Raw genomic sequence first — 57,671 nt, 5'->3', positions numbered from 1 at the left:
TGATCGCCATGGGGGCGGCCTCGGTCGCCGCGCTGACCGGACGGCAGGTGGACGTCGCCGTGGGCACCTCCAGCCCGCTCGTCGTGGAGGGCTGGCACGGGCGTTCGCGCGCCCGATCCGCGACCGCGCTGCGGGAAGCCGTCGAGGCCCTCCGGCCGCTGCTGGCCGGCGAGCGCTCCGACTTCACCGGAACGAGCGTGTCGAGCAACGGCTATCGCCTCCGGCTGCCCGCCCCGCGCTCGCGACTGTCGGTCGCGGCCTTCGGGCCGTCGGCCGTCCGGACCGCCGCCCTGGCCGACCGCATGGTGCTCAACCTGATCACGCCTGCCTCGGCCGGACGGCTGGTCGCCCAGTTGCGCGCCGTCAATCCGGCCACGTCCGTGGCCGCCTGGGTCACCGCCGCCGTGGACCCCGACCGCGAGGCCATCGATCGCATCCGGCGGGCGGTGGTCGGGTACTTACCCGCTCCCGGGTACGGCGAGATGTTCGCCGAGGCGGGCTTCGCCGACGTCGTCGCCTTCGCACGCACCCGGCCGCATCCCCGGGAGCTGTTCGCCGCTGTGCCTGACGAGCTGGTCGCCTCGGTTTCGCTGCTCGGCGACGTGGACGCGGTCGCTGCGCGGTTGTCGGCCTATGCGGCGGCCGGGGTGGAGGAGGTCGCCTTGGTGCCGGTGAGCACGGACCGCGACCCCGGCGGCGCGGCCACGCTCAAGGCTCTGGCGTCTACCTATTGAGCGTCAGGGCAAGGAGGCCGGCCGTCCGGCCGTGCCGTCGAGAGGCTCAAGCCCCATGCGGTGTACAGCCTGGACGGCACCGGGGCTATGCAGCCCGCCTTTTCGAAGTCGCCCCTATAACGCCAGGCATCGCCGCCATGTTTGCTCCAGAAGTGGATCCTGTCGGCCATGGCGATCGCATAGTAATCGTCCTCGGCTTCGCTCTGCCCGTATACGGCACCGAAATATACGCTCCCACTCAGCGCGGCCCGCGCACCCGCGTTTTGCGTGACGTCGACGAGGCTCTGGCGGGTCTCCCCGTCGAGCGACAGCGACCATGCTGTCCCGGGAGCTACCCGTTCCCCGTCTTCCTCGTCCTCTTCGGTGACCTGCTGGGAGGCGGCGGGTGCCGATGGGACGGTCCTGCCAGCCGGCGCTGACAGGACGAGCACTACAGCGGAAATCGCGACCGCGACCGCGACGATCACCATTCCCGCGACTGCCATGGCCGAGGTCCGCATGATCATTCACTGTATGCGAGAAAGAATTGTCAGTACATCTTGGTGGTGCTGCGCTGAATGGCGGCGGGGGAAAGTCGGACGCCATTGGCCGTGACCCGGTGGCCGCGGGTGTCGGTGACCCGCACGGAGAAGGGGCCCTGGCCCGCGCCGGACTCGGCGATCCAGTAGTTGAAGTTGGCGCGGGCGAGCTTGCGCCAGGTGCCGCCGGTGGACTTCACCTCGACCGAGGTGAGCGGGTTGCCGTGGTCGATGACCAGCAGCGCCAGCCACCACTGCGACGATCCCTCCTTGACGCGGAAGGAGAGCGGCTGGCCGACTTTCGGGTTGGCGACCGGGCGGTAGGTGACGCCCACCAGGCCCTTGGCGGGGTCCGCGACGCGGGCGAAGGCCGTACGGCTCAGGTCGATGTGTCCCGCCTGGCACTCCGGACACTGGTCGACGACCTTGACCCGGACTGTCCCCTTCGGTCCGGTGACGTCCACGTAGCCGCCGCAGGCAGCGGCGGCGGCGTACTCACCGGGGGAGAGCGCGACATAGAGGTCGCCGGCGGGACGTGACGGATACGAGCAGTTGCCGCCTCCCGATTGGAGCTCATATAAGGTCGCCTGCCCCTTGGTCGCCTGCGCTGGTTGTGCGAGGGCGAGGGCGGGGGCGGGGGCGGAAAGGAGCGAGGTCGCGGCGAGCGCGGCGGTGAGAACGGCGGGTAAGCGTCGCATCCGTGGTGTTCCTCTCGTAAGGGACGGATGTGACAGTAGCGAAAAGAGTGGATCTCAGTACGATAAAGCGCCATATATCGTCGGAGGCTGTCACGTGAACAGCTGGCCGCCGTTGACGTCGATGGTCGCGCCCGTGATGGCCTTGGCGTGGTCGGAGGCCAGGTAGATGACGGCGCGGGCCACGTCCTCCTCCGTGGCGATGCGACGCAGCGCCATCGCCGAGACGTCGCGCGCGAGGATCTCCTCGAACGCGACGCCTTCCGCCGCCGCCCGGGTGCGCATCCAGTCATCAAGCAGCTCGCTGGCGATCCAGCCGGGCGCGACGCAGTTCACTCGTACGCCATGCGGCCCGAGCTCGTCGGCCAGGCAGTGTGACAGCAGGTGCGCGGCGGCCTTGCCCGCGGCGTAGTCGCTGCGCCCCGCGTAGCCCGTACGGGACGACATAGAGGTGATGTTGACGATCGAGCCGGAGCCCTGGGCCACCATGTGCGGCGCGATGAACCGGCAGGCCAGCAGCGTGCCGTAACCGCCCGTCTCGACGGCCCCGCGCCAGGTCTCCAGGTCGTCGACGGACATGTCGAGTACGTTCCTGCGGTGCGAGCCGGGGAAGGCGGCGTTGACCAGCACGTCCACCCGGCCGAACCGCTCGATCGCCGTGTCGGCCAGCCGCCGTACGTCGTCGATCCGGGTCACGTCGGCGGGTACGGCCAGCACGCCCGGCACCTCGTCGGCCGTCTTCGCCACGGTCGCGGCGGTACGGGCGGCCACGACGACCCTGGCGCCCTCCTCGCTCAACAGCCCCGCCAGCGTCCGCCCCAGCCCGGGACCCGCCCCCGTGACGACCGCGACCTTGCCCTCCAGCAGCACGCGTTGACTCTACCAAGCGTTTGCTCGTCACTCGCCGCATTTACACCATGGACAACATTTCGTCAGCCGGTTAAGTTCGCTGCGAGATGACAACGATGTCAGTCCCGGTCCCTCCAGTTAGGAGCAGCGATCGCTGATGGTGTCACGACGTACTTTCCTGTGGGCGAATGGCGTGGTCCTCGCGGCCGGCGGCCTCGGAATCACACTCCCCAGCCCGGCCGCCGCCTCAACTCGAGTCCCCCTTCTGCCGAACTTCGGCCGTCCCACCCGGCTCGATTTCGCCGACGTCAGCACGCTTCACGGAAACGACCAGTTGCTGCTGACCACCCTCCAGGGAATCGTCAACCGGCGGCAGCCGCGTCTCTACTTCAACTACGACAGTGCCAATTACGACCTGCGCTGGCTGTCCAGCACCGGCGCCGCGGTAACGCGCCATGACCGGCCGCTCGACCTCGTCGCCCGCTACAAGAACGAGGTGCGCGGAGCGATCGTGCACGACCCCGCCGTGCCCGATTCCGTGAATGTCGCCACCACGCTGGCCGGGCTGGAGAACGCCGTCGCCGCCACCGCCGAGCAGGCGAGCCAGTACGGCCTCAGAATCATCACCGACCTGCGTGGGCGTTTCAAAGCCGACGACATTCTGGGGACGTACCGATGGCAGCTCGACCACCTTTTTCCCCGCTGCACGCACGCGCTGCTCACCGGACTCCCGCCGACCAGGACGGTACGCGTGGACGGCGTTCAGTGGCGCGAGATCGCCCGCGAGAGCGAGCGCATTCGTGACTCCTCCAACAGGGCGGTCCGCACCTTCGACCTGAGCCAGGAGCTTTCCGGCCAGGACGGCGTGTATCTGCGTTTCCAGGATTCCCTCGGCGACGACGGCTGGGGCGCCTCGGTCGGCTCGGTGAAGGTGAAGGCCGACGGCAAGGAGATCGTGTCCTTCATCCCGGGTACGGAGGCCGAGGCCCCGTACCTGTTCGACGGCCTCAATTCTTCCATCGGCGGGGACGCCAACCGTTTCTCCGACGGCGGCGGCTACTTCATCTACCGATTCACCGCACCGGCCGGGACCCAGCAGCTCCTGGTCGAGGTAGACCTGTGGAACCAATTCCTGGTCACGGCCGCCACCACCGCGCCCACCCGGGTGGAGCCCTTCCCGTATTTCCGGGACTACGCGGCGGCGATGCGCGCGATGGTGTTCTGGCTGCCGCCCTCAGGGGAAACGGGCAAGTTACTCGACGAGATTCTCAGCAAGGTGAAGCCCACCACCCCTTATGCGGGCTGGTTCTCCAATGACGTGGCGGGTGAATGGGGTGGCGTGGACCGCGCCTCACAGCACGCGGTCGAAGTGGTGCCCGCCGACTACTACATGAACGCCACCGTGCACGCGGGCGTCGCCGCGAAGGTCTCCAATAGCGTACGACCGAGACCGGCGGCCACGTTACGCAACCGCGTCTACCTCACCCTCACTTTCGGCGAGGGCGACAACATCCAGTACTGCCAGCGCAGAATGCGCGAACTCTGGGACGACCCGAAACGCGGCGCCGTGCCGGTGAACTGGACCGTCAGCCCCCTGCTGGCCGACATCGGCCCCGCGCTCCTGGCGTACTACCAGCGCACGGCCACCGCCAACGACCTGCTGATCTCGGGCCCCTCCGGCGCCGGCTACACCTACCCGGGATCCTGGCCGGCCAAGGACCTGGACGCCTACACCGAACTCAGCGGCCGCTTCCTGCGCGACACCGGCATGGACCTGGTCTACGCCTACAACTATCGCAACCCGGAGAACACCGGCTGGGTGGCGTTCGACGAGCGCATCGCCGGCTCGTACCGAAAGAACACCCCGGTGCGCGGCATCATCCAATCCTGGGAAAGCGGCGACCTGCGGACCCGCCTGGCCGGCATCCCGCTGATCGGCAATTACTCCCCTCAGGGAAAGGCCCGGGAATATCGCGACACGCTGCAGAAGCACATCGAGGGCTGGGACGGGAAATCACCGCTGTTCATCGCGGGCGCGATCAACGCCTGGAACTGGACACCGGCCGACGTCGCCGAGCTCGGCACCCTGCTCACCGACCCCTTTGAGATCGTCCGCGGCGACACCTTCTTCAAACTGCTGAACGACGACTTCGAACGACGCGGCGCCGCCTCGTTGGGGACCGTTTAGGATACGACTGTATCCATTCGGAAGATGAGGTCACCATGCGCATGCCTGACCGGCCATCCGCCTTTGCCAGCGACTCTGCCCGCGACAAGTACTACGCCGCTTACGACCGGGTGCTCGGCGAGCTGTGGCCGGTGCCGGTGGACGCCATCGATGTGGAGACCCGCGCCGGCAGCGTGCGGATCCTCCGGGCCGGGCCCGCCACGGGAAACCCCATCGTCCTCGTGGCCGGCTCCGGCGGGAACGCACTGGCCTGGTACCGCTACATGGAACCGCTGGCACGCATGCGTCCGGTCCTCGCCGTCGACCCGCTCGGCGAGCCCGGCCGCTCGGTCCAGAGGCAGCCGCTCGCGACCGGTGCCGAGGTCGGTGGCTGGCTCACCGACGTCCTGGTCGCGACCGGTGCTGAGCGCGCACATGTGGTGGGTGCCTCTTACGGCGGCTGGACCGCGGTGGAACAGCAGCTCGGCGGGGGCGGCCGGGTCGCGGCGCTGACCCTGGTGGACCCGGCTGGCTTCGCGCCGATGACCGGGCGGTTTCTCCGGTGGCTCATCGTCGGCGGTATGGCCGCCCTGTTTCCTCGTGCGCTGCGACGCCGTGTCGCTGACGCAGTGGGCAACGGCACGTTACGCGAGGACGTGCTGATGAAGCTGGTGGCGGCCGGCCGGTCCTTCCGCCGGCGCCTGCCCATCCCGCCCGTCTACACCGACGAGCAGGTGCGCGAGCTGTCCGTGCCCATACAGGTGCTGCTGGGCGCCCGCAGCGCGATGCACGACGCGCAGGCGGTGGCCGCGCGGCTGGCCGAGATCGCGCCGTCGTGGCGGGTGGAGATCGTGCCCGGCACCGGACACGCGCTGCCCGTCGAAGCCCCGGACCTGGTCGTCGAGCGGATTCTTGCCTTTCCCGGCCAGGCACGGCTCGGCATCGCAACGTCGAAGCACAGCTAGGAAATCGGCATGCCCAAACAGGTGGACCATGATGCGCGGCGGCGCCAGTTGACCGAGGCGCTGCTGCGCATCGCCGGCACCCGCGGCCTGCGGGCCGTGTCGATGCGTGAGATCGCCACCGAGGCCGGGGTCTCGCTGCGCGTCGTCCAGTACTACTTCAAGAACAAGCAGGCCCTGCTCGACTCCGGCCTCGCCGAGCTGGGCGCCCGCATGGATCGCCGGGTCAAGCAGCGGGCTGCCGCTGCGGCGGCGGGGCTGTCCACGCGAGACGTTTTCGCCGCCGTCCTCGGCGTGATCATTCCCTCCGACGAGCAGAGCCGCCTGGACTCGCTGGCTTGGACCGCCTACTACACCGCCGCCCTCACCGACCCGGCGCTCGCCGCGGCCGGGCTTACCCTGCCCAATGCACTGGAGAACTTTCTCACCGTACGGATGACCGCCGCGCAGCAGGCAGGGGAGATCGACCCCGATCGTGACCCGCGTATCGAAGTCGCCGGCCTGCTGGCTCTCGTCAACGGCCTGACCTCCAGCGTCCTCAGCGGGCAGCGCAGCCGCGAGGCCGCCATCAAGATCATCGACTACCACTTGGACCGCCTGTTCGGGCCGGCAGCGGCTTGACCTAGCGGATCCCCCTTTTACGCATACGCTGGGTGCCGCAGTTTCCGAAGCTCGTCGAACCGCCGAAGGCCTGGACGCTGGAAGCCGAAGAATTCTCGTTGGCGCGTAGGTTGGTGACAAGCCCATTGAAGGCGACACAGATGTCCTTGGCCTGCGCTTTCACCGGACCCGCGTAGTACTTGTAGGCTCCCTGGTCCTCGAACTTGTCGGCGTCGTTTCGGCCGGCGACCTTGACGAAGAGGGTCGCCCTGGTCAGGGTGGGCTGCCCCACGAAACTCGACTTGATGGTGACGACGCAGTTCTCCCCGGTACGCGCGTTGTAGAGCAGGTAGACATAGCCCCGGACGATGCGCCTCTCGTCGGTCACCGTCCGGGTGCCGCCTGCCACCTTCCCGAAGCCGCTGCCGCACACCTGCTCGGGGGTGTACCCGCTCCCCGCGGTGGAGGCGGAGGCCGGTAACGCGCTGAGGGCGGTCGCGAGCAGGGCTGCTGCGGCGAATCGTGCCGTGAGCCTGCTCATCCGCTCGTTGTCGCTGAAGCTCATGCTCAGAACCTCCTTGGGTACGGTTGGCCGGAATCTTTGGTAAAAGGCCCGGTACTTCGGAGGCTGACGGGCGCGGCGGTTGTCCGGAACCGGTTCGGCATGAAATCGCTGGTTAAGTCCGGACAATGAGTTGTCCGCGGACAACCGTTCTGTTCAACTGATCATCAGAGAGAGGGGAGCGGGAGGGAGGCGACCGCGATGAGCAGCCGGGTAGGCAGGCCCCAGGGCAGGCCGAGAGGGAGCACGGAGCAGGCGAACGCGCTGGCGGAGTTCCTGCTGACGCTGACCAGCGGGATGACCGTCCGCGAGCTCGCCGGGCGCTACCACGTGGGCAAGACGCTCTGGGGCGAGTACCGCTCCGGCCAGAAGATCATCCCGCTGGAACTGCTGCGCCGGCTGGTACGGGACCGCACGCCGGACGAACGCACCCGCCAGGTACGCATGGAGACGGCCGCGCGGCTGCACCAGGCGGCCCTGGAGGGACCACTCCAGACGCCCGCCCCAGCGGCCTCGCCGTCGATCACCGGACCCTCGGCAGCGCTAGAGCCCGCAAAGGCCCCGGAGCCCATAAAGGCCCCAGAGCGCCCACCGAGTCTGGAGCCTGCGCCGACAGCGGGACCGGTACTGGCCGCGAGAGCGGCATCGGCTGGGAGAGCGGCATCGGCCGGGAGCCAGCGCCCACGCCCCCTGACGCGCAACATGCTCAACAGCGGTGGAGCCGGAATCGTGATCCTCGCGGTGCTCATGCTGCTGCTCGGATTAGGCCCGGCCAGCAGCATGGACACCGCCGCGAGCGCGCCGGGCGCCCCCGAGGTCGGTGATGCCCCGACGGCCGCGCCGCTCACGGGCACCAGCGTGTTCGCCATCGGACCAGGCGGCCGTGGCATCTTCCAATGGGACGCGACCCGGTGGACCAGGATCGGCGCCGCCGCGAGGCAGCTCTGGTCCGGACCTGCGGGCCTGTTCGCGACCGGGATGGACAACCTGCTCTACGCGTACGGAGGGCGTCCCGGTTACTGGTTCCCCATCGGCGAACCGGGCGGCGACCTCGCGGTCAGCGGCACACATGTCTACCGGCTGGCCGCGGACCGTCAGGCCGTACACATCTGGGACGGACACGGCACGTCATGGACTCAGATAGGCGGCCCGGCGGCGCGGTTGTACGGCGGTGAGCCGGGCCTGTTCGCGACCGACCCGAACGACGGCCGGATCTTCACCTACCTGGGCCGCCCCGGCCAGTGGGATTTCGTCGGGACGGCGGGCGCCTCGTTCGCCCTCACCGACCGGCACCTGTACGGCCTCACCCCGGAACGGACCACGGTCAACCGCTGGCTCGCGGGAGCGCGACCACCCTGGGTCTACGCGGCCGGCCCGGCCGACGACCTGTACGGAGGCGCCGCCGGCCTCTTCTCCACCGACCCGTCGCGCGAGCGGCTGCGCGTGCTCACGGAGCCGGGGACCGACGCCAAGAACCAGAACTGGCAGGACATCGGCCCAGCGGGCGCGGAGGTGCGGGTCGGCCGACGAGAGGTATACGTCCTGACTCAAGACCGCTCGCAGATCCTCCGCTGGTCCCGCGACACCGGCACCTGGCGCCGCATCGGCGGACCCGCCCGAACTCTGACGGTGTGGGCAGCACAGGATGACCCGGGCGCGGGGAGAGCGGGCAACCCGTAACGGTGTGTGGGATGCGCTGCTGTCAGAGCTCGCCACCGCCGTCACGCCGCGTGCATCGGCCGGTCCCCGTGCTCGCCGGCGCCGTCCGCGCGGGCCGGGAGGAGCAGAGCGGTGACGATCACGGCCACGGACAGCAACGCGCCGATGATGAAGGCCAGCCGCATGCCGTTGAGAGTGGCGAGCACCTGCGTGACTCCCTCGGATCTCAGGGTTTCGGCTCGCGCGCTCATCACGGTGACCACGAGCGCCGTGCCGATGGCCGCGGAGACCTGCTGCAACGTGCTCAGGATCGAGCTGGCGTGGGAGTAGAGCGGCGGCGGAACCGCGCCGAGCCCGATGGTGAACACCGGGGTGAAGGTCGCGGCCAGACCCACCATCAGCAGCGCGTGCAGACCGAGGAGCTGCCAGAACGGCATGGTCATCGTGATCTGGGTGAAGCCGGCGAGCGCGAGCGTGATGCCGATCGCGCCGGGGACGACCAGAACCCGGCCGCCGTACTTGTCGAACAGGCGGCCGACGATCGGACCGAGCAGCCCCATCGCGAGGCCGCCCGGCATCACGAGGAGTCCGGTCTGCAGGGGGGTGAGCAAGCGGATGTTCTGCAGGTACAGCGGCAGCAGGATCATCGAGCCGAGCATCGCCATGAAGGCCACCGACATCATGATCAGCGCGACCGTGTAGGTGCGGTGGCGCAGGGTCCGCAGGTCCAGCAGCGGCGTGCCGCGCTTCTGCAACGACAACTGCCGCACCACGAAGACGGCGATGGCGAGCAGACCGGCCGCCACGATCGCGGCGGCGACGCCGACATCACCACCTTCGAACCGACTGAGCCCAAAGACCAAGCCGCCGAAGCCGGCCGCCGCAGTCACGACGCTCAACCAGTCGATGGTGCTGAACTCGGTCTCTCCGACGTTCTTGAGCTGCTTCAGGCCACCCCAGGTGATCAAGGCGGCGATGGGCAGTACCACGGCGAACAGCAGCCGCCACGACCCGAATTGCAGGATCACCCCCGAGACCGCCGGACCCATCGCGGGCGCGACCGAGATGGCCAGGGTGACGTTCCCCATGACCCGGCCCCGCTCCTCCTCGGGCACCACCTGCATCAGCGTGGTCATCAGCAGCGGCATCATCACCGCCGTCCCCGACGCCTGAATGATGCGGGCGCCGAGCAGCACCTCGAACGACGGCGCGATGGCGGCCAACGCCGTGCCGGCCAGGAACAGCCCCATAGCGGTGGTGTACGCACTGCGAGTGGACACCCGCTGCAGGAACCATCCGGTGATCGGGATCACCGCGGCCATGGTCAGCATGAAGGCGGTCGAGAGCCATTGCGCGGTCTGCTCGGTGATGTGCAGCGCTTCGATCAACCGAGGGATCGCATTGATCATGATCGTCTCGTTGAGGATCACCACGAACGTGGCGAGCACCAGCAGCCGGATCACGGCCGGGGTGCGACCCGAAACGGCGGTCGCGGTTTTGGCGGGTGAGTCGAGCTCTGGGCTGAACACGGCACCTCTATCTGGGTTGTCGGACATGATGTGGTCATCGGGCTCACACGATGTTGTGGTCACGCAAAGACTGACCGGCACCACCGACAAAACTCATCGCCCCCGCCCCAGCATTCCGGTGAGTGATGCGAAATGTCACCCGGTTTTCACTGGCGGCCGATGACGATCTCCAGCTCGTGGTCAGGGTGACGTCAAGCCGCTCAGCCGCTGACGTCGGGTCCCTGGGCGCTCACCGCTCCGGGGCCGACCGGCCGTAGAGCATCGCGGTCCAGGCATTGGTGAGGACGTCGATGAGAACCTCCTCGTTGTCGAAGGGCGGCACCCCGGCCGCGGCGAGGTAGTAGAGACGTTCTCCCAGCCAGGTCAGTGAGGCGGCCACGGCTCGTACATCGACGTCGCCGAGCTGTCGGAGCGCCTCCGGGTCGGATCGGATGCGGACTGCGGCGGCCTCGGTGAACAGGTCCATCTGTTCAAGCCACAGGGCCCGCAGGCCCTCGTCGGAGCCCCAGCTCTCCACGATCGCCATGAGGACGCCCGCGTTGGCGCGCCACAGCCGGGCGCCGTCGCTCACCCCGGCCCGGAGCGCGGCCGCCGGGTCCTGCTGCCCGTCGATCCAGGGCTGCGCCGCCTGCTGCCCCTGCGTCACGGCTGCGCGCACCAGCTCGCCGAGTACGGCCTGCTTGCTCGGGAAGTAGAAGTAGAAGCTGGCCCGGGAGACCTCGGCGGCGGCCAGGATGTCGGCCACGCTCAGGGCGTCGAAGCGCCGCTCGTCCAGCAGCTCGCGCGTCGCCGACATGATGCGCTCCCGAAGCTCCGCGGCGGCCGGCGCGGCTCCAGATCGGCGGGCGGAGTGTGCGGTGCGCTTGGCGGACATGCGACCCAGCATATGACCGCCTTGTACGGACGATGCGTCTGGACGTTATGTCCATACATTGTGTATGGTCACGGTTTATGGCACACATAGCAATCCACCTGGTCGTCACCGACCCCGACCATGCCGCAGCCTGGTACGCCGAGGCTCTGGGCGCGCGCGAGACCAACCGCATCACTCTTCCCGGCGGCCGCACGCTGACCGTCGACCTCCTGATCGGCGACACTGTCCTCGCGGTAGCCGCGGAGATGCCGGCGCTGGGAATGCGTTCCCCGGCCGCCCTCGGTGGCACCTCCGCCGCCTTTCACCTTCCTGTCTCGGATGTCGACGCGGCCTGGGCACGAGCGCTGAAGGCGGGAGCCACGGTCTTCGAGCCGGTGCACGACGCCTTCTGGGGTGAGCGCACCGGCCAGGTGCTCGACCCGTTCGGGCATCGCTGGGCACTGGACCAGCACATCCGGGACGTGCCGCACGACGAGATCGCCTCCCGTGCCGCGGAGCTGTTCAGCGGATCGGCGACGGCGTGAGGTACCGCACGCTGGGCGCGAGCGGTCTGCGGGTCTCCGAGCTGATCCTGGGCGCCATGACCTTCGGCGAGCAGGGAGGCGTCGGCGCGCCTTTGCCGGAGTGCCGGCGAATGCTCGACCTGTACGCCGAAGCCGGCGGCAACATGATCGACACCGCCGTCAACTACCGCGACGGGGCGAGCGAGCAGATACTCGGCGAGCTGCTGGAGGGCCGGCGCGAGTCGTTCGTACTCGGCACGAAGTACACCGTCTCACGCGACCGCACCGACCCCAACGCGGCCGGGAACCATCGCAAGAACCTGCGGGCGTCGCTGGAGACCAGCCTGCGCCGGCTGCGCACGGACTACGTGGACGTCTACTGGGTGCACATGTGGGACCGCGCCACGCCGATCGAGGAGACCATGCGTGCGCTGGACGACGCGGTCCGGGCGGGCAAAGTGCTGTACGTGGGGATCTCCGACGCCCCCGCCTGGATCGTGTCCCGGGCGAACACGCTGGCGCACTGGCACGGCTGGAGTCCGTTCATCGGTCTCCAGGTGCCGTACAGCCTGCTCCAGCGTGACATCGAACGCGAGCTGCTGCCCATGGCCGAGTCGCTCGGGCTGGGCGTCACCGCGTGGAGCCCGCTGGGCGGCGGCGTGCTGTCCGGCAAGTACACCCGCGCCGGTGGACCCGCGACCGGTGGCCGGCTCAGCGCCGAATCGCTCTCGGCTCGTGACCACGCCGTCGCCCGAGTGGTACAGGACGTCGCCCACGACCTCGGTGCCACGCCCTCGCAGGTGGCCATCGCCTGGACGGCGAGCCGCTCCCATGCCGTCCACCCCATCGTCGGGGCGCGCAGCACCGACCAACTCCGCGACAACCTCGCCGCCGCCGACCTCACCCTGCCGCCCGAAAGCATCGACAGTCTGGAACAGGCCACCAGCTTCGCGCTGGGATTCCCGGGAGACTTCATCAACCAGACGTCTTCGTGGGTCTTCGGCTCGGCGCTCGTCGGCCCGCGCTGACAAGCGCGCTCGCGGTTCTGGAGCCTGCGGGCGCCATGAGCCGCCAGGGGGTGAGCTGGGCCTTTGTCCGCATGACGGCGCCACTCTGGCCGGTAGGTTGAACGACCATTACCCTGTGCGGTGATGAGCGTTGAAGGGCTGCTCGCAGGCGACCCGAAGCACGTCGGACGTTACGCGTTGACGGGGCGGCTCGGGGCCGGCGGCCAAGGCATCGTCTATCTGGCCAACGCGCCGGACGGCGCCCAGGTGGCGTTGAAGGTGATCAACGCCGAGGTGGGTTCCGATGCCCGCCGCCTGTTCGAGCGCGAGTTCGCCATTCTGCGGCGCGTCTCCAGCTTCTGTACGGCGCAGGTCCTCGACGCCGATGTGACGGCCGACCCGCCGTACATCGTCAGCGAGTACGTCGCCGGTCAATCCCTCCACGCCTTCGTCGCCGAACTCGGGCCCCTCACGGGAGCCGAGCTCGACCGGCTCGCGGTGGCCACGGCCACGGCCCTCATCGCGATTCACCGGGCGGGCATCGTCCATCGCGACTTCAAACCGCAGAACGTCCTCCTGGGGCGCGACGGCCCACGCGTCATCGACTTCGGCATCGCCCGCGTACTCCAAGACGGCGCCGCCCTCGCCAGCGCCCAAGTGGGCACTCCCCGCTACATGGCCCCCGAGCAGATCCGGGGTGAGGAGTTCGGCCCGGCCGCCGACATCTTCGCCTGGGGCGCCACCATGGTGTACGCCGCCACCGGCCGCTCCCCGTTCGAGGCCGGCTCGCTGCCCGCCGTCCTGTATCGCGTGCTCAACGAGCCGCCCGACCTCGGCTCCCTGCCAGGTCATCTCCGCCCCCTGGTCGGGCGCTGCCTCTCCAAGGATCCCGCCGACCGTCCCACGGCAGCCGAGCTCCCACTGTCCATCATGGATCTCGGCGTCGGCCCCCCAACCGCGCCGCGTCCTGCCGTACGAAAACCAACAAGATGGGCGCGGCGCACGATATTAGTGTCGAGCGCGATCGCCACGGCCCTCATCCTGGCGGGCGGCGCGCTCTGGTGGGCGAGAACAAACGAGACAACGACGACGGTCACGGAGCCCGCGACGACCAACGAACCTCCGGGATACTCCCAAGCCGCGGCAGGGGCGGCACGGACGGCCTTCGAGGCCTGGTACAGCCTCGACTACACCGACTACGACGCCGGCGAGCGGCGTACGCTGACACTGCTCTCCGGGACAGCGGCGCAGGACTACCAGCATCTGGTCGCCAATTCCAAGAACGCGGTGGTAGCCGCGAAGGCGAAGCAGACCGCGCGGGCGACCGCCGTGGGCATCGTGTGGGCGTCGCCGCAGCGGGTGTCGGTCATCGTCACCGGACTCAGCGCCATCACCCGCAACGGAACCCCGACGAAATCGGAGGACCCGCTGCTGTTCGCCGAGATGGTGCCCGCAGGCGCGGGCTGGAAGATGGACTACGCGCGAACCACACCGTCCGGCTCCCCGGCTCCGGCCGACGCCGCGTGGCCCACCGCGCAGGTACGGCAGATGGTCACCGACGCCGCCCACTGCCAGACCGAGGCGTTCATCAACGGGCCGCGCCTGGAAGAGCGTCCGGACTTCTTCGATCGCTGCACCACGGGACGGGCCGAACAGTGGTGGCGAGAGTTGGCCGCCGTCCCCGACGCTCAGGTTCCCACCTGGTGGACCTGGCAATACCGGGAGATCGGTACGGCCTTCGAACGGTTCGACGGGCCCGACGTCGCGACCTTGATCCACCTCGGCGACTCGGCCAAGGCCCCTGACCACGAGGTCGTGGCGTACCGGCTGTATCTGCGTCGGGTCGACGGGCGTTGGAAGCTGGAGGACGTCACTTCGCCGAAGGACAATCGATCCATGTTCGAGCGGCGTACCAAATGAGCCTGCCCCTCCGCCCAGGCGATCCGGAACGGATCGGCCGCTACCGGGTGCTCGGCCGACTCGGCGCGGGCGGCCAGGGCGTCGTCTTCCTCGCCACCGGGAACGACGGACGGCAGGTCGCCGTGAAAGCGCTCCCCCGGATCTCCGACGAGGCCGCCCGGCATCGCATGGCGGCCGAACTGGACCTGCTGCGCAGGGTCTCCGGGTTCTGTACGGCCCAGGTGCTCGACGCCGATCTGACCGCCGACCCGCCCCACATCGTCACCGAGTACGTCCCCGGCCCATCTCTGGCCGAACTCGTCCGGCGCGAGGGTCCCCTGCGCGACGGGGCGCTGGAACGGCTGGCCGTCGCCACCGCCACGGCGCTGACCGCGATCCATCGCGCGGGCGTCGCCCACCTCGACTTGTCCCCCCGCAACGTGATCATTGGCCCGGACGGCCCCCGCGTCGTCGACTTCGGCCTCGCCCACGCCGTCGGCGGCCCCACCACGAACGCCCTCATCACCGGCACGCCCGCCTTCATCGCACCCGAGCAACTGGCCGGACATCCACCGGCTCCCGGCGCCGACGTCTTCTCATGGGCCGCGACGCTCGCCTACGCCGCGACCGGCCGTCCTCCATTCGGTGACGACGCGGTGCCGACCGTCGTCTACCGCGTACTCCATCAGGAACCCGACCTGGGCCCGGACACCGAACTGGACGGCTTCCTACGCGCGATCCTCCAGACCTGCCTGGCCAAGGACCCAGCCCTCCGCCCGTCCGCCCAGGACCTCCTCTATCACCTGGTCGACCGCACCCCGCTGAAGCCTGCCGAGGTACCGGCACCGACGCCGTCGCGCGGCTGGTGGTGGGGATGGATCATCGCGGTGGCGGCGGTTGTCGTACTACTCGCGGGCGGACTCGGTGCGGCGATGTGGAAAGGGTCGTCCGGCGACCAGGGCAGACCGGCAAGCGCGGAGACTAGGAGCCTGGGTGTCCTCGCACCGCCACCGCTCTACGCCCTGGAGGCCGGGGCAACGGCCCGGACCGCCTACACGATCATCAACAGCTTCGACTACAAGACGCTCGACAAGGACCTCCGGGCAGTGGATGACGCGACCACCGGACGTGCGGGCGTGGAGTACACCGGCCACCTCCAGGACCAGGCGCGGCAGATCCGCGATGAGAAGATCGTGCAGCGCGCGGTGGCATCCGAGAGCGGAATCATCGCGGCACGGGCTGATCGGGTCGTCGTGCTGGTCTGGGGCCAGATCAACACGACCAAGGGTTCCACCTCCGACTACCATCTCGGCGGCGTGGTCATGGAGATGCGCAGCGTCGGAACGGTGTGGAAGCTGGACCACGTCTGGCCGCCGAGCCCGCAGCCGGATTCGGCCGAGATGACGACGGGGGAGTGGCCGTCCGGCCGGACGACGACGCTGCTGTCGGCCGCGTCGGGCAACGGTACGCGCGCCATCGCCCTGGAGGCACTCACCGCGACGGGCGCCCGGGTGTTCCGCCTCGGCACGGACGGGACTGTGAGCAGGCTCAACCTGGTCCCCGACGGCAGCTCTTTCCGGGTCGAGAGCAGCCGGGAGCTTGGCGCGTCCTGAGCCGGCATGTTACGCCGAGGCTTTATCGGGACTTCTGCACGTGGGTGGTCTCCGTGCCGAGGAGGGTGCCGTCGGCGCTGGTCGGCGCGATTTCCGGCACCGGGGTGCCGTGCTGGTCGACAAGGGTGGAGTGGGTCTCGCCGGGGGCGAAGGCGTGGCGTTCTCCCCACTGCCGCAGGGTGAGGATGACCGGGAAGAGGTCGCGGCCGACGTCGGTGAGCACGTATTCCTGGCGGCGCCCCGATGGCGCGGTGCGCTGGGCGAGGAGCCCGTGAGCGATGAGCTTGCGGAGGCGGTCGGTGAGGATATTGCGGGCGATGCCGGTCCGTCGCTGGAACTCGGTGAACGATCGTGCCCCGTCCATCGCGTCGCGGATGACGAGCAGGCTCCACTTGTCACCGACGAGGTCGAGCGTGCGGGCGACGGGGCACTCGGGGTCGGTCCAGTCCGGGTTGGTGATGCTCGGCACGGCACCTCCCAATCGGTTGCGAATTGAAACCATTATGCCGTACGGTCAAATTGGTTGCAATCTGCTACTGATTGGGTTTGGAGTGCGATGGACGTGTGGCGACGGTTGCTGCTCGCGGTGGTGTGTGGTGTCGCGGTGGCGAGCATCTATGCCGCGCAGCCGGTTCTGGAGCCGATGGGACGCGATCTCGGTGTGTCAGCGGAACTCACTGGGTGGATCGTTGCGACCGGCCAGTTCGGCTATCTGGCAGGGCTGGTGCTGCTGGTACCGCTTGGCGATGTGGTCGACAGGCGCCGACTCATCGCCGCGCACCTGGCGCTTACCGCGGTGGGCGTGATCCTGACGGCCTCGGCGTCAGCCGCATGGGTGGCGTTCGTGGGCCTCGCGATGGCTGGGGTGTTCGCGGTCGTGGTGCAGACCACGGTGGCCTACGCCGCGTCGGTCTCGCCGCCCGCCGAACGCGGACGGAACATCGGCGTCGTGACCTCGGGCGTTGTGGTCGGCATCCTGGGCGCGCGGGTCGTCACCGGCACGCTCGCCGAGGTGTGGGGCTGGCGGAGCGTCTATGCCGTGCTCGCGGTGCTGTCACTCGGGCTGGCGGCCCTCGTCCTCTTGGTGCTGCCGTCAGAGGTCCGCCCCAACCGACCTAGGGGGTACGTCTCACTCGGCGGGCTGTTCGGGCAGCGCGTCTTCCTGACGCGCGGGCTCATCGCGTTCTTCTTGTTCGCATCGTTCGGAACCCTGTGGAGCGGACTGTCCCTGCCGCTGGCGGACACGCCGTGGCAGCTGAGCGAGAGCCAGATCGGACTGTTCGGCATCGCCGGACTCGCCGGCGCACTCGGTGCGGCACGCGCGGGACGGTGGGCGGACGCAGGACGGGCGGTCCCGGTCACCGGTCTCGCGCTCACCCTGCTCATCCTCTCGTGGGCAGCGATCGCGCAACTGCCGTGGTCGCTGTGGCTCCTCATCGTCGGAATCGTGGTTCTCGACTTCGCGGTCCAGGTCGTACATGTGAGCAACCAGCACCTGCTCGCCGCCGCGCATCCGGAGCGCACCAGCAGTGTCATCGGCGGCTACATGGTCTTCTACTCGCTCGGCTCCGCCCTCGGTGCCGCCGCGACCACCGCCATCTTCACCGCGTACGGCTGGGCGGGCTCCAGTCTCCTCGGGGCCGGATTCGCGGCCTGCGCGCTGGCCGTCTGGGCGACCGACAGGCGGGTACGCCTCAAACGAACAGTGGCTACGACATCAGCCACGTGGTGAGGGCGACGGCGGCCTCGCGTAGGTCGTCGTCGCGGCGCTTCTCGCTCAGCTGATCGACGGTCAGCCGGAACTGCGGGGCGGTGACCACGAACACCTGGTTGTACAGGGACCGGTTGCCAAGGGCGATCTCGGTGCCGCCGGACTGCGCTTCGACGCCGAGCGTGGCCAGTTCGGGGACCTCGACCTGAGGGAAGTCCTTGTACTTGGGTGGCGCCGACGGAAGGGCGACCGTCACCGAGGCCGCGGGAATCTTCTTCCCCCACGAGCAGGTCAGCGCGCCGCTGGCGTCGTACCGCTTGCTGAACTTCTTCCCTTTTATCAACGCGCCCATGGCCGCGACCATCCGGGGATCGTCACAGCTCTTCGGCAGAGCGAACGGCCGGGCCAGTGCGGTCGTCGCGGTCAATGTGGGCGGCGCGCTTGATCCGGCCGTTGTGGCGGGTGCGGGTGAGCTGGACGCGGTCGGGCTGCCACCACTGCAGCCTGTGAGCAGGCCGCCGAGGACAGTCACCCCTAATAAGACCTTGGAAATCATGGACATGCGCCAAGTATCCGAGATCGCCGGGTGTCCAACCAGGACCGTTTCTCAGGGAGTTCTAAGGCGGGATTTATAGCTCTTTCGACTTATTTTTATGAATATGGGGTGATGGAGCGCGGGGCGCAGGAGGCTGATGCGGCCGAGGCTCGGGGAGCCGTGGCCGGGAGGGCTCGGCGGTTCGCCGTCTGGGGCGGCGCGCTCGTCGTCGTGGCACTGCTCGCGTACTGGCTGGGAAACAGCGGTGGGAACGGCGAAGGCGCCGTGCCCAGGCCGAGCCCGACGCCGACGCCCAGTGCGACGCTCACGGCATCCGAGGTCTTCAAGAGGGTCGGGCCGTCGGTGGCGGTCATCCAGACCGGGAAATCGCTCGGAACCGGGGTGATCGCGGCCGAGGACGGGACGATTCTGACGGCGTACCACGTCGTCAAAGGCAGTAACAAGAACAACGTCACCGTGACATTCGCCGACGGCACCAAGACGAAGGCCACCATCGCGTCGTCCAACCCCAAGCGCGACGTCGCGACCCTCAAGCCCGCGAAACTGCCGGAGATCGTCGTCCCGGCGACGCTCGGCGGCGCCGTGGCCGTGGGCGCGCCCGTCACGGCGATCGGCAATCCGCTGGGCCTGACCTACAGCGTCTCCACCGGCGTCGTGTCGGGCCTGAACCGGAGCGCCGAAGAAGGCGACCTGAGCGGGCTCATCCAGTTCGACGCCTCCGTGAACCCGGGCAGTTCTGGCGGCCCTCTCCTCAACGCTCGTGGCCTGGTCATCGGGATCGTGGTCTCGATGGCCGACCCGGGAGGCGACGAGGCGTTCGCCGGGATCGCGTTCGCGGTGCCGATCGGCGTGGCCCTGGGCACCGAAGGCGACGGCCCGCCGGGCGGGCCACAGATCTAGAAGGAAGACCATGACCTCGACCAAGTCCCCCGAGTCGGCCCATCCGCTCGAACAGGTGCTGTTCGAGGTCAAACGTACGATCGTCGGGCAGGACGTCCTGCTGGAGCGCATGGCCGTCGCGCTGATCGCCGACGGACACCTGCTCGTCGAGGGCGTGCCGGGCCTGGCCAAGACGCTCGCGGTACGGTCGCTGGCCGCCGCGATCGACGGGAGTTTCCAGCGCGTCCAGTTCACCCCTGACCTGGTGCCCGCCGACCTCGTGGGTACGCGGGTCTACCACCAGCACTCCGGCGAGTTCCGTACCGAACTCGGCCCGGTGTTCGCGAACCTGCTGCTGGCCGACGAGATCAACCGCGCCCCCGCCAAGGTGCAGAGCGCCCTGCTGGAAGTGATGCAGGAGCATCAGGTGACGATCGGCCGTGAGACGTTCCAGGTGCCGGAGCCGTTCCTGGTCATGGCGACGGAGAACCCGATCGAGTCGGAGGGCACCTACCCGCTGCCCGAAGCGCAGGTCGACCGTTTCATGATGAAGGTGGTCGTCGACTATCCGACGCAGGCCGAAGAGCAGGCGATCGTCGCACGGGCGCTGCGTCCGCCGGAGCCGCCACAGCCGATGGTGACGGCCGAGGACCTGGTGGCGATGCGGGCTCGCGCTCAGGAGGTGTACGTCGATCCGGCGATCGTCGACTACGCGGTACGGCTGGTCTCCGTGACACGCTCCCCTGCAATGGCCGGACTCGGCGAGCTGGAACGGTACGTCACCTACGGGGCGAGCCCACGGGCGTCCATCGCGCTCGTCACGGGCGCTCGGGCGCTGGCGTTCCTGCGCGGTCGCGAGTACGTCCTGCCGCACGACTTGTCCGAACTCGCCCTCGACGTGCTGCGTCACCGCCTCGTGCTGTCGTACGAGGCGCTGGCGGACGATGTCGACGCCGACACGATCATCACCAGGGTGCTCGGGGCTGTTCGGGCGCCCGACGTCGTCCTGCAGAAGCGCTGAACCATGGCCACCGCCCCCGAGAAGCTCCTGCTCCGCCTGGAGTGGAAGGTCGTCCGCCGGCTGGACGGCCGGCTCCAGGGCGCCCACCGCACCGCACACCGTGGCTCCGGGATCGACTTCACCGGGTTGCGTGCCTACAGCGACGGCGATGATGCCCGGCACATCGACTGGAATGTCACTGCCCGGCTGGACGAGCCGCACCTGCGCGTGTTCACCGAGGACCGCGAGCTGACCGTGTGGCTCGTGCTCGACCGGTCGGCGTCGATGGCGGCCGGTCGGCCGGGGCGCGGCAAGCACGACGTGCTCGCCGAGCTCGCGCTCGTTCTGGCTCGGCTGTTCGGCCGGGGTGGTAACCGCGTTGGCGCTCTGCTGTACGACACCGGGATGCTGCGTGTCGTGCCACCCGGCACCTCCCGGCGGCACGCGCTGCGGATCGGCGCCGAGCTGGAACGCACCGCTGGGGTGCGCGGGGCCGAGCTGGAACACACCTCCAAGGCTCGCGGTGGCAAGCCGAGACGCGCGTCCAAACGCGCTGCTGGGGCGCGCGGTGGCGCCACCACGGACCTGGCGGAGATGCTCGATGCGGCCGGACGGCTCGCGCGCCGCCGCGCCCTCATCGTCGTCCTGTCGGACTTCATCGGCGACGGCGACTGGGAACGCTCGCTCCAGCGCCTGGCCCGGCGGCACGAGGTGGTCGCGCTGCGGATCGTGGACACGGCCGACGACGTACTGCCCGAAGCCGGGCTGATCGTGGTCGAGGACGCCGAGACCGGCGAACAACTCGTCGTCGACTCCACCGACCCGCTGTTACGGGTCCGCTTCCGCGCCGCCGTCGACGCCCGCGACGCCCGGCTCACGGCGGGCATGCGCCGGGCCGGGGTACCCGTCCACCGCATCGACACCGACCGCGATCTGGCCGAGGCGCTCGTCGAGGTCGTCGCCCGAACCCAGGACCGGTCGATATGACCGAGCTCAACAGCCGCCTGAACCCGGGACCGGGCGCCATGACCGAGCTCAACAGCCGCCCGAACCCGGGACCGGTCGTCATGACCGAGCGCATCAAAGGCGAAGGAGAGGGCTCATGACCCTGTCCTCCCCGCTGCTGCTGGTCGTCGGACTGCTCGTCACGGCGGCGCTCGCCCGGGCGGCCATCGTCTCGGCGCGGCGCCGGACGGCCGCGCTCGCTGCGGCAGGCGTCGCGGTGCCGGGCGGCCGCCGAGCGTACCTCGGCATCGGCCTGACGATCAACGGCGTCGCCGTACTCGCGATCGCCACCGCCGGACCGGCGGCCATGGTGCCGGTCCCGCGGACCGCGGGCACCGTCATCCTCGCCATCGACGTCTCCAACAGCATGGGTGCCGACGACGTCGCGCCCACCCGGCTGGCGGCCGCGCAGCGGGCGGCCCGCGCGTTCGTGGCGGCGCAGCCCGACAGCGTCGACATCGGGGTCGTCGCGTTCGAGCGGGGCGCGCTCACCGCCGCACGGCCCGACGCCGACCATTCGATCGCGCTCAAGGCCATCGACCGGCTGAAGATCACCGGCAGCACCTCGCTGGGGACGGCCATCCTGGCCTCGCTGTCGGCGATCACCGGCAAGCCGGTGGCAATCGGCCGCGACGGTACCGCGCCTGACATCGGCTACTGGCCGTCGGCGACGATCGTGATGTTCTCGGACGGTCAGAACCGGGGCGCGGACGTCGAACAGGCGCGCGTCGAACAGGCCGCCGCCGTGGCCCAGCGGGCGGGCGTACACATCCACACGGTCGGGGTCGGCACCACGGCCGGGGCGACGGTGCAGGTAGACGGCTACCACCTGCAGACCTCGCTCGAAGAGGACACCCTCACCTTGATCGCGCAGACCACCGGCGGCGCCTACCGCCCCGCCTCCGACGCCGCCCGGCTCGACGGGATCGCCGACACGATCGATCTGCGGCTCACCATCTCCGACGAGCCGCTGCCCCTCGCCGGCGGGCTGATCGGGCTCGCCCTCGCACTGCTCGCCGCAGGAGCGGCGCTCACCGTGCTCCGGTCTGGACGGGTGATCTGAATGTCGTTCTCATGGCCGTGGGCGCTGCTGTCGGTACTGGTCATCCCGCTGATCTTCGCCATCCGCGAGTGGGCGCGCCGCCGCCGCCGACGGTCCGTCGTGAGTGTCACCTCGATCGCGCTCGTACGGACTGCCCTGCCCGGTCGTACGCGCTGGACGCGGAAGATCCCCGCGGCACTGTTCATTGCCGGACTCGCGCTGCTCGTGGTCGGAGCCGCGCGACCGCAGGCGTCGGTGCCGGTGCCGATGAAGTCGGCGACGATCCTGCTCGCGTTCGACACCTCCGGCTCCATGTGTTCCACGGACGTCGACCCCAACCGCATCACAGCCGCGAAGAAGGCCGCCGTGGAGTTCATCGAGTCGCAGCGGGGCGGGCCGCGCATCGGCCTGGTCACCTTCGCGGGCACCGCGGGGCTGCTCGTCCCGCCCACCGACGACACCGACTCGCTGATCAAGGCGCTGGACAACCTCACCGTGTCCAGAGGCACCGCGATCGGGCAGGCCATGCTCACCTCGATCGACGCGATCGCGGAGGTCGACCCGTCGGTCGCCGCCACCGGGGCGAAACCCGTGGACGGCGGGGCGGGCTATGCCGGTGCCGCGATCGTCGTGCTCACCGACGGCGCCAACACCCAGGGCGTCGACCCGGAGATCGCCGCGCAGGAGGCGGCCGTGCGCCGCGTCCGGGTCTTCCCCATCGGCTTCGGCACCACGAACCCGACCCCGATGGTGTGCGACAACACACAGTTCGACGGCGGTTTCGGCGGCTGGGGTGGCGGCTTCGGTGGCCGCGGCGGATTCGACAGAGGCCGCAACCCCCGCACCATCGACGAGCCCGCACTCAAGCAGATAGCCCAAACTACCGGTGGCTCCTACCACCGCGCCGAGAACGCCGACCAGCTCCAAAGCGCTCTCGCCGCCCTGCCCGGCAGCTTCACCGTCATCCAGCAACGAGTCGACACAGCCGCCGCCTTTGCCGCCGGCGGTGGCATCCTCATCGCCGCGGCCCTGTCCCTCTCCCTCTGGTGGAACCGCCCCCGGCCGCCGACCCGCTGACGGTACGTGGAGTCGCAACCAGAGGCCGTATTCGGGGTAGGGCCGACGAGCGGAACGACTGGCCGAGCTGGAGTACCGCTCCACCACGGTGCGAGCTGGCTTCAACTTGAGTTATCAGGGGCTCCCTCCCCAGGCGCAGCGGCTGTTCCAACTGCTAGGGCTGCTGCGGGTACGCACTTTCGCCGCCTGGCTGGCCGTTCACGGGGCCGCGCCCGCTGCCCTCGGGCGCCGGCCTCACGGCCATCCTGAGCTCTGCGGTGGCCTGTGAGCCAGCTCACTACCCGCCTGTCACCCGGACCAGAACTGTATCTTCAGCAGAGTGAAGCTGATGAGCTTCGCAGTGAACTCTTCGTGGCTAAGAGACTTGCGATGGATTCTGACCTGCCAAACGCTGTCCTGCTTGCCGAGGTCGAATTCCGCGCCGTAAGACGAATCGCCAGAATAATCGCTTACGGTGAACACTTTTCCGGAATGAAGGCGTACGCTTCCGGACCAGGTCCTGTCCCAGGAGTGGAGAGGAGGAGGTGGGCCATCCCAAAGTTCGTATTTGACCAAACACCTTTTACTGTCAAGCCCTTTAATCAGGATCCCGTTGTCGCCGGTTCCGATCCAGCCTTCCACGTCGGTGTCTATTTCATAGAGATCCCACTCCGCCTCGACGTCTGCGATGCCGGTCAGATATTCCAATATCTCGCGCCGGTCAAGGAGTTCGGTGATGACGTTGGCCATGAGTTTCCTGACATTCCTAATGTTGCGAGCGACAGGCGGGTCTGTCTGGCCCGCCGGTTGGGCGGTCCAGACAGACCCTGAGTGAGCGGATTACTGGATGTCCACCCAGAACTGATCGTAGTTCAGGATCCGATTGTTCCGGTACCACGCCTTCAGTACGCGTCCGTGTGCCGTATTCTCGCCTATTTCTATACGCGCAACCGAGAAGTTGTGCGGAGGATTGGCGCGCGCCGCTCCTTGGAGAGTCGACGCGAACGGAAACTCGTCGCAGGACCCAGCCTCTGCCTCTTCTTCGTCTACTCCGAGTTCATTCTTGCAGACGATGCCTGCGGCAGAGCGGTTCCCCACTCCGATGGGGTCGTATCCATGACGTGTAAGCGTGCTTTGCCAGCTCCCGCCAGGGATATTCTTTGGTCGCGTCTCGTCTGGGTAGGACTTTCCTCCTGGTATAGGGTATGTCTTCGACCCGGGAGTGAGCGCGCGTTTGATGTGGTCATACATGTTCGGGAACTTGACGCCCTTGTCATTGATGTCGTTCCTGGTCATCGTGAACGATGGGACGCCCGCCATGTGTACGCAGCCGCCACCCCGCTTGTTGTGCCATCCTCGTTGTTGAGGCGACTTGTCGCAGCGGAACGTGCCCTCGGCATAAATTGGGGTGCTGCTCTCCTTGTCGTTGTCCGGGTGCTTGGAGACGACGGAATAGTTGATCGTACAGTCACTCTTCAGGTGGTATCCCGATCCCGGGCCTGACGTGTAGGCCTCTGTTATATGCCATTGGTCTCCGGCATGTTGCTTCCACTGGTCCACCGTGTATGTGCCGGTCATCCCGGTCGAGGTTCCCGCGACGCAGCCCTGACTGTTGGAACCGATCTTGCTGGCGAAGCGGAGGCCGGAGGGCATGTCCCCGTCGGTCTTGTCGATATAGATGTGCTTGCTGACCGTGAATTCGCGCTTGTCTAAGGTCCCCTGAATGTATGTGAGTTGGTGCCCGTCGATAGTTGCGATCTTGTCGGGTATCACATCAAGGAAAAACCTCCAGACGTTTACCTGCCAGCCGGAATAGCGACAGTGCGCAAAGCGGTTCGGTGTGATCGCGTACGGCTCGTGGCCGGTCGTTGTCGCGTTGTGGCATTGCTGGTAGGTCGCGCTAGGCGTGGAGGTGGCCTTCCCGCTTGGCAGGACTCGTTTGATGTCGTCCGGTGTCGGGTCGGAGATCGCTGTTGCGGCAGTGGTTCTGGACGCCGCCTTGGAAGTGTCAATAGTGAGGTCCTGCCAGCCTGTCCATGCGCCTGTGCTCCCGGGTCCGGTGACGCGGGCTCGCCATCTCATTTCCTCGCCGTCCCGCAGTCTGCCCTGGGGCATCTGCAGCGTCACCCGGGAATCGCCGGACTTGGCGGTGGCCTGGCCTGACCAGATTAACTGTCTACCCTTGCCCGTCTTGTCGGGCTTGTGGGCAACTTCCATTTCCACCTTCGCCTCGTTATCGCGCCCGGCGGAAAGCCAGGTGGTCAGGTGGGGGGTGAGGGCGGAAACGACGGTGACGCCGTCCACAGTGCGACTGCCGTTCACCATCAGCTTCTCGATCGCGGGGTCCGCAGCGGCGCTTGTACGCGCTGTCCCATTCGGTGCCGTGGCGGCGCCGATTGGGGTGGTCATGTCGGTTTGGATTTGGGTTGCGGTCTGGGCGCGGTTGTAGACGCGTACCTCGTCGATCAGGCCGCTGAAGAACTCACCCCAGACACCGTTGCCGCCGATCCGCAGCGCTCCGCCGTCGTCGGCAAGCTCGCCGGTGAATGCGGACTGCGCGACCTGGGTGCCGTTGACGTACAGTCTGGCCATGCTGCCGTCGTAGGTGACCGCCAGATGACTCCACTGATTCAGCGGTAACAGGCTGTTACCTGCTACCCCGCCTTCATCGTCGGCGGTTTGCAACCAGCCCGCCGGCCCGGTGCCATTGGAGGCGTACAGGCCATAGGCGCCGCCTTCGTCCAGCTCCTTCATGAGCACGCTGCGCCAGACGGTGCCCAGTGCCGAAGGCCGCACCCACGCCGAGAGTGTCAGCGCGGTCGTTGAGCGCAGCGACGCGGCATGCTCGACGGTGACCCAGCTGGAGGAGCCGTTGAACGACAACGCCTTGCCGTGCTTGCCTGCCGCCCAGCTGGTGTCCCGGGCCGCTCCAGTGTTGTTCTGGCCGGAGGAGTCGGCCACGGTCGTGCCGGTGCCCTCTTCCATGCCGTAGGCCGCCACCAGGCCTGGAACCGGAGTCGGGGGAGTCGGGGTGGGGGTCGGGGTAGGGGTAGGGATGGGTCCCGGCGTAGTGGAGCCCACGGGGGTGGTCATGTCGGTTTGGATTTGGGTTGCGGTCTGGGCGCGGTTGTAGACGCGTACCTCGTCGATCAGGCCGCTGAAGAACTCACCCCAAACGCCGTTGCCGCCGATCCGCAGCGGGCTGCCGTCGTCGTAGAGGCTGCCGCTCAGAGCAGTCTGGGCGACCTGCTGGCCGTTGACGAACAACCGCAGAGCGGCGCCGTCGTAGGTGAGCGCCAGGTGGCTCCAGGTGCTCACCGGCAACGGCGAGATGCCATTGGCAGTCGAAGGGTCCGCAGGAGAGGTCTGTACCCAGCCGGACGGAACCGAACTGCCGTTGGCGGCATACAGGCTGTAGGAAGCCCCGTTGGTGTCCAATTCCTTGGTCACCACGCTGCTCCAGTCAGCCACCGTGGTCGGGTTGACCCAGGCCGAGAGCGTCATCCCGGTCGTCAGACGAAGCGACGCGGCATCTTCGACGGTCACCCAACTGGAGGAACCGTCGAACGACAACGCCTTACCGAACTTGCCGTTGGCCCAGGTGGTGCTGCTGCTAGTGCCGGTGTTGTTCTGCCCTGAAGAGTCGGCAACGCTCGTACCCGCGCCCTCGTTCATGCCGTAGGCAGCCACGAGCCCCGGGATCGGCTGCGGCGCCGCCGCAGTCGTGGTGAACGACCAGGTGTAGGGCGCCATGAGATTACCCGAGGGGTCCTTGGCGCCGCTGACCTCGACCCGGTACGCAGTCTGGGCGGCGAGCGGGGATGTCGGCGTGAAAGTCCATACGGTGTTGCCGTTGCCGTTGCCGCCCGCCAGCGTTCCCTGCACGGCCACGTCCGACTGGTCCTTGACCGTGATCTGCGCCTCGGACACTACCTCGTTGAACGTCACCTTCACTGTGGTGCTTTGCGGCACGTTGGTGGCGTCCCGGCCAGGCTCGATCGCGGTCACGGTCGGTGCGTCGGTGTCCGGGCCGCCCGTGGTGAACGACCACGAGTGAGCCGCCGCCATCGGATTTCCGGCGTAGTCTTTTGCCTCGCTGATTTTGGCGGTGTAAGCGGTCCCGGGAGTCAGGGGCGCGCCCGGAATAAAGGTGAGTGTGGTCTCCGCGGAGTCCATGGCCGCATTCCCAGCCACCTCGGCGCCTAGCGCATCCTTCACCACGATCTGGGCACCGGTCACTGGTTCGTTGAACACTGCCTTGATTGAACTGCCGACCGAGATACCGGTCTGCCCGTTTGAGGGAGTGGTACTCGAAACATCCGGCGGTGTGGTGTCCTCCACGGGCAAGGGATTGGGGTCGGGCGGCACCTCGTCCGGAGGAGGATCCTCCTCGGACGTCATGCTGTCCACCAACTCCTGATCGGTGAGATCGTCCGGATAGTAGGCGTCAAGGAAGCGGGTCTTGGCCGATCTGCCGTCCGCCTTAGCCTCGGCCATCGCCTCTTCTGGCGTCAGGGCCTTTGCAGGAGGAAGCTCGCCGTTGTAGACGTTGCCCGCGTCTATCCACGCCTTGTCCTCCTCCCAGGTGGTCTGGGGCGGGGTTGCGCCTTCATAGCCGCGGGGCACTACGACGTACGTCGCGGGCTCGTAGCCAATGATGAGTTTGGGGCCGTGGGAGCCGTCGCTGTTGCTCCCCCATTCCTTCGAGCGGTAGGCGCGCCAGTTGGTGCTCTCGGATTCGTTTCCAGAGGTGAGCTGGAATCCGTAGTTGGGCTGGCCGTCGGCCCAGTCCTGGACGATGCCGTTCACGGAGTGGATCAGGTCATGTTCATAGTCCATGTAGCCGCGGGTGCATGTCGGCTTGTAGGCGCCCTTTTCGGTGTTGGCATCCTCACTGGTCACCGTCGGCTGGTTGCTCCACGTGAGCGTGGAGACGTCCCACCGCTGGGTGACCCGGCGGGCGGTGATGCCGGAGCCGACTGGTAGGCCGCAGTCGTTGGAGTCGAAGTTCCACAGAACGAGGTCGGCGTTGGTCACCCGGCCGCCACGCAGCGGGGAGTCCGCGGGGATGTCCTCGAAGCGGATGTAGGTGCGCCAGCGGACCGTTCCGCTGTTGGTCATGCCGGCTTGCAGGTGGTAGGCGCCGCTGTTGGCGTAGCCGTTCTGGTAGGAGGAGTTGTTGATGAACGTGTCGTTGGCGTTCGGCAGTTGGGTCCAGATGATGTCGTCGGCTACGACGAGGGTGACCGGGTAGGTGACGTCCGGATCGGCCAGGAAGTTGGCGTCGGGTTTGTAGGTGAGCGTCTGACCTGCCGCGGTTTTCTCTACCGCAGTGGTCACCTTGCCGACTTGCCCTTCCTCGCCGACGCTGAGGTTCGCGCCGGCGTCCGTCAGCAGCGGGGCCGGGATTTCGGTCGTGCGGCGCTTGCCCTTGGCAGAGCTGTCGCGCAGAGATAGCTTCCCTGAGGAGGTCTCGTTGAAGGAGAGACCGGCGGGTAGTTGGACGGGTACTGCGAGTTTCAGCGGGCTAGCAGGTCGTTGCCTGATGATCGCTTCTTGCCGGAATCCCGTCGGCGTCGCGGTGATCGCGAGGTCGATGCCCGGACCGTAGGCGTTCGCATATTCCGCTCTGTTGCCCGACAGCTTCGGAGCGGCCAGCTTCTGGGGAGCGGAGATCTTGATCGCCGACCCGTCGCGCCCGCTCTTCACGGTGAGCAGGTCGGTGCTGCCGCCGGGCGAGATCGCGAGGCCGGCCTTGGTGGCGCGCGGCTTGATGGTGCCGTTGTCTGCCACCAGTGTGGTGTCGACGGGTTGCCAGGCGTCGCCCAGTTTGAAGCGGATGGGGTCGGTATAGAACTCGGTGCTGAGGGTCTTGCCGTCGCTGTTGGCATAGGTGGTCGAGGCTTCGGTGTGCAGGCTGGGGATCTCCACCTCACGGCCAGCCTCTTTCGCCTCTGCCTTGGCCGAGTCAACCGGAGAGAGGAGTGCGGTGTCCTTAGCGGAGGGCGTCGGTGTGGGAGATGGCTGGGCGGCGGCTTGCTCTGCGGGAAGAAGTGACGCGGTCACAGAGAGCGTCATAACTGCGATGAGTAATCGTGAATGAGCACGTCGTGATCGTCTTGGTGCGTTCAAGTTCACCTCGATCGGTGCGGAGAGAAGGGCAAGTTGATCTTTACATTCCTCTTATATCGAACGCAAGATCGAAAGGGGTAATGTCCAATTCCCGATCCGTTGCGATCCCGAGCCTCTCCTACTTGTCGTACCTTCCGGACAGTCGCTCCTGCGGGTGCGCGGGAGCTGCGGCTGGCACCTCACCTCGAGTTGCGCCATGAGCCAACCCTCTATCGAAACGACCCATTTTTGTTTCTGATAGAGCGATGGAGCCGACGCCCGCCGCGGAGGGAGGCACCGGCGTTCGGCGGGCTCGTCCATCCCCCGCTCCGGGGGCAGAGCTGTTGTATGCGGCCGTCGTGGAGCCGTCGCGTGAAGTGAGCTAGAAGGCGCTCACCATGCCCACCGTCGCCGCCCGCACTCTTTCGAGCACGGCAACTCTGTACCGGCAGTGGGGCGGCAAGTCGGGTCTGGTGCTCGCGGCGGAGCCCGCCCCCAGAGCCCATCTCCTGAGCCCTGCCGGACGGGCGGCGCCGTGCGTCAGTGCTTCGCGGCGCAGTCGTAGAGGGTGGTGCCGCCTCCTGTCATTGGACTGCTCGGTGTGGAGGCGGTGGGACTTCCCCCATACGCGGCGGCGGGGACTTCGGTGCAGTTCTCTTTCAGCCATTGCGAGCGGTGCGTGCTCGCCCCGCCCATCATGGCGCCGAAGCCGCCCCGACCGGATCCCAGGACGAAGCGTAGTTGCCCCGAACTCGTCCAGTCCTTCAACTGCTGGACGGTCGGGGCGTCGTCGATGCCGATGAAGCCGCCCATGCCGATGACGGTGGCGTCACTGTTCAGGATGAAAGAGGAGGCGAACATGGCGCCGCCCTCGGTGGCGAGTTTGATCCGGGCGGAGCCGGACTGCTTGACGGCATAGTCCAGGACCTTGCGCTGGTCGGGGGCGAGCTCGGCGCCGCCTCCCAAGAGCCCGGGTGGCATGCCACCGTTCCCGCCAGGAAATCCCCCAGGAAATCCTTCGGGGAGCTGCATCCCTTCCGGGAGTTCCATGCCTGGTGGGAGTTGCATGCCTTCTGGGAGTTCGAAGCCGCCCGGAGCTGGGCCGCCTCCGCCTGCCCCGCGGCCGAACGGCATGGTGGGTGGCCCTGCGGTGGGGTTGGCGCCGCCCATCGCCGACGTGGCGCTGGGGACGCTGATCGCCCAGGCCGCAGGCGCCGAAAGCACCGCCAGGACCGCGATGCCGAAGGCGGCGGGCAGCCGTCGTCGACCGGCGGGCAGCCGTCCTCGCCGACCCGCGCACAGAAGGAGCAGGACGACCGCCGCCACTCCGGCCGCACCCACAAGCCACGCCACCCAGCCGTTCCAGGACGGGACCCGAGCGATCACGACATAGGCCAAGGCCGTGGTCACCGCGACGGCCCCGGCTCCCAGCGGGAGCGCCCAGCGAGCCCCCGCCCGGTGGGCACGGGCCAACGTCGTGGCGAAGCCGGCGGTGACGGCGGCGACCGCCGGGGCCAGCTGAGTCGTGTAGTACGGGTGAAAGGTCCCCTTCTGGGTGGCGAACACCAGGCCGCAGACCACCAGCCATGTTCCCCACAGCACCCATCCGGCAGCGGCGAGCGGCTCACCGGGCATCGTGACCCCACGCCAGCGCAGTACGGCGCCAGCCACGGCCAGCACCAGCGCCACTCCGCACAACGGCAGCAGCCAGCTGATCTGCCCGCCGACCTGGTCGTTGAAGAGCCGGCCCAGGCCGGCCGCTCCGCCGAAGGAGATGCTGAAGCCGCCTGGGCCGTCACCGCCGAGGATCCGGCCGAGGCCGTTGTAGCCGACGACCAGGTCCCAGGCGCTGCCGTCAGTACTGCCCCCGATGTACGGACGGTTCCCCGGCCAGAGCGCAACCACGGCGACCCACCACAGAGAGGACACCACAAGCACGACGCCCCCGATCAGCAGCTTGCCGAGCCGCCCGAGCCAGGGCCCGCGCGCGCCGACCAACCAGGCCGCCGCGAACGCCGGGATCACCATCCAGGCGGCCAGCATCTTGGTCATGAAGCCGAGGCCGATCAGGAACCCGGCCGCGCACAACCACCTCAGCCCGGAGGTTGTCCGCAAGGCCCGGGTCAGCGCGTACGCCGCCGCCACCAGCGTCAGCACCAGCAGGGTGTCAGGGTTGTTGTCGCGGTTGATCGCCACCGTGATCGGGGTCAGCGTCAGAACCAGCGCGGCCAGCAGCCCGGCCGCTTCACCTGCCCACAGACGTACGGTCCGGTGCAGGAGGAACACCGTGGCGATGCCCTCCAGCACCTGAGGCAGGATCATCGCCCAGCCGTGCAGACCGAAGATCTTGGTACTGAGCACCTGCGGCCACAGCGCCGCCGGCGGCTTGTCGACGGTGATCACGCCCGCTGGGTCGTACGCGCCGAACAGGAAGTTCGTCCAGCTCTGGCCCATCGACTTCACAGCGGCGGAGTAGTAGCTGTTGCCCCAGCCGAGGGAGCCCAGAGCCCAGCCGTACAGTCCGGCGGCCAGGAGCAGGATCACCGCGAGCGCCACCCGTCTGGGGAGCGGGCGGGGGGTGGATGGCGGAGTCATCTCGTACGTCACTCTCTGGAAAGGATCAGGGGGTGCTGCGGCGGAAGACGGCCAGCCGCAGCACCAGGAAGCGGACAACGGTGACCAGCACGGACGAGGCGGTGAGCACCAGCGTCTCGGCCGCGGCCGACGCCTCCGGCTGTACCTCGCGGAACAGCAGCACGGCGGCGGAGGTGATGACGTACCCGAGCAGGAACAAGGCACCGGCTCCCAGGTGCGCCCGGCCAGCCCCCGTACCGGACCAGCGGAAGGTGAGACGGCGGTTGGCCTCCGTGTTGAGCACGGTGAGGACCAGCAGCGACACCAGGTTCGCGAGCGCAGGCGGCCACCAGGCGCGCAGCAGCCAATAGAGCAGGGCCTGACCGGCCGTCGAGAGCACGCCGATCGCCACGAAACAGCCGACCTCCCAGGTGATCCGGGAGCGTGCCCTGCTGGGAGCCAGTACGGCGTCGGGGTGCTCGGCGGCTGGGGCGGGGCGACTCGGCAACGGAGCCCGCGCGGCGCCCGACGCCTTCATGCGGGCCACCCGCCACAGCCCGCGCAGATCGTCCGTGGCGGTGCTGACGACATCGACCCGGGTGTCGACATCCTCGACCCAGTCGACCGGGACCTCGTGGATGCGCAGCCCGTTGTGCTCGGCGAGCAGCAGTAGCTCGGTGTCGAAGAACCAGGCGTCGTCCTGGGTTCGTTCGAGCAGCGGGCCGAGCACGTCCGTACGGGCCGCCTTGAAGCCGCACTGCGCGTCGCTGAACCGGGCTCCGTGAGTGAGCCGGATGATCGCGTTGTAGCAGCGGGAGATCAGCTCGCGGCGCGGTCCGCGCACGGTACGCGCCCCGGGAGCCAGGCGGCTGCCGATGGCGAGGTCGGAGTGGCCGCTGGCGAGCGGGGCGATCAGCGGCATCAGCGCGTCCAGGCGCGTGGACAGGTCGACGTCCATGTAGACGACGATGTCGGCCTCGCTCGCGCCCCACACCGTACGCAGCGCGAGCCCGCGCCCTTTCCTGTCGAGGTGGACCACGTTCGTGCCGGGCAGCTCGGCGGCCAGCTCCCGGGCCACCTCCAGCGTCCGGTCAACGCTCGCGTTGTCCGCCACGGTGAGCCGCCAGGGGAACGGCATCCACTGACTGAGGTGTGCGTGAAGGGTACGCAGACATCCTGGGAGCGCCCGCTCCTCGTTGTAGACGGGGATGACGATCTCGACCGTGGGATGCGGAAGCTTCGAGGGCTGGAAATCCCGGAGGACGCTCCGGCCGCGGGTCGTGTTGGTCATCGATGTCCTCCGGAAACAACTGCCGGCTCCCCGGGGGTCTCGGCAATGGGTGGTACGGCGGATCGCGGCGCGCGTCTGGCCCGGATCTTCTCCTTCCGGCTTTCGACCATGGTGTACAGGGTTGGGACCAGGATCAGCGTGAGCAACGTCGAACTGATCAGCCCGCCGATGACCACGATCGCGAGCGGCTTGGAGATGAACCCGCCCCCGCCGGTGATGCCCAGAGCCATCGGCAGCAGCGCGAAGATCGTGGCCAGCGCGGTCATCAGGATGGGCCGGAGCCTGTTGCGCCCGCCTTCCACGACGGCCTCATGCAGCGGCATCCCCTGACCGCGGTACTGGTTGATCAGGTCCAGCAGCACGATGGCGTTGGTGACCACGATGCCGACCAGCATCAGCAGCCCGATCATCGCCGCCAGCCCGAGCGACGTACCGGTGATGAGCAGCAGCCCGATCGCCCCCGTGGCGGCGAACGGGATCGACACCAGGAGCAGCAGCGGCTGAATGAGGCTGCGGAAGGTGGCGACCATGACGAAGAACACCAGCGCGATGGCCGCCACCAGGGCCAGCCCGAGGCTGCCGAAGGCTTCGTCCTGGTCGGCGCTGGCACCGCCAACGGAGTAGGTGGCGCCGGCGGGCAGTGTCAGCTTGGCGAGCCGGCTGTCCAGGTCCGCGCTGATGGCGCCGAGGTCGGCACCGGTGCTCTTGCCGGAGACGGTGACGGTACGCTCCCCGTCGACACGGCTGACCGAAACGGGCCCGTTGACCTGCTTGACCTCGGCCACGTCGGCGAGCTCCCCCTTCCCGGGCAGGTCGAGCTTGCGCAGCTCGCCGAGCGAGACGGGCGCGTCGCCGGTGTCCACGACGACGTCGGCGGTGGTGCCGTCGAAGGTCAGCTGCGTCACGGTGCTGCCACGGAACGCCTGGGAGACCAGCTGGCCGACAGCGGCCTCCGTGAGGCCGCGCTCCGCGGCCTCCTTGCGATCGACGGTGACGTCGATGCGGGGCGCGGTCTCGGCCAGACCGCTGGTCACCTCGGTGACGCCGGGGATGGCCGACATGGTCTGCTGTACGACTCGCGCCGCGTCGCTCAACGTGTCCTGTTCACTGGCGTGTACCAGGACTTCGAGCCCGTCGCCGCCGAAGCCGCCCGTCTCGCCGATGCTGATCTCTCCGGCGTCGGGCAGCTTGCCCAGCTGGTCGCGCAGGATGTTCTCGACGGCCGCGGTGTCACTGTTCTCGCGCAGGGTGAGCGAGTAGCTGGCGCGGGCCGTACCCCCGCCGCCTCCGTTCGGACCTGCGCCCGCGAACCCGACGCCGCTCGCGCCGCCTACGGTGACCTGGTACGACTTGACCGCGTCGAGGCCGGTCAGGACCTTCTCGACCTCCTTGGCCTTCGTGTCGGCCGCAGCCAGGGAGGTGCCGACGGGCAGGTTCTGGGTGATGTTGACCGTGTCCTGCCCCGCGTTGTCGATGAAGCTGGTCTCCAGCCGGGGGACCAGGGCGAGCGTGCCAATGAGGATCGCCAGAGCACCGGCGACCGTCGTGAGCCGGTGCCGGGTGGCGAAGCGGATCACCGGGACGTAGGCGCGCTGGAGCAGACTGCGGCGCTCCTTCTCCTCCGCCTTGTGCCGGTCACCGTTCTTGGGCGGCTTGAGGAACCAGTAGCTCAGCACCGGTACGACGGTCAGCGACACCAGCAGAGACGCTAGCAGGGCCACCGTGACGGTGATGGAGAACGGGCCGAACAGCTCGCCGACGAAACCACCGACAAAGGCGATCGGCAGGAACACCGCCACGGTGGTGAGGGTGGAGGCGGTCACCGCGCCCGCGACCTCGCGTACACCGTTCTCGATCGCCTGCCGTTTCTGCTCGCCGTAAGAGAGATGGCGTTTGATGTTCTCCAAGACCACGATCGAGTCGTCCACGACGCGGCCGATGGCGATGGTGAGCGCGCCGAGAGTGAGCATATTGAGCGAGTAGTCCCAGGCCCATAGCGCGATCAACGCGATCAGCACCGACAGGGGGATGGAGACTGCGGTGACCAGCGTGGAGCGCAGCGAGAACAGGAAGACCAGGATGATCAGCACGGCCATGGCCAGGCCCAGCAGTCCCTCGGTGGTCAGGCTCTCGATCGACTTCTCCACCTCCGGCGCCTGGTCGTAGACGATGGTGAGGGCGGCGTCCGTGCCTAGGGCGGAGGCTAGGGCGGGCAGCTTGGCGCGTACGTCCTCGGAGATCGACACGGCGTTGCCACCGGGCTTCATGGTGATCGAGACACCCAGGCTGGGCTTGCCGTCGGTGCGGGTGAGCGTGGTCGATTCGGCGAGTCCCAGCTTCACGGTGGCCACGTCGCCGAGCCGTACGGGCTTCGGCTTGTCGGCCTTCTCGGTTTTTGCGGCATTTGCGGCGGTCGGGGTGGCCTGCGGCGAGCCTGGCCGCTGATCCTGGCCTGCGGGTTGGGCCTGGGCCTGAGGCTGGGATGCCTGCGCGGCGGGGGCGAGGTAGAGGTCCTTGAGGTCCTTGATCGACTCGAACCTGCCGCCGACCTGGACGCTCAGCGTCGTGTCCGCATGGGTCAGGGATCCGGCGGGAATCGGCTGGCCAGCACCCTGGATGGCGGTGGAGATCGCGCTGGTGTCCAGCCCCTTCTTCTTCAGCTCATCGGCGTCGGGGGTGATGGTGATGACCTGATCACGGGTACCCGTGACGGAGGCCTCCTTGACCCCCTCGATGCCGGTGAGCGTCGGGACCACATGGGTGGTCAACTGCTCGGCGAGCCGCTGCTGCGACTTGTCGGAAGCAGCGGCGAGCTGGATGACCGGCAGGTCGTCGGTACTCCCCACGACCACCTTCGGCTCAACCCTGTCCGGCAGCCGGTCGGCCAGCCCGCTGACCACCTGCTGGATCTTGCTCTGCGCGTCGTCGATGTCGGTCCCGAAGTCGAAAGCCACCTGAACCGTCGCGCTGGACTCCCGCGAAGTCGAGTTCACCCCGGTGACGCCGGTGACCCCGCGTACCCCCTCCTCCAGCGGCACTGTGACCCGGTCCTCGACGATCTCCGGAGCGGCGCCGGCGTATGACGCCACGACCGATACCTGGGGGAACGACAGGGAGGGCAGGAGTTGCTGCTGCAGCGCCGGGGTGACGTAAACGCCGAACGCGAGCACCACGACCGTGATGAGCGCGATGAGCCCCCGTTGGGCAAGGCTCAATCTAGCCAGAAACGACATCTTTCCACTTCTCTTCGCATGGGGTCAGATCGCACGGTGCGCGGGAACGGGCGAGCCGGAGGGGACGCACTTGGGGCGCTACTTCAAGCCTCAGGGCCTGGCTTTGGGTGGACGTCCGCCTGGGGGAGGGTTCTGGACTGCGGCGATCGCAGTAGACGCGGGCGTGGGCTACTGCGTCCGCGGTTCTTGGGCGATCAGCTAGCCCGCGCGCGTGGTTCCCGGGCGGTCAGTTGGCCCGCAGTTCTCGGGCGATCGGCGGGCGCAGTGGCCTCCGCCTGCGGTTCGCGGGCGATCAGGGGGCGCGGTGGCCCGCGCCTGTGGCCTTTGGGGGCGATCAGCGGGCTTGAGGACGGACCAGACCGGTCTCGTACGCGATGATTACCAGCTGGGCGCGGTCGTGGGCCTTCAGCTTGGTCATGGCTCGGTTGACGTGCGTCTTGGCGGTCACCCGGCTGATCCCCAGCAGATCGGCGATCTCGTCGTTGGTACGCCCGTGGGCCACGAGGATCATCACCTCGCGCTCGCGCTCGGTGAGCACAGCCAGGTCTTCGGGCACGTGCTGGGCCGAGACCCCGCGCCCGTCCAGGAAGCGGGTGATCAGACGTCGAGTCGCCAACGGTGACAGCAGCGCCTCGCCCCTGGCCACCACCCTGATCGCCTCTTGCAACTCGCCGGCCTCCACACTCTTGCCGAGGAACCCGCTGGCACCCGCCTGCAGCGCGGCGAAGACGTACTCGTCGATCTCGAACGTGGTCAGGACCAGCACCCGGACCCCGGCCGTGGCCTCATCGCGGGTGATCTCCCTCGTAGCGGCCAGACCATCCATTCCGGGCATGCGAACGTCCATCAGCACCACGTCGGCCATAGTCTCCCGCGCGAGCCGTACGGCGTCATGACCGTTGGCAGCCTCGCCGACCACCGTCAGGTCGGGCGCCGAGTCGATCAGCACCCGGAACCCGGCCCGGACCAGCGCTTGGTCGTCTGCCAGCAGCACTTTGACGGTCATGGCCTGTACTCCCTCAAGACGGTCGTCACCTGTTCTTCCTCGAGGTGGGGAGCACGGCATGCACCCGAAACCCGCTGCCGTCCACGGGCCCAGCGAGGAAGGTCCCATCGACCGAAAGGGCCCGCTCCCGCATACCGATCAGCCCGTGACCGGTCCCGGAAGAGACCCCACCCGCATCACTCTGACCCTGACCGTCGTCGGCGACGTCGACGATCACCTCGTCGGACGCATAGTCGATCCGCACAGTCGCGGTCGCCTGCGGCGCGTGCTTGCTCACGTTGGTCAGCGCCTCCTGAACAATCCGGAACGCGGCGAGATCCACAGGAGCGGGCAACGGTCTCGGATCGCCGTAGATGAGCCAACCCAGCTCCAGCCCGGCCGCAGTGAAGGAGTCGACCAGCTCAGGCAGCCGATCCAGCCCCGGCGCGGGCTCGGTCAGCAGCTCCTCGCGGCTACCCGGCCGCCGCAGCAGCCCCACTGTCGTCCGCAACTCATCCAACGCCTCCTTGCCCGCTTCGCGAACATGACCCAGCGCCGTACGAGCCTGCTCAGGTTCGGTCGCCAGCAAATGCGCGGCAACCTGCGCCTGTACGTTGATCAGCGCGATGTGGTGAGCGAGAACGTCATGCAATTCGCGAGCGATGTACAGCCGCTCCTCCATCACCCGCCGTTCGGCCTCCTCCTCACGCGTCTCCTCGGCCCTGCGCGCCCGCTCCTCGATGGCGGCCACATAGGCCCGGCGACTACGCAGCGAGTCCCCGACGGCGGTGGCCATACCGATCGACGCGATCGGCGCCAGCATCTCGGGCGTCAGCCACGCACTCCCGCTGAACACCACCCTGGCCACGGTAACCACGAGCGCAGCAAGCCCTCCACAGGCCCACGCGTGCCGACGCGGGACTCGCGAGGCCACCGTGTACACCGCGATCGCCGACCCCAGGTTCAACAGACTCCGCCCACCGTCGATCATGGCGTAGACGACGAACCCGGCGACCGTGAGGGCGAGAACGGCCCGGGGCCACCGCCGCCGAAAGACCAGAGCACCGCAGACGACCGAAGCCAGCGCAATGTCGTATGCGGTGAGGGGCTGCAGTTGGCCGCGCCACTCCGCCCCAGACGGCGGGGGCGGGCCCGGCGCCAGCAGCGTCATCGCATACACGCACACGGCCAGGATCGTGTCGGCCACATAAGGTCGGGAAAGGAGCTCCTGTCGCAGCCAGGTCACGGTACGCACCCCTAAACAGTAGGTCTGACCTGGGCGAATTCCCTCATCCCGTGGTACCCATCGGCTCTACTGCGACCGTAGTACGGCCGGGTCGGGGTTCGACGATTCGGGCCTGTGCCCAAGGCCCCGGAAGGCGAACCGGCCTGGCAAAGCCCGCGCGCACCTCTCGGCAGCCTGCGGCCTACGGGCTCTTCTTCGCCGATCTGACCCGAGCAGAGTGGCTCAGGGGCTGTCAATGCCCTGAATCGGCATAGCCCGTTCACGGCAATCGTGGCGCGCCATCTGGCCGACCTCGGCACGATAGGGCAAACACAGAACCACGCATCCCGTTGCCGCATTTGTCGGTGTCGGAGCGTACGTTCATCCCGAAACCACGTTCGAGATGGTGATGACAGTGATCCCGGTTGACGAGCAGGCAGCCGTCCTCGCACTCACCCAAGCCGCCCAGGACAAGCCGTGGTTCTACACCGCGCGCGTCATTCTTGACGCAGGCAGCGCCCTGAAGCTCCTCGACGGGTACTGCCCGAGTCGTGACGAGGACGACCGAGCGCACGCCGCCACGATCGCCGCTCGCGTCCAGCCAGAGCATCTGGACTGGGCGCGCTCTATCATCACCACCATGCGTGCCGACGGCGTCCATCTCGTCACCGTGCTCGACGAGAGCTATCCGGCCAATCTGTGTTTCGCCTACGATCGTCAGCCGTTCCTGTGGGTCCGCGGCAACTTCAGGTCCAACGACCATCGGGCAATCGCCGTAGTTGGCGAGCGCGAGACCGGCCACGCCGTCGCCGCGGCGCGGACGCTGGCCGAGGCTGGGCTGACCGTCGTCGCGCCACTCCGTACTGACCTGGACGCAGCGGTCCACGAGGCGACACTCGCGGTAGGCGGTCGCGCGCTGGCGGTCCTGGCCGGCGGCATCTCCGAGCAGTCCGCTCTCGGGCAGTACGGCAGTGTGGCCGAGCAGATAGCCGAGTGCGGGGCGATCGTCACGCCGTTCTGGCCCGATGCTCTCCCCACCTCCCGCACTGTTGAACTCGCGTGCGTTGTGACCTGCGGGTTAGCCGACTGCTTGTATGTCGTCGACGGTCTGGCTGGTGGCCCCTCCTCCCAGCATGTCGAGAGAGCGCTGGCGACTGGAAAGCATGTGTTCGTGTCCCACCGGCTCCAGCAGGAACAGCCGTGGGCCGAGCGTGCAGCCTTCCGGGGAGGCATGACTGCCGTCCAAGACATTGACGACCTTTCCAAGCAGGCGGTCAATCTTGTAGATATGGCCCCTCGAACAAGCACCTGCTGATCATGGGTGGCGCGGAGGCGTACACCCATGATTTCCTGCCGCTGTTTCGCCCCGTCCCTCCCACCCGGGCGGGAGTGTGCCGCATCTGCCACTCCGGTCCGAACGACTGTGGGAATGGTGAGCCCTGGCCCACCTGCGTGAGTTGCAAACGCACCACCGAGGACCTGTACGGCCACACCGAGTATGTGGTGCCGATCTCGCTGACGGCCAAGAACACCCAGCTGTACGACGTGCCGGTTCGCAAGAAGGACCCCAACGGTGCCGCAGGTCGGCGAAGACGGCCAGACTTCCTCGCCGCGACGGTGACCCATTTCTTCCAGAAACACGCCCGCTGCCTACAAGGGTGTGCCGGCGGCCCCTTCACCGTTGTGGCCACGATTCCCAGCACCCGAACCGAGCAGCCCGCCGAGGCGTTCGACACGATGACGCGGGTCGTGAGCAAGGTTGGTGCGCTGGCCCGCCTTCATCGACCCCTTCTTTTGGAGGTCGTCGACACCTACGCTCCGGTGCTTGCCAACCGCAGGTCGCATGGAGATGCCTTCCGTATCCGGGGCGACAGGTTGGACCATCAGCGGGTTCTGCTGGTGGACGACTTGTTCGTGTCCGGCGCTCACGTACAAAGCGCGGCGTCCGCGCTGATCGAGAAAGGCGCCGCAGCGGTAGTGGCGCTCGTTGTTGCACGACACATCAACCCTGCGTCCAAGGATCCCTACAGTGCCGGCATTTGGCAGGAGTCGTGCGATCGGCCGTTCAGCTTTGATCACTGCTGTCTCTGTGACCCAGCACGCGGGCATGGCGTCTTGATACGCCAGAGCCGTGAAGACATTGCTGGGGACATTTCCTAGCTCTCAGGCCCCATCCGACGATTATCCCGGAGAAGCTGAGCAACGGAAGGCGGTTGCCTGAAGCTTGCATGAGGCAAAATATCCTCCGGAGATCTATGTTACGCCAAGGACGCTGGCATCACAGTATGGGCACACCGAGCTCCGCGAATAATCGATTCGTCGAGGGGTCGGTCGAATAAAGGACTGCACCGGACATGCCCCTGGTAGCCAGTACCCGGTATGTGTTGCGAACCAGGTCCCCAAACCGGGGAGCGCCCTGCACTTCTCTATCCTTGTTGGCTCGACGGTTGGCTTGCCAATTCTGTCCTGTCCACGTTAAGTCATCGCCGAAAATGACGCCTGCATAGTCGTATTCGAAACCCTGGGCGGTGTAGATGCATCCGATCTGGTCGAATCCAGCCGCGTGAGTAGCCCACAAGCTGGATGGAGGGATGCCATTTTTCTCGCGCTCGGCCCGCGAGTTCCAGGGGCGGTGCCATTCGCCGATCTTGACATCCTCGACCAACGTCCCGTCCGGGCGCGGGTCGCTCCACGGCCAACAAAAGCCGGCAGCGATGCGCGCGGTGGTGTCCTCATCTTGTTTCGCTCGTAAAAACTCCTCCATGATCGCAGGAGAACGTGCGACGTGCAGCTCGAAGGTCTCCAAGGGCCGCCATGGCTGAGGGCCGTGCTCCCACCCCAGCCCAAGGAGTTGCTCCACCCAGGTGACGTATTCAGGGGAGCCGCCACATCGAAATTGGTGGCGTAGATCGATTTGCTGAACCTTTATTCCCAGATCGTCGGCCGCTTCACGGATCAGCTGAACGGAGCCAACTTCGCCACGGCGGACCAGCTGGTGCTCATCGAGCAGGAATACCGGAACGGCGGCGGCCTCGATCAGTTCCTGCACTTGAGGCCGCCCCTGCTGTTGGTTGTGGTCCCCGTCATAGCTGTTGCGGCGGCGATCAGATGTCGCGCGAAGCCGGTGAGCTTCATCGCAAATCAGGACATCGATATTGTGCGGGGTGGCATGAGTGTAGCTGTTGAAATAGGAGAAACTGCGTGCGGCGCGGCGGTTGACCTTCTCGACGTTGTCGCGCAATGTCAGAGTGAAGGATCTGCTGCCAGTGGCGTGTACGGCACGTACACCCTGCCGGTTCAAGATGCCCAGCAGCTCCACAGCGATTACGCTCTTTCCGGTGCCCGGGCCGCCCACGATCAAGACGACCTCCTTGGGTGCGCCCTGCTTACTGGCGTTCACTGCCGCTCTTACGTACTCGTAGGCATCCCTTTGCTCATCGAGCAGGGGAAAGACCGACCGTTGGCAAACGCTCTCAGTTACCAACGTCATCAGGCTTTCGGTTGGCGATACCGGTGCTTCCAGGAATTCCTTCGCGTAGTCGGATGCCCTTTCCGGCGAGAGGACGGTGCGAAGCGTCTTTTTGAAGTGATCGCGGTGATCAGAGCAGAACATCCGAACTAGGGAGGAGTCATATTTTAGGCCAACGGCGGCAGGCCGGATTGCCGCCAATTTTTCGGTGATGGCATTGTGCATGTTGACGATGCAATAGACCTTGGCCGACCTTTGGACTAAGGAAATATAGTCGATTAAGACTTGGCGGTAGTCCCAGACTTGTCTGATAGGGTGTGAGTGCGGTTTTGAGTTCGGCGAGCTGGAGAGGTAGACCAGTTCGGGGGACGGCCCAGGTCGGGCCCACTGCCACTGCTTGTTCTCCACCACAACCAGTGTCATCTGACCGGTGATCGGATGGGAGCCGACCAGGACCATGTCCATCCGCACATCGCTGATCGGCGTTTTTAACTCGATCAGTACCTGTACATCGCCCAGGCCCTCTTCCAGCAATAGGTCAATGACAGTGGGGATGCTGTTACGCCACGATTCAACTTCAAGCGGATTCAGCTCACCGCTGATCAGCTCGGCGTAACTTCGCCTGAGCTCCCGTAGGAGTCCGTCTGCAGAGATAAGAGTGGCGAGTTCACTGGCGGTTCCCTGATAAAGACAGCGTGATCCCACGAAAGCTGCTCCTCCGCAAATGGAGCCATCCGGCAATGGGCAGGCGTATGCACATATCGTATCCATCCTGTCAAAACGGACATAGTTATCCATCAAGGGATAAAATCGAATGCGGAGGGTGGGGGGAGAAGGGGTTGGGACTGCAGTGCCCCGGTTCGCGGGTTCCTGGACATTGACGTCCGCCTACTCGCAACAGCCTTCTACAAGCTGTAGAGCCCAAAGATGGTATGTGAGGTTTGCGGCGCTATGGCCAGAAGTTCGACCAAGAAGCTGTTTTTGGGCTCAGTTGCTTCTTCTCCGTGCAGCATGTTGAGGCACTGGCCCGGCTTTTCTTCTGTCACGGTGAGAATCGTGGCTCGGGTAGAGCGACCTGAAGCGCCTTTGGCGTGGGTGCATAGTGATGAGATCATGACAGGGCCGATTAAGGCCGCGTGGCACGCATGAATCCAGCGAGGAAGCTCCGCAGCTCTGGATTGACCGCGTAGATCACTGTTCCGCGCATGCCTCGGGTGAGCAGGACCTTGTACACGTTGCGAACAAGCTGGTCGAAGTCGCTATCCGGAACGGTCTTACGGCTCTTGAACGCAGGATCCCGGGTCTCCTCGCGCACAGTGACCAGTTTCCCGTCCCGGACGGTCAGGTCAGGACCCAAGATGACGCCGTTCCAGTCGTACTCGAACCCCTGAGCGGTGTAGACACAGCCAACCTGCCCGAACCCGTTCGGCTCGCTGGCCCAAAGCATGCTCGGCGGATAGTCGCCGACGGCCCGGTCCTTCTTGACGTTCCACGGTCGGGCCCAGTCGCCGATGACGACGTCGTTGACGAGGGTGTCGTCCGGGCGGGGATCGCTCCATGGCCAGCAATAGCCGGCGGTCATGCGGGCGGTGCCGGTCTGGTCTTGCAGGAAAGCCTCAAGCTCTTGCGGGGAGTCAGCGAGCCGTACCTGGAAGTCCTCGTCCCCGTCCCACTCCATCGGCCCGCCGTCGGCCAGGCCCAGCAGGCGGAGGACCCACTGTTCGTACTTCCGGCTGCCGCCGCAGCGGAACTGCTCGTCGAGCGATACGAATCGCACGTCGTATCCCTTGGCGCGGGCGTAGCGCTCGATGCTCGCTACGGTGCCGAGTTCGCCGGGACGTACCACTTGGTGCTGGTCGAGGAGGAAGACCGGCACTCGTGCCACGGATAGCAGCTCGTCGAGCTGGCTGCGTCCTGTCCGCCTGGCCGCCGGGGTGAAGCGGTTGGTGGACGTTTCGCGGATGCGGTGGGCTTCGTCGCAGATCAGCACGTCCATGCCGTTCTGCTCGGCATCGGTGAAGCTGTTGAAGTACTTGAAGAGATTCTTGATCCGAGTGCTGCCGCGGCCGGGATAGCGACGCATGGTCTGGGTGAACGATTGTGAGCCAGTGGCGTGCAGAGCCGAGCGGCTCTGCCTGAACAGCTCGCCGAGTAGCGACAACGCGATGACGCTCTTGCCACTGCCGGGGCCGCCGGTGACGATGACGACCTGCTTGGAGTCCGCCCGCCGCGCTTTGTCGACAGCACCCATGACCAGCTCGTACGCGACTTGCTGCTCGTCCAGCAGGGTGAACTGCTCGCGCTCGCGGATCTCCTTGGAGGCATAGGTCATGAGCTGCTTGCTGGGAGCGACGGCGCTGGACAGGAGCCGGTCGGCGGCGTCGGCGCCAGGCTTGTCGGACAGCCGCTCACTCAGGTACCGGAGAAACTCGCCGCGCCGCTGCTTGGTGAACAGGCGGCTGCGTTCATCGCGAACCTGATCCGATAGCCCGTCGACGTCCAGATCCATGGCGTTGTGCAGGTAAGCGGCTCCGTACACGGCGTTCGGCTTGCCGCTGAGCACCCCGAGGAAATCGCACATGTACTCGCAGTACCGGCGTACCTGTTCGGCCGGATGAAGCGTTTCACCGCCAGGCATGCCGTCCACGATGACCAGATGGTCACCCAAATCGGACGGCTCGGCCTGGCTCCACTGCTTGAGCTCGACGACGACGTACGAGTCTTCGCCGGTCCGCGGGTGTACGCCGGCCAGCACCACGTCGGCGCGCTTGCTCGTCAGTGGGAGTTTGTACTCCACGAGCATCTCGACCCTATGCAACCCTGCGTCGGCGAGATCGCGCGCAAGGACTGGCAAGCTGCGCTGCCAGGACCTTACTTCGGAGGGTGAGGAACGCTGGCCGGTCGTTGCCCGTACGTGTTCGGCGATCACTTCTGCGAACGCGGCCTCATTGGGAGAGGCGAGCAGGTTCTCGGCGGACAGTCGCAACGCCGTCACGGATTGTCCCCCAGGCAGCACGAACGGACTCGTGCGGGTGGGGGGCCTATCCGCTCCGGCCGAAGCCGTACGACCGCGGAAGCCCGTCGGGCCGCATCACATGGTCGCCAAAAGAGTAGCGGGGCCAGTATCGCTGCGAAACCGCATACACCTTAGTAATAGAGCCGTCGCCCTTATTGTCGGTGGCGTGCTCTAGCCTTCCTGTACTGACGAGACTGGGGGCGGGGATGAACACTGCCGAGCTGCTGGCGCCGGTCAAGCTGTGGAAAGCCGTCGAGGTCCTCACCCGCTCGTGTCCGGTGCCCGCCGCTGCGGGCATCTACGGCTGGCATTTCACCGAGCCGCCGCATCCAACCCTGCCCGCTGACCGCCTCCTCTATGTGGGGATCGCTCCCCGCCGCATGGCGACTCGAGCCAGCAGCCAGAATCTCCGAGGCAGGGTGCGCTATCACTTCCGGGGCAACGCCGAAGGCTCCACCTTGCGGCTCAGCCTCGGCTGTCTACTCGGGCTTGAGCTTCGCCGGGTGGGCAGCGGGAAGCGACTGACCTTCGGTCAGGCCGGCGAGAAGGAGCTGACGGCCTGGATGGCTGAGCACGCCCGTGTGTGCTGGATCGAGCACGACGAGCCTTGGACCGGCGAAACCGAACTGATCGCTCGGCTGGATCTTCCTCTCAACCTGGATCAGAACCGCCGCCACGCCTTCTACTCCTACCTGAGTGGCCTCCGCGCCTCGGCGCGCGCCCGCGCTCGCAGCCTCCCGACCAGCTCCTGACGATTCCACGCCGTGGACGCGCTCGGCTAGCCCTACTGTCCTGCGGCAAGTGTTCGGCCTGACCTGCGTCAGTACTGACGCTGGTAGCAGAACGGCGTCACGCCAGGTAGAGGCGGTCACGAAATGCTCCGCGCTCCTCACGTTTGGCGGCTGCCACCTTTTCGATCACAGCCCAGTCGTGCCCATGGACCGCCGCTAGCGCGCGAAGAACCTCATACACATCCGCGATCTCCTCTGTGACCTCGGCGGGGGAGGCTTCGTTGAGCTCGGTGGCCTCTTCAAACAATTTCGCCAGCAGGGCTTTGCGGTAGTCGACCTCGCCGAGCACGGTAACGACCGGTTCTCTGCCGGTTTGGCGGATGATATCCGGAATGTTGTCCCGAACCAGCTTGCCCATGCTCGACGTCCTCCACTTACTGAAGACCTACCTGTAGGGCTCGTGAGCCTATCGAGCCTCAGTGACATTCCCCGTGATCGCGATCTACTCTGAGCCGGTCGATATCGCGATCAAAGCTGGCATGCACTGATGACTGTGAACTTCTTTCGCGAAGAGCCAACTGCCCGCTCCTCATGGCGGCTGGCGGTCCTCATGGGCGCCAACGTGCGTACCTACAAGTTCGCCTTGGGCGGGGCGTTGCTGGGCGCCGCCGCCGAGGGGCGTACTGACATCCTCCTCAGAGACTTGGCCAAGCCGTACGCGATGAGTTTGGTGGAGCATCTGGCTCAAGCGCCGCAGGCGTCGCCGAGAGTCGTTGCCGGCGGATTGGATTTCCTGTCCGTGGCTCGGGAGGAGGCCGCTGAGTCCGTACGGCTCGGTTCTCCAACTGAAAAGCTGCTCGCCGCCGCGATGAAGTCGATGCCCACCATGGTGATGCAGAAGTTCCACAATTTACGTGGCGACGGCGGCGCTGCAGTGCCCCACCGCTTCTACGAAGTGGCAGGCACTCCTTGGGAACGTGTGGTCAAGCTGACAGACCGTCTCCGTGAGGTCGCTCTGTCCGAGCAGACGGCGAGTCTGCAGGCGGAGCTGGCCGCGCGGTGGAGCATCGTTGAGACGTCCTTCGCCGCAAGGGTGGGCCGGAGCCTGGTCGAGGAGGGGGTCGCGGTCAACCTTGAGGCATTACAGATCACCGACAAAGAACGGCGGCGCTCGGTCGCGGGGGTTACCGAGGCCGTCATCGGTTTTCAACATGGCCGGTGCATCATCTGCGCCGAACTGCTCACCCTTGGCGTTGATGAGATCGCGGTCGACCACGTGTTTCCGTACTCGTTCAAGCGGCTCCTGCCTGGTGCGGACATTGACCTGGACGCCATCTGGAACCTCGCCCCTGCACACAAGCCCTGCAACGGGCAGAAGAGCAACCAGCCGCCCACGCAGGGCCAGCTCACCCGGCTGGCACTGCGAAATGAAGCGATCATGCAGTCGCCTCATCCGTTGAAGCGGACCCTCCAACTGACGCTGAAGCGTCACGGCTTCACAGGTGGACGCGTCGGCGAATGGTGGGACTTCATCCAGGGAGTGCGCACCCAGCTGGGGTAGGCGTTCGAAGGCCAGTTTGGTCACTCTTTGCCATTTCCCATCCCGACTGCTGCGGCGATGGCGGTTATCGGAATCGCCGTCTCGAACTTTCTGGTATGGGCCGGTCCCGGAGGTGCTTAGGCGGCCCCTGAGATGCGAAAATTTGTCTCACCCCTTCTTCTAAGGCTGGTCGATAGATGAGCCCTGATGTCCGTGTCCGGACAGTCACTCTCCCGTTCCTCTCATCATCTTGCGTTCTTGTGCCCCCATGCTGTCGTCAAGGCCAGCACTGATGCGCCCGCTTGAGTGGGGCGTGCCTGCCGGATTCGATATTCCAATCTACGCCGTGGACATCGACACATGGCCGGACAATCCGGGGGAGGGCTCCGGCTGGGACCGCTGGCCCTCACTACCTGCCGGGCTGGCTACCGCCGCCCAGTTGGCCAACCGAGGCCTGCGCCCGCGCAACGCGCTCCGGCCTGACGCCCTTCAGGTGGGCCCTGCGTTGCTGGACGGGATGCCGGTGGCGATCGACTGGAGCAGGTTGCGCCGGCATCGAGGGAGTGTCGACTGGGACAAGATTCAGGACCGGTGGGAGAGCATCGTCGGGTCGCACACGGGCGACCGCTTTGACTTCACTTACCCATGCGTGTCCGTATATATGGAAGCGCACGCAAAGCCGCTGACCCAGCCGCCCGCAGCCGATGAGCAGGCTGAGGACCGCCGAGAGGCGGCGGCATGGGCGCATGCGGTGCTCGATGACCCGCGAACGGTCATCCTGGAAGTCGGCACCATTGGGACCTTCAATGTCGCCGACCCACTCTGTCGGACGGTAATGTGCGAGATTGCTGTCCGCACGGCCGACGGCGACCTGCTGATAAACACACTCGTCAATCCGTTCTGGGATCCCCTTCCCACCAGGGAACTGACCGCCGTCGGTCTGAATCCCCGCGCGGTGAAGAATGCACCAACGTTCCGCAACCTCCGTCGGGAGCTCCAGGACCTGCTGTTAGGACGCCGGGTGGTGTCCTACGACCGCAGCCGGGTCTACAGCGTGCTCTATTGCGAGCTTGAGTACGACGTTACGGACGTATGCTTCGAGAGCGGCACCTTGGTGATGGATCACCACGACATCCTCGATCTCTTGGGTCGTTCCACATTCGAGTGCGCGCAGCTGGCCTACTCCCGTTACCTGGGCCTGGAGGAGGTCGACGGGCGTATCTCCAGGCTTCGCACGCATCCGTCCCAGGCACTGTCAGCGGCCGAGCGCTCCAAAGCGGTTCTCGAAGCGCTCCGGCACATGGCGACTCGGGCACCCGACCGCTATCTAGATCTGTGTCGGCAGGCGGAGGAAGCTGAGCGCTCCGGGCACAGCCGCCGTCGGGTCGAAACGAAAGGGGAGCGGCGTGTCCGGCTTGCCCCGGCGCGTGAGGCCGCGATCATCCGTGCGGGCTGGCGGTGCGAGAACCCGTCCTGCCCCGATTCCGGCTACACCCACGATGTCACTGATAAGGGGGAACCGCTGCTGCAGGTCCACCACATCGATGAGCATGCTCAAGACGGACGCGACCACCCAGACACGATGATCGCGCTGTGTGCCAACTGTCATGAACGTGTTACTCGTGGGAGAAGCCGCGAGCAGCTCAATGAGACCTTCCGCGCTGCGGCTCACGTGGCACATCAGGAGGCTTCATCTTCAACAGCCGGATGAGGTCTCCACGCGGGCGTGAAACCTCTGTCTGGCGGCTGCAGCGACACTTTGTCCGACGGGCGGGAGAAACGGCCCAGCCGCGGGCTGACACCGCGCTACGGTGCGACCTCCGCAGACTTTGGCTATCGAAGGCGAGCACCTGTCCAGTGATGACTTGGCGCAATCTATCGAATGATAGTTCAACCATTAATGTCCCACCACGGGAGTGCTTCCTGCACTGGAGCCGCTGGGGCCGACCTTGTCAACCCTGGATGCTTCCTGTTCAGGGCCTCCAGAGCGGCTTGTACTGGCGGTACCTTTAGCTTGAGCAGTAGATCTCGAGTGGCAGGGTCGGTGGAATGCAGCACGACCCCGTGTTTGCCGCGGCTCGCCAGAACCCGGTAAATGTTGCGGACAAGTCGGTGGCGGTCGTCTCCCCAGGTCGCCCGGTCCTTGTTGTTGGCCGATTTCCATTCGTTGTCGGACCAGGTGTAGTCGTACCCTATGATGACGCCGGCATAGTCCCAGTCAAAGCTTTGAGCGGTGTAGATGCATCCAATCTGTTCGAAACCATTTGGGTCAGTCGCCCAGAGAGTGCGGTCGGGAATGTTGCGGTGTCTGTTGGCTTTGTGAGCGTTCCACGGCCATGCCCAGTCGCCGATGCGGATGTCGCGGGCTAGTCGGCCACCCAGGTATTTCTGGGTCCAGTCCCAGCAGTAGCCCGCGGTGATGCGTGCCGAATGATGTAGAGCGATCTGTGCTCGAAGGTAATCCTCCATCTGCTGTGGCGTCTCGGCTCGCAGGAGTTGAAACTCGCCTTGATACGTCCATGGTCGCGGATTCGTTCCGTAGCCCAGCAGGTCCTCTAGCCAGTCGACGTACTCGGGGCAGTGGCTGTGGCGGAACTGGCGTTGCAGCGGGATGTGATGGATGTGTTCGTCCGGAATTCCCAGAGCTAAGGCGGCTTGTCTGATCTCCTCGGGAGAGCCGATTTCGTCGTTGCGCACGACCTGGTTGGGGTCCAGCAGGAACACCGGCACTCGTGCCGCCTGGATTAGCTCGTGGATTTGAGGGATGTGCGAGCGTTGCTCGGGCTTGTCGAAGCGACTGTTAGAGGTCTTGCGCAGGCGATGTGCCTCATCGCAGATCAAGACGTTCAGGTGGTTGGGCTCGCGATGCCGGTGTTGGTTGAAGTAGGTGAACAGGTCCGGGATGTTTCCGTGACGCCCGGTCACGTGTAGGCGTAGGGCTGCCGAGAATGCCGCGCTGCCCGAGGCGTGGGCTGCGGAACTGCTGATGCCGTTGAGCATGCCCAGCAGTTCCAGTGCCAAGACGGTCTTACCGGTCCCGGGACCGCCAGTGACGATGAAAACCTGCTTGGAGTTGGCGCTGAATCCGTCCTGGACCAGGGCGAGAACCTTGTCTACAGTTTCGCGTTGCTCGTCCAGCAGCGGAAAGACCGCTCTGCCGCGAACTGCTGCGTAAGCGGCGTGCATGACCTCCTCGGTGGGACGGACATGTGCGTGATTGATCCGGTGAACGTGGTGGCGGGCGTTCTCGGCACTCAACACAGTTGAGAGGAAACGGGCGAATTCCCGCCGGTCGTCGGCGTCACTGCTGAACGCCCGTACGCGCTTGTCGTCAATCTCTGGGCGTAATCGGCTGACCGGAGGCATGATCTTGGCGATGTCTGTGGAGGAGGCGTTATGCATGTTCGCCACGCCCCGCAGTGCTCCGCGCAGCATCGGCACTTGGCGTTCCAGCGCCCAGCAGTAATCCCACACCTGCTCGACTGGGTGTTGACTGTCCTCGTGTCCTGCGCCGAGATGGGTGATTCTGCGGGTGCGTGGATTGAAGGCGAGCCTCGACCACTGCTTGTTCTCCACGGCGACGGCCGACAGCTCACCGGTGTTGGGATGGGAGCCCACGAGCAGCATGTCGATGCGTGCGTTGCTGCTTAAAGTGCTCATTTCCAGCAGTACCATCACGTCACCGAGTCCGGCCTGGAGCAGGACATTAACGACCGTTTTGATGCTGGCGCGCCAGGATTGTTTCTCCGAATCACCGACGGCAACCTGGTAAACCTCGCGAGCCCGGCGGGCGAGCGTCCGGACTAGGTCGTCGGTTTCCATTGCGGCCAGGTCGCCCGCGGAGCGTGCGACCAGATAACGGGGCTTCACCTCTTAGCTCCTCGTGGAAGTGAGATGACAACTGCGCGCTGGCCGGACGCCCGACGGGAATCCGGCCGCGGGGGATGGCGTCCGAGGCTGGCCGCGCGGCCGTTATGAGGGGATGCGGTACTCGAAACGAGTCGGCCGCAGGTCTTCTTCAGCGGGTTCCCAGTCAGGCACCAAAGTCACGGTGCCACCGCTGGTGGTGAAGTCGGGTGTAGCGCCCGCGACGGTGATGTCGCTGACCACGAATAGGTCGACTGCGGGGAACTCACGGGCGTGTTGGACTTCGTTGACGGTCAGCTCTACCGAAGTGGGGGCGCCAGTGGTGCCCTTGACTTCTACGTGACGCTCGCCGCCAGGTTTGGTAAGGCGCAGGTCGTAAGGCTTGCCCACTTCTTCCGCTGTCCAGCCGGCCTGCTCGTAGTGCTCTATCGCCAGCTCGACTGCGTGACGCTCGATAGCCACGCGCTTCCTCGGGTCGATCTGCCGTCCGGCACCCGTGCCGCGCCTGGCGCTCCGGGAGGGCTTGGAGCGGGCAGGCAGCGAGACTGGGCGGGTTTGGCTCAACGGAACGATCAGCGCGCTGTCGGCAGAAGCGAGCATAGGAGTCACGCCCATGAGCTTGAACAGCTTGTCAGGATCGAACCGGACTGGTTTGCCGAAGCCGCGATCGACACCCGACCGACGGATCGCGTCGCTTGCAGCTTCGGGTAAGGGGCCACGTGGGCCCAGGGGGACGTTGGCTAATCTGGCGAGCGGCTCGATGCCGAACCGCGTCGGATATTTGACGCGTTGATCGTCGACCTCGTCGGGCCAGTGCGGAGCTGTTCCCTCATAGATGTTGCCGACTGCTTGGCACACATACAGGTCGATTGCGTCGCGCAGCCATACCTCGAGGTTCACTCGCGGTCTTGCGCCTGTTCCGAGGATGACGAAGTCCGTCGTGATGCCCGCATAGTCCTCAATGCGGCTCGGGAATCCCCAGGATCGAGTCTCAAGCCCAAAAGCCAGATTGTCTTGCCCTGCAGCGGTCTGGCTCACATGCACCATCAAAAACGAAGCATCGGACATGTCGGATACCGTAGTCGACTTCTGCGACATTTTGCGCCGTAGCGCTCGCTGTGTGAGGCGGCCCGCCGTCAAGCACGTCGGCTGTGCAAGAGCCCCAAGCCTTCACGCTGTGATTGGGGGTTCCCCGCGCTGAGTATTGGTGGCTCCCCGGGGGCCGGGGACGATGAGCAGGCAATGGCTACCGCATGTCCTACTGCGATGCGCCTGAAATTTATCAGATCACTGCTTATTCTGATATGTACGGCGCATCCGGGCTGGGCGTCAGTACGCGCAGGCATCGCGTGACCTGGGGATATCCGTGGCCACGGTGCGTAAGCGGCGTGCGGACTCGCCCGGGGCGGGCTGGATGCCTTGATCGATGAGGTGCGGACCGGTCGCCGAAGGCGGAGTTGACGGTGAGCGACGCTGAGCGGGTGGTTCTGGAGCGGTGGGCGCGGCGGGTCACGTCGGAGCAGGTCCTGGCGATGCGCTCGAAGATTGTGCTGGCGTGTGCGGACTGCAGGGACAACCAGTGGATCGCCGAGCAGTTGCGACCCGGACACGGTATCCAAATGGCGTCATCGGTTCCTGCGGTTATGGCTGGATGGGCTGTTCGATGAGGGTCGGCTGGGCTGGCCGGCGGTGATCGGTCTGGACCAGGTCGAACAGGCGGCGGAGGCAACCTCGGAGGAGACACCGAAGGAAGACACGCACTGTTCACGGGCCGGATGGCCGAGCGCAGCGGACTGTCGAAGTCGACGATCGGGCGGCTCTGGCGCGACTTCCGACTCAAGCCGCACCTGACTGACACGTTGAAGATGTCGATCGATCCGCTGTTAGTGGAGAAGGTGGTCGTGGGCCTCGATCACAACCCTCCCTAGCACGCCGTGGTGCTGTGTGTGGATGAGAAGTCGCAGTTCCAGGCGTTGGATGGCTCGCAGCCGATGCTGCCCGCGATGCCCGAGCGGCGCATCCACGACTACGTGCGTGATGGCATCACAAGCCTGTTCGCCGCCTTCAACATCGCCCACGGCACTGTCATCGGCGAACTGCACCGCCAGCACCATGCCGCCGAATTCAAGAAGTTCCTGATCACGATCGACGACGAAGTCCCTCTTGCCGAACCCCCCGCGAGTCGGTCCCGGAGCCACGTCGCCGGAGTTTCAAAAGAATTGGCCGCCCAAGCCGCACGGACCGTCTCCGCAGGGAGCACCCGTCGGCGGATTCAACTGGTCGTCGCAACACCTCGATCGATGAGGAGGATGCCGTGGCGCACGGAAGGGCGCGTGCGGGGCTTCGACCGGTCGTCCGCCGTTTCGGTCACCGGCATCAACCGGCGCGGTGTCAACGCCCTACCACTCATGTCCTGCGCGGCTGCTCGTCGAGAGTGGAATCTGTTAGCTGAGCAGAGCTTGCTGCAGGTAACGAGATCGTTGCGCTGAATCTGTAAGACTATCGGCGATACGTTGTACACGCTTTTGGACGTCGGCGCGCAGCCACATGACAGTCTCTTGGTTGTCGCCAACGGCTTCCAGCACCACTGCAGCATGGTGGAGAACCTCTTCGGTACGGAGCGCGGGTAGGTCTCCCGTCCACCGGAGAATGTCGAGAGCGTCCCGGGCCAGTACTGCGGCCGCCTCGGTCTCGCTACGCAGATGACGGATCCTGCTGGCTAGGGACAGTGCCGCGATCTCACTCCGGATCATGCCTGTTCGCCTAGTCTCTTGGATGGTGTCTTCGGCGAGTTCCAGCGCCTGGTCCAGCAGAACTGGGTCGGTATCGCCTAGTAGAAGTAGCACCTCGGCGTACAAGTTACGGACAATGGGGACGAGATTGAGTAGCCAGGTTTGCTCGGTCTCCCGCCATGCCTCCGCGAGCATCGGCTGACACGCGTGCCTGCGGGCTGGATCGCGTGCCATCAGCCGAGCGAGGAGGGCGCTGTTGTAGGCGTGCCAACCGCTGGGTCCGCCGCGGGTCTCCTCGAAAGAAAGTGCCTCTCGTAGGGCGTTTTCCGCCGTTTGCGTATCTCCCATGGTTGAGTACAGCTGAGCAAGGTAGTTGAGCGCGATAGGGAGCTCCGCATTGAGCGGATCCGCGCGAAGATGCTCCACGCAAGCGGTTAGGTGTATCAGTGCTGTTCCGAAATCCCCCGCATCGAAGAGATTCACTCCCAACTGCATATCGGTGAGATTGCGGGCGTGGCGAAGGACCGGATCGGACAAATTGCGTAGCCGGGGATCAGTTTCGTAGAGCCGCTGGGCTTCCCGAAGCACCGTGAGGCCTCCGGTCAAATCGCGCTTTGGCAGCTGACGTCCGTATTCAGCGAGGGCAACGAAAAGTGCTTGAGGATCACCGCTGTCTCGGGCGAGCTCCACCGCCTGCCTGAGTCTATCCAGCGAAGGCACCAATCCCTGGGTGTGTAGGAGGACTTTGCCATGAAGCATGACCGTGCGGGCCGTCAGGGCAGGGTCGCCACAACGGCGCGCTGCTTCCTCTGCCTGTGCAGCTAGGGTTTCCAGGTCGTCGCCCTTGGGGCGCTGTGGTGTCCGCCAGTGGATCTCGGTGAGATTGAGCAGGAGCTCTATGGCCTTCGCCATCAAAGAGTCTCGGTTAGAGGCCCGCTCTGGGAGACGCGCGATTTCGTGGACCGCGAAGCGACAGAGTGTCTCCGCCTCTGCAAAGGATAGGCCGTTGACTGCCACATCCTTGGCCAGTTTCAGGTGCTCGGCACCAGAGGCTGGATGCGGGTCGCCCGCGCGGAAATGGCGGACACAATCGAGCCGGGCTTCAAAAGGAAGCTCATAGCCGAGTTTCATGAGTCCTTCGGCAATCCGTGTATGGCGTTGCCGGCACCGGCCGGGGCTCTGTTCTGCATACAGCTCCGTCTGAAGCAGCAGATTGTTGAACTGATAGCAGTCAGCAAGGGGCGCCCAGTCGGGATTCGGTGCCGTTGTAATTAATCCACTCTCCCGCGAAAGCCAATGAAGCCTGTCCTGGACCTCCTGTTCCTCCCGATTGGCCGCTCGGGCAACTAGCGGAGCTAAGAACGCAGATCCCTGCGTAGCAGCCACCACCAGCAGTTCCCGGTCAGAGGATTCCAGGCTTGTTAGCGGCTGCCGAACCGCTCGAAGCAAAGTTTCTGGCAGTGGACCGTCCAGTCCGGCATTGGTACTGATCAGTGGGAGTAACTGAGCGATATAGGCCGGTCGGCCGCCGGTGATCTTGCTTAGCTGGGCCGAAATCGACGGAGGGATGCTAGGGCCATGGTAAAGGCGCACGAGTTCCGCGACGGCGTCGTCCGGTAGACCGCTGAGGGCGATCTGCTCTAGCTTCCCCTGCAGTTGCCACCGGTCGAGGAACTTCCTGATGGTCGCTCCTTCGACCGGCGGGCTACTGCCCTGATCCGTTTCGTGAGCCAGGACAACGCCCACTGGACGGCCCCAAACCTGCTCAATGAAATGGTCGAAGACCAGTAGACTGCTGGGATCGATCCACTGCATGTCATCGACTAGCACCAATGCCGGCCCTGATTTCACCAGGGCATCCACCATTGCTGACGCAAGACCATGGGCAACGCTTTGCCGATACGGCAGCAAGCTGTCACCCTGCACAGAACCTGAATCAAGGGCCGTCTGGGTAATCTGCGCTGCAGCTGAAAGGGCCGGACCCACCATAGGCAGCGACCCAACAAGCTCTGGTAGATGCTGCACAGTCGCATACTTAATGCGCCGAGCGACCCTCGGTGGCTGAAGAGCATTAAAGATAGCCATCACCGGCCCGTAGGCATTAGCCTCACCGACAATCGCCTGACACCTAGCACTAATCACCTTGAGAATGGGCTCCTTGGTACCTGTCTGTGCGAGACGTGCGACCTCCCCGAGGAGGGCGGACTTACCAATCCCGAGCGGGCCTTCGACTACTAGGGCACGGGTTTGCCCTTGGCAGACGTCTTTGGCCAGCTCCATCAGCGCGCCTAGGTGTTCCACTCGGCCGACAAAGGTGCTGCTTCTCATATGTTCTCCACATGCCTGCCACCATTTACAAGTCAAAAGACTACTGCACTGACAACTATCCGCCGGAACTTCGCCAGCTGGTGGTGGAACGAGTAAACCCGTCAGGAGCTCCAGTTCTCAGACGGGCTATAGCCAATGTGGCACGCTGAAGGCACCTCTGTAGGAGAGTCGGGGCTGTACAGTCGGCGTACGTAGTGTGAGCTGGAGGAACAGCCTGAACGCCCTGTATCGTATAGAAGATCATCCCGTGTCTGTCTCGCGTTCGTCAGGCTCAGTATTAGAAGCGGCGCAGCGGTGGCATGGCTGCCTGTTTGCACTTGGGAACCGACGCGACGTAGAGGACTCGTCGTTCTGGTCAGGCATGTGACGACGGCTGTCGGCATGCGTACTGTGCGGACCGGTTGCTGTACTTCATTGTTGTAACGGCGGGCCGCGGATATCTCGCTTCTCCTGTCAGAGTCGACCGTGGCAACGTTTGAACTTCTTCCCAGATCCACAACCGCATGGACTGTTTGACATGTACGAAATGTTTTTTCGTAAAGTCTTTGCTTGGGGGTGGTCGGGGCCCAGGGTCGTCTCGGTTATGGCCAGCGCCCGCTCAATCAGAGGGACCGCTTCACTCGTCCGGCCCAGGATGTGGAAGCTCGCCCCCAGATTCCCTAGCCGGATGGCTACGGAGGGATGGTGGGCGCCTAGGGTCGTCTCGGTGATGGCCAGCGCCCGTTGCTCCAACGACGCCGCCTCACCCGCCCGGTCCAGAGTGTGAAGGCTCGATGCCAGATTCCCCAGACAGGTGGCCACGGTCGGGTGGTCGGGGTCCAGGGCCGTCTCGGCGATGTGCAGCGCCCGCTCGAACAGAGGCACCGCTTCACCCGCCCGCCCCAGATCGTGGAAGCTCAACGCCAGATTTCCTAGCCGGATGGCCACGTCGGGGTGATCGGGGCCCAGGGTGGTCTCGGTGATGGTCAGTGCTCGTTGCTGCAACGGCACCGCCTCATCCATCCGGCCTAAATCGCTGAAGCTGGACGCCAGATTTCCTAGCCGGATGGCCATGTCGGGGTGATCGGGGCCCAGGGTGGTCTCGGTGATGGTCAGTGCTCGTTGCTGCAACGGCACCGCCTCATCCATCCGGCCTAAATCGCTGAAGCT

General features: G+C 66.3%; 45 protein-coding genes (1 of these 45 cut by a window edge). 23 read left to right on the top strand and 22 right to left on the bottom strand.

All coding sequences use genetic code 11. The features are described 5' to 3' along the window. Positions 1–734, top strand: the 3' portion of a protein-coding gene (locus AB0B64_RS32035; protein ID WP_358181695.1) for an LLM class F420-dependent oxidoreductase. 223 nt of this gene lie to the left of the window's left edge; 734 of the gene's 957 nt are visible here — the last part of the coding sequence; its start codon lies off the left edge, out of view; the stop codon is at positions 732–734. On the opposite strand, the gene AB0B64_RS32030 is transcribed toward AB0B64_RS32035, so the two are convergent. From AB0B64_RS32030 to AB0B64_RS32020, 3 genes are all read right to left on the bottom strand, one after another. Next, the gene (locus AB0B64_RS32030; RefSeq protein WP_357943354.1) at positions 728–1,240 is read right to left on the bottom strand and encodes a hypothetical protein; all 513 of its coding nucleotides are present in this window, start codon (positions 1,238–1,240) and stop codon (positions 728–730) included. The genes AB0B64_RS32035 and AB0B64_RS32030 overlap by 7 nt on opposite strands. Positions 1,241–1,263: 23 nt before the next feature. Then, positions 1,264–1,950: an expansin EXLX1 family cellulose-binding protein gene (locus AB0B64_RS32025; RefSeq protein ID WP_358181693.1), complete on the bottom strand. Its 687-nt coding sequence runs from the start codon at positions 1,948–1,950 to the stop codon at positions 1,264–1,266. 90 nt (positions 1,951–2,040) lie between these two features. Then, positions 2,041–2,817, bottom strand: coding sequence for an SDR family oxidoreductase (locus tag AB0B64_RS32020; protein WP_358181690.1), 777 nt, complete (start codon positions 2,815–2,817; stop codon positions 2,041–2,043). Positions 2,818–2,953: 136 nt separating this feature from the next. Between AB0B64_RS32020 and AB0B64_RS32015 the strand changes: the two genes are divergently transcribed. Genes AB0B64_RS32015 through AB0B64_RS32005 form a run of 3 tightly spaced genes read left to right on the top strand, consistent with a single transcriptional unit; the run spans position 2,954 to position 6,546 of the window. Beyond that, positions 2,954–4,984 (top strand): GxGYxYP domain-containing protein, encoded by a 2,031-nt coding sequence (locus AB0B64_RS32015; RefSeq protein ID WP_358181687.1) that lies wholly within the window; start codon positions 2,954–2,956, stop codon positions 4,982–4,984. Between the two features lie 35 nt (positions 4,985–5,019). Further along, positions 5,020–5,928, top strand: a complete 909-nt coding sequence (locus AB0B64_RS32010) for an alpha/beta fold hydrolase (protein WP_358181684.1) — start codon at positions 5,020–5,022, stop codon at positions 5,926–5,928. A 9-nt stretch (positions 5,929–5,937) separates the two neighbouring features. Then, the gene (locus AB0B64_RS32005; protein ID WP_358181682.1) at positions 5,938–6,546 is read left to right on the top strand and encodes a TetR/AcrR family transcriptional regulator; all 609 of its coding nucleotides are present in this window, start codon (positions 5,938–5,940) and stop codon (positions 6,544–6,546) included. A 1-nt stretch (position 6,547) separates the two neighbouring features. Here AB0B64_RS32005 and AB0B64_RS32000 read toward each other — a convergent pair whose 3' ends face one another. Further along, entirely contained in the window at positions 6,548–7,090 is a 543-nt protein-coding gene (locus AB0B64_RS32000) for a hypothetical protein (RefSeq protein ID WP_358181679.1), read from the bottom strand. Between the two features lie 198 nt (positions 7,091–7,288). Here AB0B64_RS32000 and AB0B64_RS31995 point away from each other — a divergent pair, with 198 nt between their 5' ends. Further along, on the top strand, positions 7,289–8,767 hold the full coding sequence (locus AB0B64_RS31995) for a hypothetical protein (protein WP_358181676.1): 1,479 nt from the start codon (positions 7,289–7,291) through the stop codon (positions 8,765–8,767). A gap of 41 nt (positions 8,768–8,808) precedes the next feature. Here the strand turns inward: AB0B64_RS31995 and AB0B64_RS31990 are convergent, their stop codons facing one another. Further along, complete coding sequence (locus AB0B64_RS31990; RefSeq protein ID WP_357943370.1) at positions 8,809–10,275, bottom strand: MDR family MFS transporter; 1,467 nt, start codon at positions 10,273–10,275, stop codon at positions 8,809–8,811. A 229-nt stretch (positions 10,276–10,504) separates the two neighbouring features. Then, on the bottom strand, positions 10,505–11,149 hold the full coding sequence (locus tag AB0B64_RS31985) for a helix-turn-helix domain-containing protein (RefSeq protein ID WP_358181673.1): 645 nt from the start codon (positions 11,147–11,149) through the stop codon (positions 10,505–10,507). 77 nt (positions 11,150–11,226) lie between these two features. Here AB0B64_RS31985 and AB0B64_RS31980 point away from each other — a divergent pair, with 77 nt between their 5' ends. The 4 genes from AB0B64_RS31980 to AB0B64_RS31965 all read left to right on the top strand — a co-directional run bounded on the left by AB0B64_RS31980 (position 11,227) and on the right by AB0B64_RS31965 (position 16,171). Beyond that, a complete protein-coding gene (locus AB0B64_RS31980; protein ID WP_357943374.1) occupies positions 11,227–11,673 on the top strand; it encodes a VOC family protein in 447 nt (148 codons plus the stop codon). After that, positions 11,670–12,680: an aldo/keto reductase gene (locus tag AB0B64_RS31975; RefSeq protein ID WP_358181670.1), complete on the top strand. Its 1,011-nt coding sequence runs from the start codon at positions 11,670–11,672 to the stop codon at positions 12,678–12,680. Before AB0B64_RS31980 ends, AB0B64_RS31975 begins: the two co-directional genes overlap by 4 nt. 123 nt (positions 12,681–12,803) lie before the next feature. Then, entirely contained in the window at positions 12,804–14,579 is a 1,776-nt protein-coding gene (locus AB0B64_RS31970) for a serine/threonine-protein kinase (RefSeq protein ID WP_358181667.1), read from the top strand. Next, positions 14,576–16,171 carry a serine/threonine-protein kinase gene (locus AB0B64_RS31965; RefSeq protein ID WP_358181664.1) on the top strand — a complete coding sequence of 532 codons (1,596 nt, stop codon included), beginning with the start codon at positions 14,576–14,578 and terminating at the stop codon, positions 16,169–16,171. The genes AB0B64_RS31970 and AB0B64_RS31965 overlap by 4 nt, the downstream gene beginning before the upstream one ends. Positions 16,172–16,193: 22 nt before the next feature. Here AB0B64_RS31965 and AB0B64_RS31960 read toward each other — a convergent pair whose 3' ends face one another. Continuing rightward, complete coding sequence (locus AB0B64_RS31960; RefSeq protein ID WP_358181661.1) at positions 16,194–16,640, bottom strand: helix-turn-helix domain-containing protein; 447 nt, start codon at positions 16,638–16,640, stop codon at positions 16,194–16,196. Positions 16,641–16,727: 87 nt separating this feature from the next. Here AB0B64_RS31960 and AB0B64_RS31955 point away from each other — a divergent pair, with 87 nt between their 5' ends. After that, a complete protein-coding gene (locus tag AB0B64_RS31955) occupies positions 16,728–17,903 on the top strand; it encodes an MFS transporter (protein ID WP_358181658.1) in 1,176 nt (391 codons plus the stop codon). On the opposite strand, the gene AB0B64_RS31950 is transcribed toward AB0B64_RS31955, so the two are convergent. Continuing rightward, entirely contained in the window at positions 17,881–18,444 is a 564-nt protein-coding gene (locus AB0B64_RS31950) for a hypothetical protein (RefSeq protein WP_358181655.1), read from the bottom strand. The two genes, AB0B64_RS31955 and AB0B64_RS31950, sit on opposite strands and share 23 nt — an antisense overlap. 105 nt (positions 18,445–18,549) lie before the next feature. Between AB0B64_RS31950 and AB0B64_RS31945 the strand changes: the two genes are divergently transcribed. Genes AB0B64_RS31945 through AB0B64_RS31920 form a run of 6 tightly spaced genes read left to right on the top strand, consistent with a single transcriptional unit; the run spans position 18,550 to position 23,441 of the window. Beyond that, positions 18,550–19,338, top strand: coding sequence for a trypsin-like peptidase domain-containing protein (locus AB0B64_RS31945; RefSeq protein WP_358181652.1), 789 nt, complete (start codon positions 18,550–18,552; stop codon positions 19,336–19,338). 10 nt (positions 19,339–19,348) lie between these two features. Then, positions 19,349–20,338: a MoxR family ATPase gene (locus tag AB0B64_RS31940; RefSeq protein ID WP_358181648.1), complete on the top strand. Its 990-nt coding sequence runs from the start codon at positions 19,349–19,351 to the stop codon at positions 20,336–20,338. 3 nt (positions 20,339–20,341) lie between these two features. Further along, the gene (locus AB0B64_RS31935) at positions 20,342–21,304 is read left to right on the top strand and encodes a DUF58 domain-containing protein (protein ID WP_358181645.1); all 963 of its coding nucleotides are present in this window, start codon (positions 20,342–20,344) and stop codon (positions 21,302–21,304) included. Next, positions 21,301–21,423 carry a hypothetical protein gene (locus AB0B64_RS31930; RefSeq protein ID WP_358181642.1) on the top strand — a complete coding sequence of 41 codons (123 nt, stop codon included), beginning with the start codon at positions 21,301–21,303 and terminating at the stop codon, positions 21,421–21,423. Before AB0B64_RS31935 ends, AB0B64_RS31930 begins: the two co-directional genes overlap by 4 nt. Next, positions 21,420–22,385: a VWA domain-containing protein gene (locus AB0B64_RS31925; RefSeq protein WP_358181639.1), complete on the top strand. Its 966-nt coding sequence runs from the start codon at positions 21,420–21,422 to the stop codon at positions 22,383–22,385. Before AB0B64_RS31930 ends, AB0B64_RS31925 begins: the two co-directional genes overlap by 4 nt. Beyond that, complete coding sequence (locus AB0B64_RS31920) at positions 22,386–23,441, top strand: VWA domain-containing protein (protein ID WP_358181636.1); 1,056 nt, start codon at positions 22,386–22,388, stop codon at positions 23,439–23,441. Between the two features lie 288 nt (positions 23,442–23,729). Here AB0B64_RS31920 and AB0B64_RS31915 read toward each other — a convergent pair whose 3' ends face one another. The 7 genes from AB0B64_RS31915 to AB0B64_RS31885 form a co-directional block, all read right to left on the bottom strand. Beyond that, positions 23,730–24,170, bottom strand: a complete 441-nt coding sequence (locus tag AB0B64_RS31915; RefSeq protein ID WP_357943398.1) for a hypothetical protein — start codon at positions 24,168–24,170, stop codon at positions 23,730–23,732. Positions 24,171–24,260: 90 nt separating this feature from the next. Then, positions 24,261–29,351: a LamG-like jellyroll fold domain-containing protein gene (locus AB0B64_RS31910; RefSeq protein WP_358181633.1), complete on the bottom strand. Its 5,091-nt coding sequence runs from the start codon at positions 29,349–29,351 to the stop codon at positions 24,261–24,263. A gap of 720 nt (positions 29,352–30,071) precedes the next feature. Further along, a complete protein-coding gene (locus AB0B64_RS31905) occupies positions 30,072–32,126 on the bottom strand; it encodes a glycosyltransferase family 39 protein (RefSeq protein WP_358181630.1) in 2,055 nt (684 codons plus the stop codon). Positions 32,127–32,151: 25 nt separating this feature from the next. Next, positions 32,152–33,396 (bottom strand): bifunctional glycosyltransferase family 2/GtrA family protein, encoded by a 1,245-nt coding sequence (locus AB0B64_RS31900; RefSeq protein WP_357943404.1) that lies wholly within the window; start codon positions 33,394–33,396, stop codon positions 32,152–32,154. Continuing rightward, entirely contained in the window at positions 33,393–36,629 is a 3,237-nt protein-coding gene (locus tag AB0B64_RS31895; protein WP_357943406.1) for an efflux RND transporter permease subunit, read from the bottom strand. Before AB0B64_RS31895 ends, AB0B64_RS31900 begins: the two co-directional genes overlap by 4 nt. A 334-nt stretch (positions 36,630–36,963) precedes the next feature. Next, positions 36,964–37,635, bottom strand: coding sequence for a response regulator transcription factor (locus tag AB0B64_RS31890; protein WP_357943408.1), 672 nt, complete (start codon positions 37,633–37,635; stop codon positions 36,964–36,966). 25 nt (positions 37,636–37,660) lie between these two features. Next, positions 37,661–38,869, bottom strand: coding sequence for a sensor histidine kinase (locus AB0B64_RS31885; protein WP_358181627.1), 1,209 nt, complete (start codon positions 38,867–38,869; stop codon positions 37,661–37,663). Between the two features lie 385 nt (positions 38,870–39,254). Between AB0B64_RS31885 and AB0B64_RS31880 the strand changes: the two genes are divergently transcribed. Together AB0B64_RS31880 and AB0B64_RS31875 are read left to right on the top strand one after the other, a co-directional pair. Then, positions 39,255–40,154 carry a DNA-processing protein DprA gene (locus AB0B64_RS31880; protein ID WP_358181624.1) on the top strand — a complete coding sequence of 300 codons (900 nt, stop codon included), beginning with the start codon at positions 39,255–39,257 and terminating at the stop codon, positions 40,152–40,154. Positions 40,155–40,156: 2 nt separating this feature from the next. Further along, positions 40,157–40,999: a hypothetical protein gene (locus tag AB0B64_RS31875; protein ID WP_358181621.1), complete on the top strand. Its 843-nt coding sequence runs from the start codon at positions 40,157–40,159 to the stop codon at positions 40,997–40,999. A gap of 118 nt (positions 41,000–41,117) precedes the next feature. Here AB0B64_RS31875 and AB0B64_RS31870 read toward each other — a convergent pair whose 3' ends face one another. Both AB0B64_RS31870 and AB0B64_RS31865 read right to left on the bottom strand, forming a co-directional pair. Next, positions 41,118–43,106 carry a DUF2075 domain-containing protein gene (locus tag AB0B64_RS31870; RefSeq protein ID WP_358181618.1) on the bottom strand — a complete coding sequence of 663 codons (1,989 nt, stop codon included), beginning with the start codon at positions 43,104–43,106 and terminating at the stop codon, positions 41,118–41,120. 328 nt (positions 43,107–43,434) lie between these two features. Further along, positions 43,435–45,303, bottom strand: a complete 1,869-nt coding sequence (locus AB0B64_RS31865) for a DUF2075 domain-containing protein (protein WP_358181615.1) — start codon at positions 45,301–45,303, stop codon at positions 43,435–43,437. 227 nt (positions 45,304–45,530) lie between these two features. Here AB0B64_RS31865 and AB0B64_RS31860 point away from each other — a divergent pair, with 227 nt between their 5' ends. Continuing rightward, complete coding sequence (locus tag AB0B64_RS31860; protein ID WP_358181612.1) at positions 45,531–46,076, top strand: GIY-YIG nuclease family protein; 546 nt, start codon at positions 45,531–45,533, stop codon at positions 46,074–46,076. Positions 46,077–46,173: 97 nt separating this feature from the next. Here AB0B64_RS31860 and AB0B64_RS31855 read toward each other — a convergent pair whose 3' ends face one another. Then, positions 46,174–46,473: a nucleoside triphosphate pyrophosphohydrolase gene (locus AB0B64_RS31855; RefSeq protein WP_358181609.1), complete on the bottom strand. Its 300-nt coding sequence runs from the start codon at positions 46,471–46,473 to the stop codon at positions 46,174–46,176. A 129-nt stretch (positions 46,474–46,602) separates the two neighbouring features. Here AB0B64_RS31855 and AB0B64_RS31850 point away from each other — a divergent pair, with 129 nt between their 5' ends. Then, a complete protein-coding gene (locus AB0B64_RS31850; RefSeq protein WP_358181606.1) occupies positions 46,603–47,616 on the top strand; it encodes a hypothetical protein in 1,014 nt (337 codons plus the stop codon). 271 nt (positions 47,617–47,887) lie between these two features. Further along, positions 47,888–49,306: an HNH endonuclease gene (locus tag AB0B64_RS31845; protein ID WP_358181603.1), complete on the top strand. Its 1,419-nt coding sequence runs from the start codon at positions 47,888–47,890 to the stop codon at positions 49,304–49,306. A gap of 179 nt (positions 49,307–49,485) precedes the next feature. Here AB0B64_RS31845 and AB0B64_RS31840 read toward each other — a convergent pair whose 3' ends face one another. Both AB0B64_RS31840 and AB0B64_RS31835 read right to left on the bottom strand, forming a co-directional pair. Continuing rightward, positions 49,486–51,465: a DNA/RNA helicase domain-containing protein gene (locus AB0B64_RS31840; RefSeq protein ID WP_358181600.1), complete on the bottom strand. Its 1,980-nt coding sequence runs from the start codon at positions 51,463–51,465 to the stop codon at positions 49,486–49,488. A gap of 102 nt (positions 51,466–51,567) precedes the next feature. Next, on the bottom strand, positions 51,568–52,530 hold the full coding sequence (locus tag AB0B64_RS31835) for a DUF3883 domain-containing protein (protein ID WP_358181597.1): 963 nt from the start codon (positions 52,528–52,530) through the stop codon (positions 51,568–51,570). A 707-nt stretch (positions 52,531–53,237) separates the two neighbouring features. On the opposite strand from AB0B64_RS31835, the gene AB0B64_RS31830 reads away from it, so the two are divergent. Both AB0B64_RS31830 and AB0B64_RS31825 read left to right on the top strand, forming a co-directional pair. Then, positions 53,238–53,390, top strand: coding sequence for a hypothetical protein (locus tag AB0B64_RS31830; RefSeq protein ID WP_358181594.1), 153 nt, complete (start codon positions 53,238–53,240; stop codon positions 53,388–53,390). Positions 53,391–53,408: 18 nt separating this feature from the next. Then, on the top strand, positions 53,409–53,951 hold the full coding sequence (locus AB0B64_RS31825) for a hypothetical protein (RefSeq protein ID WP_358181591.1): 543 nt from the start codon (positions 53,409–53,411) through the stop codon (positions 53,949–53,951). Here the strand turns inward: AB0B64_RS31825 and AB0B64_RS31820 are convergent. Together AB0B64_RS31820 and AB0B64_RS31815 are read right to left on the bottom strand one after the other, a co-directional pair. Then, entirely contained in the window at positions 53,907–56,522 is a 2,616-nt protein-coding gene (locus tag AB0B64_RS31820) for an AAA family ATPase (protein WP_358181588.1), read from the bottom strand. The genes AB0B64_RS31825 and AB0B64_RS31820 overlap by 45 nt on opposite strands. A 453-nt stretch (positions 56,523–56,975) precedes the next feature. Next, positions 56,976–57,671, bottom strand: a 696-nt coding sequence (locus AB0B64_RS31815; protein WP_358181585.1) for a tetratricopeptide repeat protein, incomplete at its 5' end; no start/stop codon positions are given.

The organism is Nonomuraea sp. NPDC049129 (genome assembly GCF_040648495.1).
GTDB lineage: Bacteria > Actinomycetota > Actinomycetes > Streptosporangiales > Streptosporangiaceae > Nonomuraea.
Note: the sequence above shows the minus strand (reverse complement) of the source record. Positions and strands in the feature narration are given on the sequence as shown.

Excerpts from the sequence above, each read along its gene's own strand:
- AB0B64_RS32030 (WP_357943354.1), bottom strand. The coding sequence starts at position 1,240 with ATGATCATGCGGACCTCGGCCATGGCAGTCGCGGGAATGGTGATCGTC.
- AB0B64_RS32025 (WP_358181693.1), bottom strand. The coding sequence starts at position 1,950 with ATGCGACGCTTACCCGCCGTTCTCACCGCCGCGCTCGCCGCGACCTCG.
- AB0B64_RS32015 (WP_358181687.1), top strand. The coding sequence starts at position 2,954 with ATGGTGTCACGACGTACTTTCCTGTGGGCGAATGGCGTGGTCCTCGCG.
- AB0B64_RS32010 (WP_358181684.1), top strand. The coding sequence starts at position 5,020 with ATGCGCATGCCTGACCGGCCATCCGCCTTTGCCAGCGACTCTGCCCGC.
- AB0B64_RS32005 (WP_358181682.1), top strand. The coding sequence starts at position 5,938 with ATGCCCAAACAGGTGGACCATGATGCGCGGCGGCGCCAGTTGACCGAG.
- AB0B64_RS32000 (WP_358181679.1), bottom strand. The coding sequence starts at position 7,090 with ATGAGCTTCAGCGACAACGAGCGGATGAGCAGGCTCACGGCACGATTC.
- AB0B64_RS31995 (WP_358181676.1), top strand. The coding sequence starts at position 7,289 with ATGAGCAGCCGGGTAGGCAGGCCCCAGGGCAGGCCGAGAGGGAGCACG.
- AB0B64_RS31985 (WP_358181673.1), bottom strand. The coding sequence starts at position 11,149 with ATGTCCGCCAAGCGCACCGCACACTCCGCCCGCCGATCTGGAGCCGCG.
- AB0B64_RS31980 (WP_357943374.1), top strand. The coding sequence starts at position 11,227 with ATGGCACACATAGCAATCCACCTGGTCGTCACCGACCCCGACCATGCC.
- AB0B64_RS31970 (WP_358181667.1), top strand. The coding sequence starts at position 12,804 with ATGAGCGTTGAAGGGCTGCTCGCAGGCGACCCGAAGCACGTCGGACGT.
- AB0B64_RS31965 (WP_358181664.1), top strand. The coding sequence starts at position 14,576 with ATGAGCCTGCCCCTCCGCCCAGGCGATCCGGAACGGATCGGCCGCTAC.
- AB0B64_RS31955 (WP_358181658.1), top strand. The coding sequence starts at position 16,728 with ATGGACGTGTGGCGACGGTTGCTGCTCGCGGTGGTGTGTGGTGTCGCG.
- AB0B64_RS31950 (WP_358181655.1), bottom strand. The coding sequence starts at position 18,444 with ATGTCCATGATTTCCAAGGTCTTATTAGGGGTGACTGTCCTCGGCGGC.
- AB0B64_RS31945 (WP_358181652.1), top strand. The coding sequence starts at position 18,550 with ATGGAGCGCGGGGCGCAGGAGGCTGATGCGGCCGAGGCTCGGGGAGCC.
- AB0B64_RS31940 (WP_358181648.1), top strand. The coding sequence starts at position 19,349 with ATGACCTCGACCAAGTCCCCCGAGTCGGCCCATCCGCTCGAACAGGTG.
- AB0B64_RS31935 (WP_358181645.1), top strand. The coding sequence starts at position 20,342 with ATGGCCACCGCCCCCGAGAAGCTCCTGCTCCGCCTGGAGTGGAAGGTC.
- AB0B64_RS31930 (WP_358181642.1), top strand. The coding sequence starts at position 21,301 with ATGACCGAGCTCAACAGCCGCCTGAACCCGGGACCGGGCGCCATGACC.
- AB0B64_RS31925 (WP_358181639.1), top strand. The coding sequence starts at position 21,420 with ATGACCCTGTCCTCCCCGCTGCTGCTGGTCGTCGGACTGCTCGTCACG.
- AB0B64_RS31920 (WP_358181636.1), top strand. The coding sequence starts at position 22,386 with ATGTCGTTCTCATGGCCGTGGGCGCTGCTGTCGGTACTGGTCATCCCG.
- AB0B64_RS31915 (WP_357943398.1), bottom strand. The coding sequence starts at position 24,170 with ATGGCCAACGTCATCACCGAACTCCTTGACCGGCGCGAGATATTGGAA.
- AB0B64_RS31905 (WP_358181630.1), bottom strand. The coding sequence starts at position 32,126 with ATGACTCCGCCATCCACCCCCCGCCCGCTCCCCAGACGGGTGGCGCTC.
- AB0B64_RS31900 (WP_357943404.1), bottom strand. The coding sequence starts at position 33,396 with ATGACCAACACGACCCGCGGCCGGAGCGTCCTCCGGGATTTCCAGCCC.
- AB0B64_RS31895 (WP_357943406.1), bottom strand. The coding sequence starts at position 36,629 with ATGTCGTTTCTGGCTAGATTGAGCCTTGCCCAACGGGGGCTCATCGCG.
- AB0B64_RS31890 (WP_357943408.1), bottom strand. The coding sequence starts at position 37,635 with ATGACCGTCAAAGTGCTGCTGGCAGACGACCAAGCGCTGGTCCGGGCC.
- AB0B64_RS31875 (WP_358181621.1), top strand. The coding sequence starts at position 40,157 with ATGGGTGGCGCGGAGGCGTACACCCATGATTTCCTGCCGCTGTTTCGC.
- AB0B64_RS31870 (WP_358181618.1), bottom strand. The coding sequence starts at position 43,106 with ATGGATAACTATGTCCGTTTTGACAGGATGGATACGATATGTGCATAC.
- AB0B64_RS31860 (WP_358181612.1), top strand. The coding sequence starts at position 45,531 with ATGAACACTGCCGAGCTGCTGGCGCCGGTCAAGCTGTGGAAAGCCGTC.
- AB0B64_RS31855 (WP_358181609.1), bottom strand. The coding sequence starts at position 46,473 with ATGGGCAAGCTGGTTCGGGACAACATTCCGGATATCATCCGCCAAACC.
- AB0B64_RS31850 (WP_358181606.1), top strand. The coding sequence starts at position 46,603 with ATGACTGTGAACTTCTTTCGCGAAGAGCCAACTGCCCGCTCCTCATGG.
- AB0B64_RS31845 (WP_358181603.1), top strand. The coding sequence starts at position 47,888 with ATGCGCCCGCTTGAGTGGGGCGTGCCTGCCGGATTCGATATTCCAATC.
- AB0B64_RS31835 (WP_358181597.1), bottom strand. The coding sequence starts at position 52,530 with ATGTCCGATGCTTCGTTTTTGATGGTGCATGTGAGCCAGACCGCTGCA.
- AB0B64_RS31830 (WP_358181594.1), top strand. The coding sequence starts at position 53,238 with ATGGCCGAGCGCAGCGGACTGTCGAAGTCGACGATCGGGCGGCTCTGG.
- AB0B64_RS31820 (WP_358181588.1), bottom strand. The coding sequence starts at position 56,522 with ATGAGAAGCAGCACCTTTGTCGGCCGAGTGGAACACCTAGGCGCGCTG.